The 56,364-nt window shown below is 71.1% G+C and carries 44 protein-coding genes (1 of these 44 only partly in view); 21 read left to right on the forward strand and 23 right to left on the reverse strand.

The features are described 5' to 3' along the window. The 3 genes from putA to ACFFJB_RS01745 all read left to right on the forward strand — a co-directional run. A protein-coding gene (putA, locus tag ACFFJB_RS01735; protein ID WP_376829049.1) for a bifunctional proline dehydrogenase/L-glutamate gamma-semialdehyde dehydrogenase PutA crosses the window boundary here: on the forward strand, positions 1-3,377 show its 3' portion. The gene continues 262 nt to the left of window position 1, outside the view; the window shows 3,377 of its 3,639 coding nt (coding positions 263-3,639); its start codon lies beyond the left edge, outside the window; the stop codon is at positions 3,375-3,377. Between the two features lie 1,252 nt (positions 3,378-4,629). Then, positions 4,630-4,941, forward strand: a complete 312-nt coding sequence (locus ACFFJB_RS01740; RefSeq protein WP_376829051.1) for a PepSY domain-containing protein — start codon at positions 4,630-4,632, stop codon at positions 4,939-4,941. A 74-nt stretch (positions 4,942-5,015) separates the two neighbouring features. Further along, the gene (locus tag ACFFJB_RS01745; protein ID WP_376829053.1) at positions 5,016-5,615 is read left to right on the forward strand and encodes a hypothetical protein; all 600 of its coding nucleotides are present in this window, start codon (positions 5,016-5,018) and stop codon (positions 5,613-5,615) included. 174 nt (positions 5,616-5,789) lie between these two features. Here the strand turns inward: ACFFJB_RS01745 and ACFFJB_RS01750 are convergent, their stop codons facing one another. The 6 genes from ACFFJB_RS01750 to cyoA form a co-directional block, all read right to left on the reverse strand. After that, on the reverse strand, positions 5,790-7,025 hold the full coding sequence (locus ACFFJB_RS01750; protein ID WP_376829055.1) for an ArsB/NhaD family transporter: 1,236 nt from the start codon (positions 7,023-7,025) through the stop codon (positions 5,790-5,792). Positions 7,026-7,109: 84 nt separating this feature from the next. Next, on the reverse strand, positions 7,110-7,805 hold the full coding sequence (locus ACFFJB_RS01755; protein ID WP_376829057.1) for an SURF1 family protein: 696 nt from the start codon (positions 7,803-7,805) through the stop codon (positions 7,110-7,112). A 61-nt stretch (positions 7,806-7,866) separates the two neighbouring features. After that, positions 7,867-8,259, reverse strand: a complete 393-nt coding sequence (cyoD, locus tag ACFFJB_RS01760; protein ID WP_376829059.1) for a cytochrome o ubiquinol oxidase subunit IV — start codon at positions 8,257-8,259, stop codon at positions 7,867-7,869. Beyond that, positions 8,256-8,882 carry a cytochrome o ubiquinol oxidase subunit III gene (cyoC, locus tag ACFFJB_RS01765; RefSeq protein WP_376829061.1) on the reverse strand — a complete coding sequence of 209 codons (627 nt, stop codon included), beginning with the start codon at positions 8,880-8,882 and terminating at the stop codon, positions 8,256-8,258. The genes cyoD and cyoC overlap by 4 nt, the downstream gene beginning before the upstream one ends. Before the next feature lie 2 nt (positions 8,883-8,884). After that, positions 8,885-10,897, reverse strand: a complete 2,013-nt coding sequence (gene cyoB / locus ACFFJB_RS01770; RefSeq protein ID WP_376829063.1) for a cytochrome o ubiquinol oxidase subunit I — start codon at positions 10,895-10,897, stop codon at positions 8,885-8,887. A gap of 23 nt (positions 10,898-10,920) precedes the next feature. After that, a complete protein-coding gene (cyoA, locus tag ACFFJB_RS01775; RefSeq protein WP_376829065.1) occupies positions 10,921-12,096 on the reverse strand; it encodes a ubiquinol oxidase subunit II in 1,176 nt (391 codons plus the stop codon). 145 nt (positions 12,097-12,241) lie between these two features. Here cyoA and ACFFJB_RS01780 point away from each other — a divergent pair, with 145 nt between their 5' ends. After that, a complete protein-coding gene (locus ACFFJB_RS01780; protein WP_376829067.1) occupies positions 12,242-13,567 on the forward strand; it encodes an MFS transporter in 1,326 nt (441 codons plus the stop codon). Between the two features lie 182 nt (positions 13,568-13,749). Here ACFFJB_RS01780 and ACFFJB_RS01785 read toward each other — a convergent pair whose 3' ends face one another. Together ACFFJB_RS01785 and ACFFJB_RS01790 are read right to left on the reverse strand one after the other, a co-directional pair. Further along, positions 13,750-15,489 (reverse strand): AMP-binding protein, encoded by a 1,740-nt coding sequence (locus ACFFJB_RS01785; protein ID WP_376829069.1) that lies wholly within the window; start codon positions 15,487-15,489, stop codon positions 13,750-13,752. A gap of 181 nt (positions 15,490-15,670) precedes the next feature. Then, positions 15,671-19,060, reverse strand: coding sequence for an acetyl-CoA carboxylase family protein (locus tag ACFFJB_RS01790; protein ID WP_376829071.1), 3,390 nt, complete (start codon positions 19,058-19,060; stop codon positions 15,671-15,673). A 226-nt stretch (positions 19,061-19,286) separates the two neighbouring features. Between ACFFJB_RS01790 and ACFFJB_RS01795 the strand changes: the two genes are divergently transcribed. The 6 genes from ACFFJB_RS01795 to ACFFJB_RS01820 all read left to right on the forward strand — a co-directional run bounded on the left by ACFFJB_RS01795 (position 19,287) and on the right by ACFFJB_RS01820 (position 25,490). Next, a complete protein-coding gene (locus ACFFJB_RS01795; RefSeq protein WP_376829073.1) occupies positions 19,287-19,814 on the forward strand; it encodes a MarR family winged helix-turn-helix transcriptional regulator in 528 nt (175 codons plus the stop codon). 212 nt (positions 19,815-20,026) lie between these two features. Then, complete coding sequence (locus ACFFJB_RS01800) at positions 20,027-21,652, forward strand: AMP-binding protein (RefSeq protein ID WP_376829075.1); 1,626 nt, start codon at positions 20,027-20,029, stop codon at positions 21,650-21,652. A 728-nt stretch (positions 21,653-22,380) separates the two neighbouring features. Continuing rightward, positions 22,381-22,836, forward strand: coding sequence for a DUF983 domain-containing protein (locus ACFFJB_RS01805; protein ID WP_376829077.1), 456 nt, complete (start codon positions 22,381-22,383; stop codon positions 22,834-22,836). Positions 22,837-23,030: 194 nt separating this feature from the next. Further along, positions 23,031-24,242 (forward strand): DNA cytosine methyltransferase, encoded by a 1,212-nt coding sequence (locus ACFFJB_RS01810; protein ID WP_376829078.1) that lies wholly within the window; start codon positions 23,031-23,033, stop codon positions 24,240-24,242. After that, positions 24,239-25,027: a GIY-YIG nuclease family protein gene (locus ACFFJB_RS01815; RefSeq protein ID WP_376829080.1), complete on the forward strand. Its 789-nt coding sequence runs from the start codon at positions 24,239-24,241 to the stop codon at positions 25,025-25,027. Before ACFFJB_RS01810 ends, ACFFJB_RS01815 begins: the two co-directional genes overlap by 4 nt. After that, positions 25,008-25,490, forward strand: coding sequence for a very short patch repair endonuclease (locus ACFFJB_RS01820; RefSeq protein WP_376829082.1), 483 nt, complete (start codon positions 25,008-25,010; stop codon positions 25,488-25,490). The genes ACFFJB_RS01815 and ACFFJB_RS01820 overlap by 20 nt, the downstream gene beginning before the upstream one ends. Here ACFFJB_RS01820 and ACFFJB_RS01825 read toward each other — a convergent pair. From ACFFJB_RS01825 to ACFFJB_RS01855, 7 genes are all read right to left on the reverse strand, one after another. Further along, positions 25,462-25,785: a YnfA family protein gene (locus ACFFJB_RS01825; protein WP_376829084.1), complete on the reverse strand. Its 324-nt coding sequence runs from the start codon at positions 25,783-25,785 to the stop codon at positions 25,462-25,464. The genes ACFFJB_RS01820 and ACFFJB_RS01825 overlap by 29 nt on opposite strands. A 56-nt stretch (positions 25,786-25,841) precedes the next feature. Further along, on the reverse strand, positions 25,842-26,702 hold the full coding sequence (locus ACFFJB_RS01830; protein ID WP_376829086.1) for a metal ABC transporter permease: 861 nt from the start codon (positions 26,700-26,702) through the stop codon (positions 25,842-25,844). Further along, on the reverse strand, positions 26,699-27,568 hold the full coding sequence (locus ACFFJB_RS01835) for a metal ABC transporter permease (RefSeq protein WP_376829088.1): 870 nt from the start codon (positions 27,566-27,568) through the stop codon (positions 26,699-26,701). Before ACFFJB_RS01835 ends, ACFFJB_RS01830 begins: the two co-directional genes overlap by 4 nt. After that, positions 27,565-28,437 (reverse strand): manganese/iron ABC transporter ATP-binding protein, encoded by an 873-nt coding sequence (locus ACFFJB_RS01840; protein ID WP_376829090.1) that lies wholly within the window; start codon positions 28,435-28,437, stop codon positions 27,565-27,567. Before ACFFJB_RS01840 ends, ACFFJB_RS01835 begins: the two co-directional genes overlap by 4 nt. Before the next feature lie 357 nt (positions 28,438-28,794). Next, complete coding sequence (gene gluQRS / locus ACFFJB_RS01845; RefSeq protein ID WP_376829092.1) at positions 28,795-29,709, reverse strand: tRNA glutamyl-Q(34) synthetase GluQRS; 915 nt, start codon at positions 29,707-29,709, stop codon at positions 28,795-28,797. A 166-nt stretch (positions 29,710-29,875) separates the two neighbouring features. Continuing rightward, positions 29,876-30,610 (reverse strand): autotransporter outer membrane beta-barrel domain-containing protein, encoded by a 735-nt coding sequence (locus tag ACFFJB_RS01850; RefSeq protein WP_376829116.1) that lies wholly within the window; start codon positions 30,608-30,610, stop codon positions 29,876-29,878. 16 nt (positions 30,611-30,626) lie between these two features. Then, positions 30,627-33,413, reverse strand: coding sequence for a pertactin-like passenger domain-containing protein (locus ACFFJB_RS01855; protein WP_376829094.1), 2,787 nt, complete (start codon positions 33,411-33,413; stop codon positions 30,627-30,629). A gap of 464 nt (positions 33,414-33,877) precedes the next feature. Between ACFFJB_RS01855 and ACFFJB_RS01860 the strand changes: the two genes are divergently transcribed. After that, positions 33,878-35,425 carry a hypothetical protein gene (locus tag ACFFJB_RS01860; RefSeq protein WP_376829096.1) on the forward strand — a complete coding sequence of 516 codons (1,548 nt, stop codon included), beginning with the start codon at positions 33,878-33,880 and terminating at the stop codon, positions 35,423-35,425. A gap of 159 nt (positions 35,426-35,584) precedes the next feature. Here ACFFJB_RS01860 and ACFFJB_RS01865 read toward each other — a convergent pair whose 3' ends face one another. Further along, a complete protein-coding gene (locus ACFFJB_RS01865) occupies positions 35,585-36,499 on the reverse strand; it encodes a thioesterase family protein (protein WP_376828586.1) in 915 nt (304 codons plus the stop codon). 308 nt (positions 36,500-36,807) lie between these two features. Between ACFFJB_RS01865 and ACFFJB_RS01870 the strand changes: the two genes are divergently transcribed. The 3 genes from ACFFJB_RS01870 (at position 36,808) to ACFFJB_RS01880 (ending at position 39,440) form a co-directional block, all read left to right on the forward strand. Beyond that, positions 36,808-38,040, forward strand: coding sequence for a Bcr/CflA family efflux MFS transporter (locus ACFFJB_RS01870; RefSeq protein ID WP_376828588.1), 1,233 nt, complete (start codon positions 36,808-36,810; stop codon positions 38,038-38,040). 105 nt (positions 38,041-38,145) lie between these two features. Then, positions 38,146-38,484, forward strand: a complete 339-nt coding sequence (locus ACFFJB_RS01875) for a hypothetical protein (RefSeq protein WP_376828589.1) — start codon at positions 38,146-38,148, stop codon at positions 38,482-38,484. Positions 38,485-38,585: 101 nt separating this feature from the next. Next, positions 38,586-39,440: a nitrogen regulation protein NR(II) gene (locus ACFFJB_RS01880; RefSeq protein WP_376828591.1), complete on the forward strand. Its 855-nt coding sequence runs from the start codon at positions 38,586-38,588 to the stop codon at positions 39,438-39,440. Here ACFFJB_RS01880 and ACFFJB_RS01885 read toward each other — a convergent pair. Then, positions 39,428-40,108, reverse strand: a complete 681-nt coding sequence (locus tag ACFFJB_RS01885; protein ID WP_376828593.1) for an SDR family oxidoreductase — start codon at positions 40,106-40,108, stop codon at positions 39,428-39,430. The two genes, ACFFJB_RS01880 and ACFFJB_RS01885, sit on opposite strands and share 13 nt — an antisense overlap. A 192-nt stretch (positions 40,109-40,300) precedes the next feature. On the opposite strand from ACFFJB_RS01885, the gene ACFFJB_RS01890 reads away from it, so the two are divergent. Continuing rightward, positions 40,301-41,536: an ABC transporter substrate-binding protein gene (locus ACFFJB_RS01890; RefSeq protein ID WP_376828595.1), complete on the forward strand. Its 1,236-nt coding sequence runs from the start codon at positions 40,301-40,303 to the stop codon at positions 41,534-41,536. A 133-nt stretch (positions 41,537-41,669) separates the two neighbouring features. After that, entirely contained in the window at positions 41,670-42,371 is a 702-nt protein-coding gene (locus tag ACFFJB_RS01895; RefSeq protein WP_376828597.1) for a 4'-phosphopantetheinyl transferase family protein, read from the forward strand. Positions 42,372-42,416: 45 nt separating this feature from the next. Here ACFFJB_RS01895 and ACFFJB_RS01900 read toward each other — a convergent pair whose 3' ends face one another. The 5 genes from ACFFJB_RS01900 to ACFFJB_RS01920 form a co-directional block, all read right to left on the reverse strand. Beyond that, complete coding sequence (locus ACFFJB_RS01900; RefSeq protein WP_376828599.1) at positions 42,417-43,220, reverse strand: HpcH/HpaI aldolase family protein; 804 nt, start codon at positions 43,218-43,220, stop codon at positions 42,417-42,419. 67 nt (positions 43,221-43,287) lie between these two features. After that, entirely contained in the window at positions 43,288-43,914 is a 627-nt protein-coding gene (locus ACFFJB_RS01905) for an HAD-IA family hydrolase (protein WP_376828601.1), read from the reverse strand. Positions 43,915-44,134: 220 nt separating this feature from the next. After that, positions 44,135-44,374 carry a hypothetical protein gene (locus tag ACFFJB_RS01910; RefSeq protein WP_376828603.1) on the reverse strand — a complete coding sequence of 80 codons (240 nt, stop codon included), beginning with the start codon at positions 44,372-44,374 and terminating at the stop codon, positions 44,135-44,137. Between the two features lie 152 nt (positions 44,375-44,526). Then, entirely contained in the window at positions 44,527-45,450 is a 924-nt protein-coding gene (locus ACFFJB_RS01915; RefSeq protein WP_376828605.1) for an acid phosphatase, read from the reverse strand. A gap of 61 nt (positions 45,451-45,511) precedes the next feature. Further along, complete coding sequence (locus ACFFJB_RS01920) at positions 45,512-47,056, reverse strand: YifB family Mg chelatase-like AAA ATPase (RefSeq protein ID WP_376828607.1); 1,545 nt, start codon at positions 47,054-47,056, stop codon at positions 45,512-45,514. Positions 47,057-47,764: 708 nt separating this feature from the next. Here ACFFJB_RS01920 and ACFFJB_RS01925 point away from each other — a divergent pair. Together ACFFJB_RS01925 and ACFFJB_RS01930 are read left to right on the forward strand one after the other, a co-directional pair. Continuing rightward, positions 47,765-48,547 (forward strand): SDR family NAD(P)-dependent oxidoreductase, encoded by a 783-nt coding sequence (locus ACFFJB_RS01925; RefSeq protein WP_446680577.1) that lies wholly within the window; start codon positions 47,765-47,767, stop codon positions 48,545-48,547. Positions 48,548-48,769: 222 nt separating this feature from the next. Next, positions 48,770-49,495: a type 1 glutamine amidotransferase gene (locus ACFFJB_RS01930; RefSeq protein WP_376828609.1), complete on the forward strand. Its 726-nt coding sequence runs from the start codon at positions 48,770-48,772 to the stop codon at positions 49,493-49,495. A 107-nt stretch (positions 49,496-49,602) separates the two neighbouring features. Here ACFFJB_RS01930 and ACFFJB_RS01935 read toward each other — a convergent pair whose 3' ends face one another. Next, entirely contained in the window at positions 49,603-50,580 is a 978-nt protein-coding gene (locus tag ACFFJB_RS01935; RefSeq protein ID WP_376828611.1) for an SMP-30/gluconolactonase/LRE family protein, read from the reverse strand. A 324-nt stretch (positions 50,581-50,904) separates the two neighbouring features. Between ACFFJB_RS01935 and ahcY the strand changes: the two genes are divergently transcribed. From ahcY to tsaE, 3 genes are all read left to right on the forward strand, one after another. Further along, complete coding sequence (gene ahcY / locus ACFFJB_RS01940) at positions 50,905-52,314, forward strand: adenosylhomocysteinase (protein ID WP_376828613.1); 1,410 nt, start codon at positions 50,905-50,907, stop codon at positions 52,312-52,314. A gap of 226 nt (positions 52,315-52,540) precedes the next feature. Then, complete coding sequence (locus ACFFJB_RS01945; protein ID WP_376828615.1) at positions 52,541-55,066, forward strand: sensor histidine kinase; 2,526 nt, start codon at positions 52,541-52,543, stop codon at positions 55,064-55,066. Between the two features lie 215 nt (positions 55,067-55,281). Continuing rightward, on the forward strand, positions 55,282-56,364 hold a 1,083-nt coding region (tsaE, locus tag ACFFJB_RS01950), incomplete at its 3' end, for a tRNA (adenosine(37)-N6)-threonylcarbamoyltransferase complex ATPase subunit type 1 TsaE (protein WP_376829117.1).

The raw sequence follows: 56,364 nt of genomic DNA on the forward strand, positions 1-56,364 counted from the left end.
ATGGCCTGCAGACCGCGGAAGGCGTGGCGCTGATGCGCCTCGCCGAAGCGCTGCTGCGCATTCCTGACGTCGCGACCCGCGACGCCCTGATCCAGGAAACCCTCGCGGCAGGTGACTGGCGCGCCCACGCCGGACGGGGCCGTCCGCTGGCCGTCAGCGCCGTTTCACTGGCGCTGGACCTCGCCCGCCGCGCCGTCACGGGCGCGGACGGCGGCGCGTCGCGTCGCCTCGCGACGGCTGTCGTCCGCGCCGGCGCGCATCTCGCGGTCCACATGCTCGCCCGCCATTTCGTCGCCGGGCCGGACATCCGGACGGCGTTGCGACGGAGCGCGGCGCGCGAGCGGCGCGGCTACCGCCACTCCTATGACATGCTGGGCGAGGCGGCGCTGACCGCCGACGACGCCGCGCGCCATTTCCACCGTTACGCGGACGCCATCGAGACCGTCGGCCGCGCCGGGGCGGGCCTCGGCCCGGTGCGGGGCCCCGGGGTTTCAGTGAAGCTGTCGGCGCTGCATCCGCGCTACTGTCGCGCCCAGGCCGGACGGGTGATGGACGAACTGGGGCCGCGACTGAAAGAACTGGCGCTGCGCGCCCGCCGCCATGACATCAGCCTGACCATCGACGCCGAGGAGGCCGACAGGCTCGAGCTGTCGCTCGACCTGTTCGGGCGGCTGCGGCTGGATCCGGATCTCGCCGGATGGGCGGGACTCGGCTTCGTCGTGCAGGCCTATGGCAAACGTTGCCCGCATGTCATCGACTGGCTGGCGGATCTCGCCCGGCGCGCCGGCGTCTCCATCATGACGCGCCTGGTGAAGGGCGCGTACTGGGACACCGAGATCAGGCGGGCGCAGATCGCCGGACTCTCCGGATTTCCGGTGTTCACGCGCAAGGTCTACACGGACGTGTCATGGCTGGCCTGCGCGCGCCGGCTGCTGGACGCCGGCGACGCGCTTTTTCCGCAGTTCGCCACGCACAACGCCCGCAGCGTCGCCGCCATCCTCGCGCTGACGCGCGACCGCCCCGCCGGTTCGTGGGAGCTCCAGTGCCTGCACGGCATGGGCGAGCCGCTGTATGACCAGCTGGCGGGAGAGGCGCCATGCCGGATCTATGCGCCGGTGGGAACCAGCGACACGCTGCTCTCCTATCTGGTCCGGCGGCTGCTGGAGAACGGCGCCAACAGCTCGTTCGTGCGGCAGGCGGCGCGCGCGGACGCGCAGGCGCTGGTCGCCGACCCGGTCGCCCGCATCCGGACGATGACGGAGCCGGGCGCGCCGCATCCGGCGGTGCGCGCGCCGGCGGACCTCTTCGGCCTGCTGCGACGCAATTCGGCCGGCGCCGATCTCTCCGACGGGCAGACCCTCGCCGCCCTGCAGCCGGCGCTGCGCCAGTCCGCGGCCAGGACGTGGCGCTGCGCGCCGGTCACGGCGGCGGCCGGAATCCTGCCGGAGCCGCCGCGGGCCGTCCGCAACCCCGGCGACCTGCGCGACGTGGTGGGGGAGCGCCGGGACCTCGCCGCGGCGGACGCCGCCGCCGTGGTCGCGGCGGCGCGCCCGTGGGACTGGGTGGACGCCGCCGGGCGGGCCGGGACCCTGGAGCGCGCCGCGGCGGCAATGGAGGCGCAGGCTTCGACGCTCATGGGCCTGCTGATGCGCGAGGCCGGCAAGACCGCCGCCAGCGCCCTCGGCGAAGTGCGCGAAGCAGTCGATTTCCTGCGCTATTACGCCGCCGCGGCCCGCGCCATGGGGCCGGGAGGTCGCCCCGCCGGAGTGCTGCTGTGCGTCAGTCCGTGGAATTTTCCGCTGTCGATCTTCACCGGCCAGATCGCCGCGGCGCTGGCGGCCGGCAATGCGGCGATCGCCAAACCCGCGCCGGAGACGTCGCTGGTCGCCGCCGAGGCGACGCGCATCCTGCATGAGGCCGGCGCGCCGCGCACGGCGCTGCAGCTGGCCCCGGGGGACGCCGGCGCCGGCGCCGCCCTCGTCGCCGCGCCGGGCGTCGACGGCGTGCTGTTCACCGGCTCCACCGCAACGGCGCGCGCCATCGCCCGGACGCTGGCGACGCGGGTGCGGCCGGACGGCTCCGGCCCGCTGCTGGTCGCCGAAACCGCCGGTCTCAACTGCATGATCGTCGACTCCTCGGCGCTGCCGGAACAGGTGGTCGGAGACGTGCTGGCCTCGGCGTTCGACAGCGCCGGCCAGCGCTGCTCGGCGCTGCGCGTGCTCTGCCTGCAGGAAGAGATCGCCGGCCCCGTGCTGCGCATGCTCCACGGCGCCATGCGCGAACTGGCGGCCGGCCCCACGGACCGGCTCGCCACGGACATCGGACCGGTGATCAGCGCAGCGGCGCGCGACCGGCTGGAGGCCCATGTGGCGCGGCTCGCAGCCGCCGGGCGCAGGGTGACCCGCCTGCCGCTGCCGCCAGAGACCGCCAGCGGCGTGTTCGTCGCGCCGGCCATCATCGAAATCGACAGTCTCGCCGACGTTCCGGAGGAGGCGTTCGGCCCCATCCTGCACGTGCTGCGCTGGCGGCGCGCAGAGCGCGACGCGCTCATCGACGCCATCAACGGCGCCGGCTATGGCCTGACGTTCGGACTGCACAGCCGGCTGGAGCGCGCGGCGGACGGCGTCGTGGCCCGCATCAGCGCCGGCAACATCTACGTCAACCGCGGCATGATCGGCGCAGTGGTCGGGTCACAGCCGTTCGGCGGGCGCGGCCTGTCCGGCGCCGGACCCAAGGCGGGCGGACCGCTGATGCTGCCGGCGCTGATGCGGGAGCTGCCGGCGGACTGGCGCACGAATGGCGGCGACGCGGCCGCCGAAACGTTCGCCCGCTGGCTGGAGGACCAGGGCATGCAGGCGCTGGCCGGAGCCGCGCGACGGATGATGGCCCTCGCCCCCCGTCGCGGGCGTATCACGCTGCCGGGGCCCGCCGGCGAACGCAACCTGCTCGACGTCCGCCCGGCGCCAGCGGCGCTGCTGGCGCCGGCCAGCGCCACCGGGCTGTACAGCATGGCGGCCGCCCTGCTCGCCTGCGGCGTGCCGAAGGCGCAGGTTATCGCCGGTCCCTTCGCCGGCGGACGGCCGCCGCTGCCCGGGGTTGCGGCGGCGCTGCTCGACTGGCGGGAGGCGCCGGATCCGGCCTTCCCGGCCACGACAGCGTTTATCGAGGGCGATCCGGAGCGGATCATCGCCCTGCGCCAGCAGATCGCCGCCCGCGACGGCCCCATCGTCACCATTGCTTCCGCCACGCCCGAGGCCGTCGCCGCAAATCCGGCGCTGTGGCCGCTGACCCGGCTGGCGGAGGAAACCTGCATCTCCATCAACACCGCCGCGTCGGGCGGCGACGCGGCGCTGCTGGCCGCTGCCGCCGACGACTGACGGCCCGCGCCCCGCCCGAACGGCGCCGCCCGGCAATATTTTCCTGGTCATTTGAACTGTTTCTTAAAACTAGCTAACGGGCCATCAAATACCAAGACACAACAGTTGTTAATATGTAGCACATATTATCGATATTAATATTGCTGGAACGTCATCGCCATGCCGTCACGGCGTCACCGTGTGTCCATCGCGGCGCCGCCCGCGGAGCGCGCCAGGGCGCCGCGCATGCCCGCACCCCTTCGCTGGCCGCATCTGGCGGCGCCCGGGCAGGCATTCTCGCCCTGACCGGCCCCGGCGCCAGCCTGCGGGAACGGCCGCGCCGCCCGGCTTTCTGCTGGCCGGCGCCGTCGGCCTGTGCGCTGCGCCGTGCGATGCGGGCCCCGTAGCGATGACGCCAGTGGCCGGCACGCTGGCCGCCTTCGCCTCCGCGGGCCTGGCCTCATCCTGCCGCGCCGGCGCGAGCCGGATTTCCCGCGCCCGTTCCCCGCGCCGCCGGGAGGGGCGGCCGGCGGAAGCGCCGTCGCCGGCAGCGCGCCGTTTTTTTCCCGGCCCCGGCGGCCCAACCCGGATGATGCTCCTCATCTGGAACGTCATCGGCCTTGCGGCCCCACCAGGGCGCGGCGTCCGGCGCCGGCCACGGATGACGGGGAGAGCGCCGGCGCGGCGACGTTCCGGAACATTGACCGGCGCGCCGCCGTTGACGGGGACGGCGCGGGACATCCCCGCCGCCCCACGCAGCGGAGGAGACGGCCATGCCCCCATCACCAGAGCCGCCGCCATGGCCATGGCGCGCGCAGCCCGGCGAACCGGGAAAGCCATGGCCGCCGACCCCGGCGCGTCCGCCTGATCCGCCGGCGGAAACGCCCGCCCCCGCCGGACCGGACGGCCAGCCGCAGCCGTCGCTGCCGGACCCCGCCGGCGAACCCCTGCAAATTCCGGCGCAGACGCCCACGGAAATTCCCCTCCCCGGCGGCCAGCCGCCAGCGCCGCGCGGCTGGGCCAGCGCCGGCAGCCCGGCCCGCGCCCCACACTGGCGCGCGCCGCTCCTGCCCGGCGCGCGGCCCCGTCCGCATGACCCCGCCGCATGAAGAAACGGCGGCGCGCCGGAAAGACATCGCGACGGACGGAACAAAAGCTGCGCCATTCCATAAAGACAGTGGCAATCAACAATTAACAGACACAGACAAACCTTGGAACAATCCGGCGAAACCCAGCGTTATTTCGGCGTATTCCCAAGTGAGAGGACATAAACATGCGAATGTCGCTGACGCTTCTGGCGCTCGGCCTGACCACGGGCGTCGCCCTGGCGCAGGCGCCGGCCAATCCCGATCCCAAAACCCCGGCCGTCGCCACCCAGGACACGGCGCAGCCGGCCCGTCCGGCCAGGGGGGCCAACAGCTTCACCGAAGCCCAGGCGCAGGAGCGGATCGCCGAAGCCGGTTTTTCCGGCGTTTCGGGTCTGGTGAAGGACAATGACGGCGTGTGGCGCGGCAAGGCCATGAGGAACGGCGTGCAGCACGACGTCGCCCTCGACTACCAGGGCAACGTGTTCCCCCGCCAGTAACGGCGCGCCGCCGCACAGGCGGACGCCCGCCACATCCCCCTTTTCGCCCACACACACACACGGGAGGCGACCCCATGAGAACCGTATCCGCCATGTATGACGACCACGCCGCCGCGCTTGCCGCGGCCGACCGGCTGGAAGCCCTCGGCGTGGAACGGGACGACATCAGCATCGTCGCCAGCAACGCCGACGGCTGGCGTGACGGTGACGGCGAGGAAAGCCACGCCGGAGAAGGCGCGGCGGCCGGCGCCGGCGTCGGCGCGGCGCTCGGCGGCGCCGGCGGGCTGCTGGCGGGCCTTGGCCTGATGGCCATTCCCGGCGTGGGTCCGGTGGTCGCCGCCGGCTGGCTCGCCGCCACCGCGGCGGGCGCCGCCGCCGGAGCGGCCACGGGCGCCGCCGCCGGCGGCATCGTCGGCGCCATGACGTCCGCCGGCGTGCCCGAGCACGAGGCCAATCTTTACGCCGAAGGCGTGCGGCGCGGCGGCTCGCTGGTGTCAGCCCGCGTGGACGACGCCCTTGCCGGCCGTGCGCAGGAGACGCTGCATGCCGGCAACGCCGTTGACATCAACGCCCGCGAAACCGCCTGGCGCGAGCAGGGCTGGGAGCGGTTTGACCCGGACTCCCCCGGCTACACGCCCGAGCAGGTGCGCGAGGAGCGCAGCCGCTACCTCTGAAAACCCGGCCGGGCTCGCCAGACGGCGTTTCCGGCGGGAATGGAGCGCGCCCCGGCCGGGGCGCGCTTCGCCATCGCCGCCCGCCCTGCGCCGGCGCGCCTGCCTGAAGCCGCCCGCACGGGCCCGAGGGCGCGCGGGCGCCTCCCCGTGAGCGGCCTTGCATGACGGCCGGCCTTACATGGCCAGCAGGATCCAGACCAGGGCGACGAGGGTGCACAGGACGGACGCCGGCGCGCCGGCGCGCATGAACTCGCTGAAGGAAATGGTCACGCCGCGGCCCGCCGACTGTTCCACGACAATAATGCCGGCGAGGCTGCCGAACACTATGAAATTGCTGAAAAATCCTGTCCCGAGCGCCAGCGCCGCGCCCAGCGCCATGGAGTCGCCGCCGCTCATGAACGGCGACAGCAGCATCACCGCCGGATTGTTGCCTATGACGTTGCTGATGAAGCCGCCCGCCAGCAGCAGGGTCACCGGATCATGCAGGTCGACGCCGGCGCGGCGCAGCGCCTCCAGCAGCGCCTGCGGATCGCCCGTGCTGGCGAAGGCGGCGTTCACCACGAACAGGCCCATCACCAGCAGCAGCAGGTCGCCGTCCACCTGGCCCAGCATGTCGCTGGACGAGACGCGGCGGCTGAGCAGCAGAACGCCGGCGGCGGTGAGAGCGATGATATCCTTCGGCCAGCTGGTGAACACAAAGGCGAGGATGACCGCGGCGGTGACCACCGCTGCCTTGGCCAGCTCGATGACGTCGAGCGGCCGGGCGGGCGCCTCGGGCGCCGCCGGGGCGGACGCGGCCGCCTCCGGATCGAGCTTCCAGCGGTTGCGGTAGACCAGGGCGACCACCCCCCACACCACCGGCAGCGACAGCAGCGCCGGAACGGCGGCCACGCGCAGGAAGCCGTTGAACGACAGGCCCAGCTCCTGGCCGATGATCATGTTCTGCGGGCTGCCGATGAGCGTGCCGGCCGAACCGGAATTGGCGGCGAAGCAGAACCCCAGCAGGAACGGCGCCGGATTGAGCCCGCGCGCCATGGTGATGGAGACCAGCAGCGGCGTCATCGCCACCACCACCACGTCATTGGTGAGCAGGGCGGACAGCGCGCCGCTCACCGTCACCAGCACGGCGAGCAGCGCCGGCGGCGACAGCGGCAGCGTGGCGATGCGCCGCGCCGTCCACTCGTAGAAGCCGGACATGGTGAAGGCGGCGGACACCACCATCAGGCCGAACAGCAAGCCGATCGTGGAATAGCTGATCGAATCCCAGGCGGCCTCCGGCGTCAGCACGCCGAACGTGATCATCGCCAGGGCGCCGACCACGGCCGCGCCGGTGCGGTCCACCCGCAGGCCAGGCGCCTTGCCAAGCGCCATGGCCACGTAAACCAGCAGAAAAATCGTCAGAGTCGTCATCCGCCCCCCGCCCGTCCGGCGCCGCCATGGCGACGCTTATGGCGTCTCGCGCGCCGCAAGGCAAAGGCTGCTTTGGAGGGCGGCTCACGCCGGCCCGTCGTCGCGCCCATGACGCAGGGCGACGACGGCGCCGGCGAGGCTGAGGAGCGCCAGCGCGAACCAGGTGAGCGCATAGACGAGGTGACTGTTGCTGAAGCGCAGGCGGGTGAGGCCGCCGACGGGATAGCCGCGGGCGTCCGGCGCAGCGGCGGCGTCGATGAACCAGGGCGCGACCGGCGACAGGCCGGCGCGGCGCGCCATGGCGACGACGTCGCGGGAGTACCAGCGGTCCGCCGCCGGGTCGTTGCGGCGCAGGAAGCCGCCGCCCGGCTCCGGCAGGCGCAGCAGGCCGGATACGGTCACCTCCCCCTCCGGCGGCGGCGCGCCGCGGCTGGCGGGGGATTTCCTGTCCGGCGGGACAAAGCCGCGATTGACGTAGATCACCACGCCGTCGCCGGCGCGCAGCGGCGTCATCACCCAGTAGCCGCCGCCCAGCGCGGTCACGGCGGGAACCAGCGCCTCATGGCGGTGCAGGAAGCGTCCGCGCGCCTGCACCCGCCGGTATTCCATCTCCGGCGCCCGGCTCCATTGCGCAGGGCCGGGCGCGTCGACCGGCGGCGCATGGGCGGCGGCCGTTACGCGGGCGACAAGCGCGTTCTTCCAGGCGAGACGCTGCAGCTGCCATGCGCCCAGGGCGCAGAACAGCAGCGCCAGCGCCGCCCCGGCGGCGGCGACGGCCACGACGCGGCCCCGGGCGGGCGCGGGCGGGACGGCGCGGGGCGCGCGGGAAGGCATGCCCGCCTCACCGCCGCATCATCTGTTCCGGCGCCATCAGGTTGGCGTTGAGATGGGTCATCACCCACAGCGAGCCGGCCAGCACGATCACCACCACGATGATGGTGAAGACGAGCGCCATCATGCTCCAGCCGCCCTCGACGCGGCCGTTCATGTGCAGGAAGAACGTCATGTGCACGACCACCTGCACGCCGGCCAGCGCCAGCACGATGACCGCCGTGGTCTGGCTGCTGAAGAACGGCCCCGCCATCACCAGCCAGAAGGGAATGGCGGTGAGAATGGCCGAGAGGACGAAGCCGGTGAGATAGCCCTTCAGCGTGCCGTGCGGCAGGGCGGCGGCGTCATGCGGCGCGACGTCGTGGAGGGCGGCGCCATGGGAGTCGTGACCCGCGTCGTTCATCGCAACATCCCCATCAGATAGACGAAGGTGAAGACGCCGATCCAGATGACGTCGAGGAAATGCCAGAACATGCTGAGGCAGGCAAGCCGCCGGCAGTTGGCCGCGGTGAGCCCGCGCAGCCCCACCTGAACCATCAGCGTGACCAGCCAGATGACGCCGAAGGTGACGTGCAGTCCGTGCGTGCCCACCAGGGTGAAGAAGGCGGAGAGGAAACCGCTGCGCGACGGCGTGGCCCCGATATCGATGAGGTGCGAGAACTCGTGCAGCTCCACCGCCAGAAAGCCGGCCCCGAACAGGCCGGTGACGGCGAGCCACGACAGGGTCGCGCCCTTCAGCCGCCGGGCCATGGCCAGCATGGCGAAGCCATAGGTGATGGAGGAGAGCAGCAGCAGCGCTGTGTTCAGCGCCACCAGCTCCAGGTCGAACAGGTCCCTGGGCGACGGGCCGGCGGCGTAATTGCCGCCGAGCACGGCGTAGACCGCGAACAGGATGGCGAAGATGAGGCAGTCGCTCATCAGATAGAGCCAGAACCCCAGCATGGTGCTGTGGCCCTCGGCCAGATGCGGCTCCTCGGGAAGATGGTAGGGCCTGGACGGCCGGACTGCGGTCGCTGCCTGCGCCATGCTCAAGCTCCCGCGGCGGCCAGGTCGCGCAGGCGCTGCGCCTCCAGGCGCGCCACCTCGTCGGCCGGAATGTCATGATCGCGACTGTAGTTGAAGGTATGGACGATGGCGGCGCCCACCAGGGCGACGAAGGCCGCCGCCGCCAGCCACCAGATGCGCCACACCAGGGCGAAGCCGAGCACGAGGCTGATGGCCGCCAGAACCACGCCCGCGCCGGTGTTCTCCGGCATGTGGATGGGGCGGAAGCCGGCGCGCGGCGGCCGGTAGCCGTGCTGCTTCATGTCATGCCAGGCGTCGTTGTCGTAGACCACCGGAATGAAGGCGAAATTGTAGGGCGGCGGCGGCGAGGAGGTGGACCATTCCAGGGTGCGGCCGTTCCACGGATCCCCGGTCAGGTCGCGCAGCGCGTCGCGCTTCCAGATGCTGACCGCGATCTGGACGAGGAAGGCGAGGATGCCGAGGAAGATGAGGAAGGCGCCGGCGCCGGCGACGATGAACCACGCCTGCAGCGAGGGATCGTCAAACACCCGCAGGCGGCGCGTCACCCCCATCAGGCCGAGCGCGTAGAGGGGCGCGAACGCCACCCAGAAGCCCACGACCCAGAACCAGAAGGAGAACTTGCCCGGCAGCGGATCCAGGCGGAAGCCGAACGCCTTCGGCCACCAGTAGACGATGCCGGCGAACATGCCGAACAGCACGCCGCCGATGATCACATTGTGGAAATGCGCCACCAGGAACAGGCTGTTGTGCAGCACGAAGTCCGCCGGCGGCGACGCCAGCATCACCCCCGACATGCCGCCGATGACGAATGTGAGCATGAAGGCCACCGTCCACATCATCGGCGCCTCGAAACGGATGCGGCCGCGATACATGGTGAACAGCCAGTTGAACATCTTCGCTCCCGTGGGGATCGAGATGATCATGGTGGTGATGCCGAAGAAGGAGTTGACGCTCGCCCCGGAGCCCATGGTGAAGAAGTGGTGCAGCCACACGAGGTAGGACAGGATGGTGATGACCACCGTCGCATAGACCATCGAGGTATAGCCGAAGAGGCGCTTGCCGCAGAAGGTGGCGGTGACTTCGGAGAAAATGCCGAACGCCGGCAGGATGAGGATGTAAACCTCGGGGTGGCCCCAGATCCAGATGAGGTTGACGTACATCATCGGATCGCCGCCAAGGCTGGCGGTGAAGAAATTCATGTCGAGGTAACGGTCCAGGGCAAGCAGGGCAAGCACCGCCGTCAGCACCGGGAAGGTGGCGACGATCAGCACGTTGGCGCACAGCGACGTCCAGGTGAACACGGGCATTTTCATCAGCGCCATGCCCGGGGCGCGCATGCGGATGATGGTGCAGATCAGGTTGACGCCGGACAGCGTGGTGCCCACGCCGGCGATCTGCAGCGCCCAGATGTAATAGTCGACGCCGACGTCGGGGCTGGCGTCGATTCCCGACAGCGGCGGATAGGCCAGCCAGCCGGTCTTCGCGAACTCGCCGATGAACAGCGACATCATCACCAGCACGGCGCCGGCGGTGGTCATCCAGAAGCTGAAATTGTTGAGGAAGGGAAAGGAAACGTCGCGGGCGCCGATCTGCAGCGGCACGACATAGTTCATCAGCCCGGTGATGAACGGCATCGCCACGAAGAAGATCATGATGACGCCGTGGGCGGTGAAGATCTGGTCGTAGTGGTGGGCGGGCAGGTAGCCTTCCGAGCCATTAAACGCCCAAGCCTGCTGCAGGCGCATCATGGCGGCGTCGGCGAAGCCGCGCAGCAGCATCACCAGGCCGAGGACCATGTACATCACGCCGATGCGCTTGTGGTCGACGCTGGTGAACCACTCCCGCCACAAATAGCCCCACAGGCGAAACCAGGTGATGGCGCCGGCCACCGCGAGAGCCCCCAGCGCCACGACGATGAAGGTGACCACGAGGATGGGCTCGTGCACCGGCAACGCCGCGAGCGAAAGCCGGCCGAGAAGCGGCGAATAAGTGACTGCGGCGGCGTCAGTCGCCATGGATCACCTCCGGTGTTGCGGCGTCAGGAGCGCTCCGGCCGCAGCGACTGCGGCCCCGCCAGGGGCGGCGCGGCGGCGGCGCCCGCCGGCCGGCGCGCCACGCTCCCGGGCCGCGGCAGGCCGAGGCCTGCGGCGGGCGTCCAGGAGCGTCCGGGATCCACGGCCGGCGCAGCCGAGGCCATGGCCAGCGCCTGCTCGGGCGTGCAGATGCTGGCCACGAACGCTCCCGGCCGGCGCAGGCGCGCCAGCCCGGTCCGCGCCGGGCGGACGAGCGCGCGCAGCCCCTCCGGCCCCAGGCCGCCGGCGGCGTCGACCGCCATCATTTCGCTGCGGCACATGCGGCCTGGCTCCACGCACAGGTTGCGGATGAGATCGAAGAGATTGGGCTCCACCGCGCCGAAGCGGCGCACCGGCGCGTTCACGCTGGGCTGCTCCAGCTCCAGATAGGCGGCGCGGTCGAGCACGCCGCCGGCTTCCTTCGCCTGCTGCACCCATTGCGCGAAACCGGCGTCGTCGAGGCCGAGGAAGCGGAAGCGCATCTGCGAGAAGCCGGCGCCGCTGTAATTGGCGGAGAAGCCCGCGTATTCGCCCGGCCGGTTGATCACCGCGTGCAGCTGCGACTGCATGGCCGGCATGGCGTAGATCTGGCCGGCGAGCGCCGGCACGTAGAAGGAGTTCATCACCGCCGAGGCGGTGATGCGGAAGTGGACCGGGCGGTTCACCGGCGCGGCCATTTCGTTGACCACCGCGATTCCCTGCTCCGGATAAATGAACAGCCATTTCCAGTCGAGCGCCGCCACCTGCACCTCCAGCGGCTTCACGTCCGCCGGAACCGGCGCGTCGCGACTGACGCGGTCCAGCCGGCGGTAGGGATCGAGCAGGTGCGTGCCCATCCAGGTGACGGCGCCGAGACAGATGATGATCAGCAGGGGCGCCGACCAGATCACCAGTTCGAGCGCGGTGGAGTGGTCCCAGTCCGGATCATAGGCGGCCTTCGCGTTCGAGGCCCGGTAGCGCCAGGCGAAATACGCCGTCAGCGCCATCACCGGCGCGATGACCAGCAACATCAGCGCCGTGGAGATGAGCAGCACGTCCCGCTGCTGCTCCGCGACGAAGCCAGCCGGGTGCAGGACGACAAAATTGCAACCGCCAAGTAATGCGATGACGGGAACCATCAAGGCCGTGCGGAATATTTTCACGGAGCATCCTTCCCGCAAAACATGGCCGGGGCCGTGCTATTTAACACACGATTTTTCCCGCCAGACAACCTGTCATTTCAGATCATGATGAGGCATACTCCAGGTCGCAGGCCCGACGGCATCTAGGGAAGACGGACGCAAGACCATGGCGCAGATCCTGGCCCCCAGCGAGCAGTCACTGCCGGCGACCCCGGAGAGTCACGGTCACGTGAAGCCGGGCGAGATCGCCATCGGCGTGATCATCGGGCGAACGTCGGAATTCTTCGATTTCTTCGTCTACGCCATCGCCTCGGTGGTGGTGTTTCCTCGGCTGGTGTTCCCGTTTCTGGAGCCGCTCGACGGCATGCTCTGGTCGTTCGCGCTGTTCGCCCTGGCGTTCCTCGCGCGCCCCGTCGGCACGGCGCTGTTCACCGCCATCGACCGCCGGGCGGGCAAGAACGCCAAGCTCACCATCGCGCTGTTCCTGCTGGGCACCTCCACCTGCGCCATCGGCTTCCTGCCGGGCTACGAGACTGTGGGGGCGCTCTCCATCTGGCTGCTGGCGGCGGCGCGGGTGGGCCAGGGGGTGGCGCTGGGCGGGACATGGGACGGCCTCGCCTCGCTGCTCGCCCTCAACGCGCCGGAAGACCGGCGCGGCTGGTACGCCATGACGCCGCAGCTGGGCGCGCCGCTGGGCCTGATCGTGGCCAGCGGCCTGTTCGCCTTCTTCATCCACTACCTGTCGCAGGAGGATTTCTACAGCTGGGGCTGGCGCTATCCGTTCTTCGTGGCCTTCGCCATCAATGTGGTGGCGCTGTTCGCCCGGCTGCGCATGGTGGTGACGCCCGACTACCGGCGCATGTTCGACAACCAGGACCTGCACCCCAAGAAAGTGTCGGAGACGCTGCGCGTGGAGGGCGGCAAGGTCGCCATCGGCGCGCTGGCGCCGCTGGCCAGCTTCGCGCTGTTCCACATGGTGACGGTGTTTCCGCTCTCCTGGGTCTATCTCTACACCTCCGCGAGCCCGGCGAACTTCCTCGTGATCGAGATCATCGCCGCAGTCTTCGGCGCGGCGGCCATCGTCGCCAGCGGCGTCATCGCCGACCGGGTCGGCCGCCGCAACCTGCTGGCGGCGACGGCGGCCGCGATCGCGGCCTTCTCCGGCTTCGCGCCGCAGCTGCTGGACGCGGGCCCCGCCGGCGAGGCCGTGTACATGATCGTGGGCTTCATCATTCTGGGGCTGTCGTTCGGCCAGTCGTCAGGAGCGGTGGCCTCGGCGTTCTCGCGCGAATACCGCTACACCGGCTCGGCCATCACCAGCGATTTCGCCTGGCTGTTCGGCGCCGGCTTCGCGCCGCTGGCGGCGCTGGCGCTCTCCAGCCGTTTCGGCCTCATCGCCGCGGGCGCCTATCTGCTCTCCGGCGCGGTGACGACGCTGGCGGCGCTGCGCCTCAACCGGCTGTGGGAGGCGCACCGGAAGGACCTGTTCTGATTCGCTCCTGCAGCGGCGGCGCGCCGCCGGCGGGGACGGGCGGAATGACCGCAGGCGCAGGGAGACAGGGGAGCGACGGCGGAAAAAGGGCGCGGCGCGAAAAACGCGCGGCGACCGCCGGGCCCCGCCAGCCGCCGCAGACGGCGCCGCCAGGAGAGACGCCCCCTCCCCCGCGCGGCGGCTCACGTCACGTTGAACATCGCCGCCAGCTCTTCCTTCTTCACCTTGCCGGTGGCGGTCATGGGCAGGGAATCCACCACCCGCAGCTCCGGGATCTTGTAGACGGCGAGGCGCTGGCGGCAGAACGCCAGCAGGTCGTCGGCGGAAGTGTCGTCCTTCACCATGACGAAGGCCACCGGAACCTGGCCCTTTTCCGGATCCTCGCGGCCGATGACGCCGCTGCCGGTGACCGAGGGATGCTGGCCAAGCACCGCCTCGATCTCGGCCGGGAACACGCTCATGCCCTTGACCTTGAGCATCTCCTTGCGCCGGCCGAGGAACAGGATGAATCCTTCCTCGGTGATCATGCCGATGTCGCCGGTGCGCAGCCAGCCGTCCACCAGGCCTTCGGCGGTGGCGTCGGGACGCTTCCAGTACCCCTTCAGCAGGGAGGGGCTGCGCACGCACAGCTCGCCCTCCTGCCCCAGCGGCACAAGTTTGCGGCCGCCGAACTCCATGATCTTGAAGTCGGTGGCGCCGGTGGGCAGGCCGCAGAAGACCTGGCGGGCGTTGAGGTCGAAGTTCCCCTCCTGGAAGCCGCGGGTGAAGGTGTCGAACGAGTTGGTTTCGGTCATGCCCCAGGCCGCCTCGCGCAGCACCACGCCGCCGGTGAGCGCGCGCCAGCGGTCGCGGAAGCTGACGTTGAGCTTCTTGACGAAGGAGGCCACCAGGGTTTCGCGCAGCGAGGAGAGATCGTGGCTGGCGGCGTCAGGCCGCTCCATGATCTCGACGGCGTTGTCCACCACCATGGCGGCGACGGTGACGCGGTAGCGGGCGGTCTGCGCGAGCCAGGCCTTCGCGTCCCAGCGCGCCATCAGCACGCAGGCGGCGCCGGAGACGATGGGGCCGAGAATGGCCCAGTCCTCGCCCGCCACCCAGAACACCGGCCAAAAATTGATGAACACGTCGTCCGGACCGATGCTGCAGGTGATGCTGCAGATGCTGGCTCCGGTGAACAGCATGTCGCGCTGGGTGTGCACGCAGCCCTTGGGCATGCCGGTGGTGCCGCCGGTGTAGTTGAGGGCGGCCACGTCGTCGAGGCTCACCTCCGTTTCGGGCGGCGCGCCGGTTTCGGCCATCATGGCGGAGACGAAGTCCGTCACCCCTTCCGGCAGCGGCTGGCGCGGCGCGTCGAGGCCGGCGGGCAGCGGGCCGAACGGGCGCTCGGGCAGGAACTCGCCCGGGGAGGTGGCGTAAACATGCTCCACGGCCGTTTCGCCGCGCACCGCCGCCACCAGCGGCAGCAGCTCGTCCTGGGCGATGAGCACGCGGGCGCCGGTGTCGTTCAGCTCATAGGCCAGCTCCTGTTCGCGGAACATCGGGTTGACCGGAACATGGATGGCGCCGAGCTTGAGAATGGCGTGGAAGGCGATGATGAACTGCGGGCAGTTGGGCAGGAACACGGCCACCGTGTCGCCCTTTCTCACGCCGGCGCGGGCCAGCATGGCGGCGCAGCGGTCGCTGAGCCGGTCCAGCTCCGCCCAGGTGATGACGCGGTCGTAGAAAATGATCGCCGGCCTGTCCGGCGTGCGGCGGGCCCATTCGCGCAGATAGTCGCTGAGCGTGCGTTCGCCGAGCGGGTAGCGCTGGGTCCGCGGCACGCCCTGCGGCCAGCGCGCGTCCCACAGCTTGCGGACATGGGCGAGATAGGCCTCCTCGCTGGCGAGATAGGCCGGCGCGCGATCCTCGCTTGTTGCGTTCATCCCTTGCTCCCGTCTTGTCGTCATGCGTTTTCGCCGTCATGCGTCGCGCGCCCGCTGACGGGCGCCGGCGCCGCAACGTCCTGCGCCGCGTGACGAAATGTTAAGGCCCCCGCGCCAGACGCCAAGCCCCCGCGTGGTGACGGCGCCGTGGCGGCGCGGCCGCCGGCTGCGCCGGCGCGCGTCACCACACGTCGACGCTGGCCACTTTCTTGCCCTGACGCGGCGCCGCGGCCGGCAGCGACTTCAGTCCGCGCAGCAGCCAGCGGCGCGTGTCCATGGGGTCGATGACGTCGTCCACCTCCAGATAGGTGGCGCCGGAGAGGGCCCGGTTTTTCTCGTATTCGGCGGCGACCATGCGGTCGAACCAGGCCTTGCGGGCCGCCGGATCCTCAATGGCCATCAGCTCCTTGCGGTAGGCCAGCTTGACGCCGCCCTCAAGGCCCATGGCCCCGAACTCGCCGGTAGGCCAGGCGAGGATGAAGAAGGAGGCGTGCGAGCCGCCGCCGGCCATGGCGAGGGCGCCGAGGCCGTAGCCCTTGCGCAGCACGATGGTGAACACCGGCACCGTGGCGTTGGCCGCCGCCACGAACATGCGCGAGACGTGCCGCACCTGGGCGGACTTCTCCACCTCCGGCCCCACCATCATGCCGGGCGTGTCGCACAGCGAAACGATGGGAATGTCGAAGGCGTCGCACAGGCGGATGAAGCGCGCCGCCTTGTCGGCGGCGTCGGCGTCGATGGCGCCGCCCAGCACCTGGGCGTTGTTGGCGATGACGCCCACCGGACGGCCCTCGATACGGGCGAAGGCGGTGACCATGGCCCGGCCGAAACCGGGCCGCAGCTCCAGCACCGAGCCGGTGTCGGCGAGAATCTCCAGCACCTTGCGCACGTCATAGGCGCGCAGGCGGTTCTCCGGCACGACGCGGCGCAGCAGGCGCTGGTCGGCGCAGCTCCACTCCTTCAGCCGCCCCTGGAAATAGCCGAGATATTTCCTGGCCACCGCCACGCCCTCGGCTTCATCCTTCACCAGGATGTCGATGACGCCGTTGCGCTCCTGGACGGAGGCGGGGCCGATGTCCTCGGGGCGGAACACGCCGAGGCCGCCGCCCTCCACCATGGCCGGACCGCCCATGCCGATGTTGGAGCGGCCGGTGGCGATGATGACGTCGCAGGCGCCGGCCACCGCGGCGTTGCCGGCGAAACAGCGCCCGTCGACGATGCTCACCGTGGGCGCAAGACCGCTCATGGCGCCGAAGCGGCTGAAGGTGGTGGTGTCCAGCCCGGCCGGAGTCGGCCACTCGTCGCCCGGGCGGCCGCCGCCGCCCTCGGCGAACACCACCAGCGGCAGCCGCCAGCGCGCCGCCAGCTCCAGCAGCCTGTCCTTCTTGCGGTGGTTGATGACGCCCTGGGTGCCGGCGAACACCGTGTAGTCATAGCCCATCACGGCGCAGCGGGCGGCCTCCTCGCCGAACAGCGCGCCGTTCACCGCGCCGAGGCCGGCCACCAGGCCGTCGGCGGGGCTTATCTTCAGCAGCTCGTCGAAGCTGCGGCGCTGGCGCTGGGCGGCGAGGGCGAGGCCGCCGTATTCGACGAAGCTGCCTTCATCCACCAGGTCGGCGATGTTCTCGCGCACGGTGCGCTGGCCGGCGCGGCGCCGGCGCGCCACCGCCTCGGGCCGGCGCTCGTCGAGCAGCATGGCGTGGCGCTCCAGCACCTCGGCGAGGTCCGGGCGGATATGGTCGGGATCAGACGCCTCGCCCGCCCCGGTCTCGTCCCCCGCCACCTCGCCGGGGGTGATGAACAGCAGCGGATGGCCCTCGAACACGGTGTCGCCGGGACTGGCCAGCACCTGGCCGACATGGCCGGAGATCTCCGCGCTGACCACATGCTCCATCTTCATCGCCTCGAGCACCAGCAGCTGCTGGCCCTTGCGCACCGCGTCTCCCGGAGCGACGTCGATGCTGACGATGGTGCCCTGCAGCGGGGCGTTCACCGCCTCCATGCCGTCGGGCGTGGCCGCGACGGCGCCCGGCTGCGGCTCCGCCGCGGCGCATGGCTCCGTCGCGGGAACCCCGAACACCGCCAGCGGGTCCAGCGCCCTGGACGACTGCGGCCGGCGCGGCCCGGCGCCGGCGGGCGCGGCCGGATGGAACAGGTCGCCCGCCACCTGCGCGTCGGGACCTGCCAGCGCCGCGGCGTTGCGGGCGACGAAACCGGTGTCGACCCGGTTGGCGATGAAATCCGGATGGGCCAGCAGCGCCCGCAGGAACGGGATGTTGGTGGCCACGCCCCCGATGCGGAACTCGCGCAGCGCCCGAAGGGCCCGCCGCGCCGCGCCGGCGTAGTCCCCCGTGCGCGAATGCACGACCAGCTTGGCCAGCAGCGGGTCATAGCGCGGGCTGGTGACGTAGCCGGCGTAGCCATAGCCGTCGACGCGCACGCCGGGGCCGGAAGGCGGATCATAGGCCTCGATGCGCCCGCCGGCGGGGCGCGCCGCGCCGTCCGCCGTGATGGTCTCCATGTTGACGCGCAGCTGGATGGCGTAGCCCTGCGGCTGCATGTCCCGCGTCAGGCCGAGACCGGCGAGACGGGCGCCGGAGGCGAGGCGCAGCTGCGTCTCCACCAGGTCGACGCCACAGACCTCCTCGGTGACGGTGTGCTCCACCTGGATGCGCGGGTTCACCTCCATGAAGAAGAAGTCGTCGGGCGCAGCGGAATCGGCCGGAACCAGGAATTCGAAGGTGCCGACGCCGTCATAGCGCACGTGGCGGGCGAGGCGCAGGGCGGCCTCGCACATTGCGGCGCGCGCCTGCGGCGACAGGGACGGGCTGGGCGCGACCTCGACGATCTTCTGGTTGCGGCGCTGGATGGTGCATTCGCGCTCGCCGAGATGGATCACGTTTTCGCCATCGCCGACGACCTGCACCTCGATATGGCGAACCGAGGGGAGATAGCGCTCCACATAGAGGCGGCCGTCGCCGAACGCCCCCTGCGCCTCGGACTGGCAGCGGCGGAACGCCTCCTCCAGCTCCTCCGGCCGGAAGACGGCGCGCATGCCGCGGCCGCCGCCGCCAGCCACGGCCTTGACCATCACCGCGGCGTCGTCGCCGTAAAGCTGGCGCTGCCCGAGGAAGAACGCCCGCGCCTCCTCCAGGGTCGCAGGTCCGGCGAGGCCCGGAAGCAGCGGCAGGCCGGCCTCGCGGGCCAGAGCCCGCGCCTTCGCCTTGTCGCCGAACAGCTCCAGCAGCTCCGGCCGCGGTCCCACGAATGTGATCCCCGCCTCCGCCGCCCTGCGGGCGAAGGCGGCGCTCTCCGAGAGGAAGCCGTAGCCCGGATGGATGGCGTCGGCGCCGGCCTTCGCCGCCGCGGCGACGAGCCCCTCGATGTCCAGATAGGCCGCCGCGCCCACGCCCTCCAGCGCAAGCGCCGCGTCCGCGGCGCGCACGTGCAGCGAGGCGGCGTCGTCCTGCGCGTAAACGGCGACCGACTCCATGCCGCAGCCCGCCGCGGCGCGCGCGATGCGGACGGCGATCTCGCCGCGGTTCGCGATCAGCAGCCTCTTGATCGTCATGGCTCTCCCTGCTCCGGCGGCGCGCTCCGGCGGCGCCAGCTGTCGTGTTCTTGCGGATCAGACGTCGCCGGGAAAGCTATGTCCGAAGTGAATTTGCGTCAATATATTGATATGAATTCAGGACAGATCCCCTGACGAAACCGCGACCCGGGCGGCCATCCCAGCGCGGTGACGTGACAGGCGCGCGCGCTTTCAGGCATAGTTCCGGCTGAAAGGAAGCATATGCATGACCAGGCCGGACACACCTGCGACAAGAGAGGGCCGAAATGTCGGTGAAGCGCGGATACAACAGATCACGCCCGATCACGACATCAACAACCGTTTGTTCTTCCGGCTTTGTCAGGCGGCGAACCAGTATGAGCGCACGGCGAATCGCGAACTGAACATTTCCGCCATCCAGGGCATCGTGCTGGGGGCGCTGTCGCGATACATGCCGGACGGCATCGCCTTTTCAAGTTTCGTGGATTACATCGCCGTCAGCCGGCAAAATCTTGATGCGGTGCTGAAACGTCTCGAAAAGCTTGGCCTGGTGGAGCGGGTGGAGAATCCGCGCGACCGGCGCGTGCGCATGGTGCGGCTGACGCCGGAAGGCGTGAAGGCATGGGAGACGCTGGGCGCGCGCACGGTGGAGTTCTTCCGCCTCGCCGCCCACGGCGTCTCCCAAGACGAGAAGATCGCCTTTACCAACACGCTGGTGAAGATCACCCGCAACCTGCGCAACATGCGCATGCCTGACAACGACGGCGGCGCCTGACAGGCGCCGTTACGCAAGGGACGGGGGCGACGGCGCCGGCCGGCGCCGCAGGCGACGTGGCCGCGCAGGCGGCGCAATTTGCGTCAACGCATTGACATAAACCCGCGGCCGCGGCAGCATTCCGGCCAGGACGGTCACGCCAGGACGGCCGCGGGCCGGCGCCAGCCGGAAACGCCGCCGCGGCCGCCAGGGCAACATTGCGAGGAAACGCCATGGCCAGTCACGACCCGCGGGTTCCCGCCCGCGAAGACAGCGTCCTGCGCTACGTGCTCGAGCGGCGGGCGCGCGAGAAACCCGGCTTTCCCTTCCTGCGGCTGGGCGACGGCTCCGAGATCACCTATGGCGAGATGCATGACCGGGTGCGGGCCACCGCGGCCGCGCTCGCCCGGCTCGGCGTGCGCCAGGGCGACACGGTGACGGTATGGCTGCCCAACAGCCCGGACATGATCCGCGTCTGGTTCGCCATCAACTGGCTCGGCGCCGTCTATGTGCCGATCAACGTCGCCTATCGCGGCGCCCTGCTGGCCCATGTCATCGGCAACGCCGGCTCCAGGGTCATCATCGCCAGCCCGGACCTCGTCCGCCGCCTCGCCGACATCAACCGGGCGGAGCTCGCCGTCTGCGTCACCGTGGGCGGCGAGGTGGAGCCCGGGCTCGCCATCGACGGGCTGGCCATTCTCTCCGGCGAAACCGCCCTCGCCGGCGATCCCGCCGAGGCGCCGGAGCCGGAGCGGCCGGTCGAGCCCTGGGACGTGCAGTCGGTCATCTACACCTCCGGCACCACGGGGCCGTCGAAGGGCGTCGTCAGCACCTACGCCCATCTCTATCACATGAGCGGCCGCCAGGCCTGGCCGATGGTGGACGAAACCGACACCTTCCTGGTGTACGGCCCGCTGTTCCATGTGGGCGGCACCTGCCCGGTGGCGGCCATGCTCAACCGCGGCGGCACGGTGGGCCTCGCCGGCGACTTCGTCACCGACCGGTTCTGGGACCACGTGCGCGCCACCCGCGCCACCATGGTGATCCTGCTCGGCGTGATGACCGCCTTCATCTCCAAGGCGCCGCCTTCGCCGGACGACCGCAACCACACGCTGCGCAAGGCGGTGATGATCCCGCTCGACGAGAACTGGCGCGCTTTCCGCGAGCGCTTCGGCGCGCAGGTCTGGACGCTGTTCAACATGACCGAGATCAGCGTGCCGGTCATTTCCGGGCCGGGGCCGGAGAAACCCGGCGTCTGCGGCCGGCCGCGCGAGGGCGTGGAAGTGCGCATCGTCGATGACAACGACTGCGAGGTGCCGCCGGGCGTGGTGGGCGAGCTCATCATCCGCACCGACGCGCCCTGGGCGCTGAACTCGGGCTATTTCAAAAATCCGGAGGCCACCGCCCAGGCCTGGCGCAACGGCTGGTTCCACACCGGCGACGCCTTCCGCCGCGACGCCGACGGCGACTATTTCTTCGTGGACCGCAAGAAGGACGCCATCCGCCGGCGGGGCGAGAACATTTCGTCATATGAGGTGGAGGTGGAGATCCTGGCGCATCCGGCGGTGCGCGAGTGCGCCGTGGTGGCCGTGCCCAACGAGACCTCCGAGGACGACGTGCTGGCCATTGTGGCGCCCACGCCCGGCGCCAGCATCGATCCGCCGGAGCTGCTGGAGTTCCTGCGGCCGCGGCTCGCCCACTTCATGCTGCCGCGCTACATCCGCGTGCTGGACGACCTGCCGAAGACGCCGACGCAAAAGGTGGAGAAACACGTGCTGCGCAGCGCCGGCGTCACGCCGGACACCTGGGACCGCGAGAAGGCGGGCGTGAAGGTGAGGCGCGAGAAGATCCGCGGCTGACCGCGGCGCCGCCGCGCCACGACAAAGGCCGCCCGTTTCCGGGCGGCCGTCAGGAAAAGTCGCCGGGGGCGGCGGACGCCGCCCGCGGCCAGGCCGTCACGCCGCAGCGAAGCGGATGGCCACGATGAGGGCGGCGGCCAGGACGGCCCAGCCGATCGGCGTGGCGAACATGATCGAACCAATCGATTTCACTGCGGACATTCGCTGATCCTTCTCCAGCCCGGAGCGTCTGCGCTCCATGCCGGCAGGTGTAGGCCCGGCGCGGGCGCGCGCATGTGCGTCCGCGCACGCCGCCGTGAACGGCCGGCCGGCGACAATTGGGGGCGCCGGATCCGGCGGCCGCAGCGGGCGAGGCGCGACGGCGCCCTCCCGGCCGGACCGGCCCGTGCGCCGCGAACATCCGCCGCACGGCCCACACGCCGCCGAAAAACAGCCCGGAGGCGGTCCACGATGGCCCCGCCGCGCGCAAACGCACGCGCAAGGCAGCCTTGCGGCGCGACAAACCCGCTCACCCGTGCGCGGAAACAGCCGCCCGCGTTGACATGCGCCATCGCCAATTTACATACCAGATGCGGAAATGACCTGCCGTCATTTCCCCGCGCGGCGCCAGGGCGCCGTCGCCCCCGCCGGCGCGCAGCCCATGCGGCGCCGCCGGCCTTTGCGACGCCGCTCCACAGACCCGCAACCTGCGCCTGGCCCCTGACCAGGCTGGCAACAAGGAAACGGCGATGTCCAACGAACATTACTGGCCGCCCCTGCCCCCCTCGCGCACCGGTCTGCACGGTCGCTGCCCGCGCTGCGGCCAGGGGCGCCTGTTCTCGGGCTATCTGAAGCTCGCCAGGAAGTGCGAGGTCTGCGACCTGGACTATTCCTACGCCGACCCTGCCGACGGCCCGGCCTTCTTCGCCATCTGCATCGCCGGCCTCATGGTGAGCGCCTTCGCGGTGTGGCTTGAGGTGGCCTATGAGGCCCCCTACTGGGTGCATCTGGTCACCACCCTGCCGCTGATGATCATCTTCTGCGTGCTGCCGCTGCGGCCGCTGAAGGGCTGGCTGGTGGCCAGCCAGTATTTCCACAAGGCGGAGGAAGGCCGCATCGCCGGCTCCTCCGGCCATTACGAGCTCGGCAAGGGCCAGGGCGGCGACTGGCGCGCCGGCGACGCCGCCGGCAATCACGCCTCCTGACCGGACGGCGCGACGTCCGGCGCCGCCCCGCGCCCGGGCGGCGCCCGTGTTTTCCGCAAACGGATCACGCCGGCCGCGCATGACAGGGGCGGGACAGACGCGTCTGGCCACTGGCGGCGCGGCGGCGCGCCTGTTACCATCCGGAACGAACCGGAAACACCGACGCGGCGACGGCCGCTGTTGCGGAACTGGCGATGAGCGACTCGCGGCCGACGTTCTATGAGTTCTTCGCTGGCGGCGGCATGGCGCGCGCCGGCCTCGGCGACGGCTGGCGCTGCGTGTTCGCCAATGACTTCGACCACAAGAAGGCGCTGACCTACCAGGCCAACTGGGGCGCGCCCGGCGTCATCCAGGTGGGCGACATCCGCAACGTGCGCAGCGCCGACCTGCCGGGAACCGCCGATCTGGCGTGGGCGTCGTTTCCCTGCCAGGACCTGTCGCTGGCCGGCGCCGGGGCTGGCCTGAAGGGCGCGCGCTCGGGCACGTTCTACGCCTTCTGGGACATCATCGGCGCCCTCGCCGCGGAAGGGCGGACGCCGCGAATCGTGGCGCTGGAGAACGTCACCGGCGCGCTCAGCTCGCATGGCGGCCAGGACTTCGCCGCCATCTGCGACACCTTCGCCGCCCACGGCTACGCCTGCGGCGCGCTGGTCATCGACGCGGTGCTGTTCGTGCCGCAGTCGCGGCCGCGGCTGTTCGTCATCGGCGTGCGCAGGGACATGGCGCCGCCGCCCGGGCTGCTGGCGCCGGGCGCGGTGGAGCCGTTCCACACCCGCAGCCTGCGCAACGCCATGGCCCGCCTTTCCCCGCGCGCCCGCGCCGGCTGGCTGTGGTGGAACATCCCCACCCCGCCGCAGCGCAACCAGGCCTTCGCGGATCTCATCGAAGACAATCCCGCCAGCGTCTCCTGGCACACGCCGGAGGAGACGGCGGCGCTGATGGCGCTGATGTCGCCGGTCAATCTCGCCAAGGTGGAGGCGGCCAGACGCGCCGGACGGCGGATGGTGGGGGCCATCTACCGGCGCACCCGCACCGACGCCAGCGGCGCCAAGGCGCAGCGCGCCGAGGTGCGCTTCGACGACGTGGCCGGCTGCCTGCGCACCCCCGCCGGCGGCTCCAGCCGCCAGGTGATCATGGTGGTGGACGGCGAGCGCATCCGCACCCGGCTGATCTCGGCGCGCGAGACGGCGCGCCTCATGGGTCTGCCCGACGACTACCGCCTGCCGCGCAATTACAACGAGGCCTACCACCTCACCGGCGACGGGGTGGCGGCGCCGGTGGTGCGCCACCTCGCCCATCACCTGTTCGAGCCGCTGCTGGGGCTGCGCGCCGCCACGCCGGAAGGCGCCGCCCGCCCCGCCCGCATGGCGGCCGCAGGCGGACGCGCGACGGAGGCGGAGGCGTGATCGCAGATCCGGCGCAGCAGCTGCTGTTTCCGGAGCTGGCGGAGCCGTCCCGCCCGGCCCCGGCGCGCCAGTTTGCGGACGGCGTCGCCGCGCCGCCGTTCGAAACGGACGACCTGCGCCGCAATCTCACGCGCTTTTTCCTCACGCCTTACACGGACCCGCAGAGCGGCCGCACCCAGCCGGTCGGCAACTGGCGCTGGGGCGTCTACGCCTTCTACGACTATGACGGCGAGCCCATTTACGTAGGCCAGACCAATGAGCGGCTGCGCACGCGCATCGGCCGCCATCTCACCAACCAGCGCACCGACGCCGTGGCCATGTCGGTGCTCGACCCGCTGGAGGTGTACGAGATCGAGGTGTGGCCGCTGCCGCAGTTCCAGGACGTTCCGCGCCGGCAGGCGGGCCGCGCCGAACTGGACGTGCTCGACGCCCTGGAGCACCACGTGTACCGGCAGGCGCTGGCCGGCAGCGCCTTCGGCGCCGTGCTCAACGAGAAGGATCCGCCCGCGCCGCGGGCGGTGGTGGCGCCGCCGCCGTCGCTGCGCGGCCGCATCGTCTCCGACGCGGTGGCGGAGATCCGCGGCCATCCCGATTTCCGCATCGCGCGCCGCGCCCTGGTCATCGCCCGGCTGGCGCAGGTCATTTCCGAACGCAAGGTGCAGGGCGGCCTGCGCCGGGTGCTGAACGTCCAGGCGAAACGCCTGCAGTGGCTGGCCGAACGCCGCTACATGGCCCTCGGCGGACCGGCCAGCGTGCAGAAAGCGGATGGCGCTGAAGAAACCTGAGCAGAACCCCTCCGCGGCGCGCAGCGCCGTGATGCGCGCCGTGCGCTCCGCCGACACCCGGCCGGAAATGACGGTGCGGCGGACGCTGCACGCCATGGGCTACCGCTACCGCCTGCACCGCAGGGACCTGCCGGGCTCGCCGGACATCGTCTTTCCCGGGCGGCGCAAGGTCATCTTCATTCACGGCTGCTTCTGGCACGGCCATGACTGCGCCCGCGGCGCCCGCATGCCGGCCGCCAACGCCAGCTACTGGCGCAGCAAGATCGCCCGCAACATGGCGCGGGACCAGGCGACCATGGCGGCGCTGGCCGCCGCCGGCTGGCAGGCGCTGGTGGTGTGGGAGTGCGAGCTGAAACAGCGCCTGCGCCCGGCGCTGGAGGCGCGCCTGAAAGCGTTTCTGGACGGGGCGGAGACGCAGGCGGCCGCGCCGCGGCTCAGGCCGGGCGCGGCCCCAGAAAAATGACCGCGGCGCCGGCGAGACAAAGGGCGGCGCCCGTAACATCCCACCGGTCCGGTCGCACGCCCTCCACCGCCCATAACCAGAACAGCGAAGTGACGATGTAAATCCCGCCATAGACGGCGTAAGCGCGGCCGGCGGCGCTGCTTTCCACCAAAGTCAGCATCCAGGCGAAAATCGCGAGCGAAGCAAAGCCCGGCAGCAGCCACAAGGCGCTGCGCCCCAGTCGCAGCCACGCCCAGAAGGCGAAACAGCCAGCGATCTCCGCCAGCGCCGCGCCAATACAGATCGCCAGGGTCATGCCGGCCGCCCGATGTTTCGCTGAAGGCGCTGGCGTCGCAAAGGTTGCGCAAACTGTCAACCGCCGGACGTGGCCGCCGCCGCGCGCTGGCGGCGACGGCGGCCCGACGCCAGCATGGCTGCGATAAACATCACCGCAAGGCAGAGCACGATGGTGGGGCCCGGAGCGCTGTCCAGCCAGTAGCTGGCGAACACGCCGATGGCGGCGGCCAGCATGTTGGCGGCCACCGCCGCCAGCATCATGCGCGACAGCCGCCGCGTCAGCATGAAGCCGATGGCGCCGGGCGCGATCAGCAGGGCGATGGCCAGCACCAGGCCCGAGGTCTTCAGCGCCGCGACGATCGCCAGCGAGACCAGCGCCAGCAGGCCGTAATGCAGCAGGCCCACCGGCAGGCCGACCACGCGCGCCTGCACCGGATCAAAGGCGTGCAGGGCGAAATCGCGCCAGCGCAGCGCCATCACCGCCGTCACCAGCAGCGCGACGGCGCCGGAGAGCAGAATGTCGTCCGGACCCACGCCGAGCAGGTCGCCGAACAGGATGTGCTCCAGGTGCACGTTGCTGTCGATGGCCCGGTACAGCACGAGGCCGAAGCCGAACATGCCGGAGAACACCACGCCCAGCACCGTGTCCTGGCGGATGCGGCTGTGGGTCTGCAGATAGCCAGCCGCCACCGCGCAGAACATGCCGGCGCCAAAGGCCCCGACGCCGAACGGCAGGCCGGCGACATAGGCCACGACCACGCCCGGCAGCACGGCGTGGGAAATGGCGTCGCCCAGCAGCGCCCAGCCGCGCAGCACCATCAGGCAGGAGAGCAGCGCGGCGGGAACCGCCGCCAGCTGCGCCGCCAGAAAGGCGTCGCGCATGAAGGGCAGGGCCAGCGGCTGGGTGAGAAAATGCAGGACGGCGTCAAGATTCATGCCCCGCCCTCCCCTTGCGGCGCCGTCCGCAGCCGCCGCAGGCGCCGCGCCGCCAGCAGCCCGTGCCTGGGCGCGAACACGAAGGCGGCGAGGAACGCCACGGTCTGCAGGGTGACGATGACGCCGCCGGTGGCGCCGTTGAGATAATAGCTGATCCAGGCGCCGAGGAAGCTCGTGCCGGCGCCGGTGGCGACGCTGACGGCCAGCACCCGCCCGAAACGGTCCGACAGCAGGTAGGCCGTGGCCCCGGGCGTAACCACGAGGCAGATCACCAGAAAAGCCCCGACCGTCTGCATGGCGGCGACGCAGCAGGCTGCGAGCAGCGCGAAGAACATCAGCCGCAGCGCGTTGACCCGCAGGCCGACGGCGCGGGCATGGACCTCATCAAAGAAGATCGCCGCCAGATCCCGCCAGGTGAGCAGCAGCGCCGCCAGCGCCACGCCGGCGATGATGGCCAGCTGCAGCGTGTCCTCCGGCGTCACCGCGAGGATGTTGCCCATGATGATGGTCTGCAGGTCGAAGGGCGTGGGCGACAGCGACGCCATGAACAGGCCCAGCGCAAAGAAGGTGGAGAAGATGAGGCCGATAATGACGTCCTCCTTCAGCCGCGTGCGCTGGTTGAGGAACATGATGGCCGCGGCGGCGAGCCCGCCGGAAAAGAACGCGCCGACGGAGAACGGCAGCCCCAGCAGCCAGGCGCCGGCGACGCCGGGCACGATGGCGTGGGACAGCGCGTCGCCGACCAGCGACCAGCCCTTCAGCATCAGGAAGGCGGAGAGAAAGGCGCACACGCCGCCGACCAGCGCCGACACCCACATGGCGTTGACCATGTAATCATAGGAGAACGGCTCAAGCAGCAGGCTCATGGCCGACGCTCCTCCGCCGCCGGCTCGGCCGGCAGCACCAGGGCGCGCTCGTCGTCCGAAACCACGTTGACGGCGCCGCCCGCGCCCGGCAGGTCGATGCGCCGCAGCCGGCCGCCGAACGCCTTCTGCAGGTTGGCGGCGGTGAACACGCTGGCGATGGGGCCGCTGGCCAGCACCGTGCGGTTGAGCAGCACGGCGCGGTCGCAGAAGGTTGGCGCGCCGCCAAGGTCATGGGTGGAGACCAGCATGGAGCGGCCCTCGCGGCGCAGCTCCTGCAGCAGGGCGATGATCGCCTCCTCGGCGCCGACGTCGACGCCGGTGAAAGGCTCGTCCAGCAGGATCAGCCGCGCGTCCTGGGCGAGCGCGCGGGCGAGAAACACGCGCTTGCGCTGGCCGCCGGAGAGTTCGCCGATCTGGCGGCTGCGGAACGCGTGCATGCCCACGCGCTCCAGCGCCCCGGCGACCGCCTCCCGGTCAGCGGCGCGCGGCCGGCGCAGGAAACCCATGTGGCCGTAACGGCCCATCATCACCACGTCCCCGACGAGCACCGGAAAGTTCCAGTCCACATCCTCGCTTTGCGGCACATAGGCCACGGCCTGGCGGCGCAGCGACTCCGCCACCGGCGCGCCGAAAATGCGGATGGAGCCGGCGGCGAGCGGAACAATGCCCATGATGGCCTTGAACAGGGTGGACTTGCCGCTGCCGTTGACGCCGACAAGGGCGGTGATGGAGCCGGCGGGGGCGCGGAAACTGGCGCGATCGAGGGCGCAATGGCCGTTGCGGTAGACGACGGTGACGTCGTCCGCAGCGATGGCGGGCTCGGTCGCCGGAGCGGTTTCCGTGGAGCGCGTGTGAAAAGAAACCGTCATGGCGGGTCCGGAATGGGGCGCGGAGCGACGGGCGCGGCCCGCCGGCGCGTTCTGCACCTGCAAGTTATTTGCAGATAAAGCCCGCGGCGGCCGCCCGTCAAGAGGAAAAGCGCGGGCGGGCGCACAAGACGCGCCCGGCCGGGAACGTGCCGGCAGGGCGCCGCAGCCGTAACGGACGCGACGTGACGCCGCCCCGTGATGGCGCCGCCGCGCCCGTGACCGGACAGGGCGCCGACGGCGCGGACGCCCGCAGCCGCGCGCCTGACGCCCCCGCTGACGCAACGGCGCGGGGCCGACGCGGGCGGCCGGGACGCTCCTCAGACCCGTGCGCGCCGCCAGCGCGTCCGGAGCGGCGCGTCACGGCTCCGCGAAGCCAAGGCTGGCGCGCAGCTCCGCGGCGGCGACGCCTTCCGCGCGCAGCTGGCGCAGCGGCTTTGAGCCGAGGCTCTTGGCCAGCTTGCCGCCGGTTTCGTCCCGCACCAGCCGGTGATGGAAATAGACGGGCTCCGGCAGCCCCCACAGCTGCTGCAGCAGCCGGTGCACGGCGGTCGCCGCCTCCAGATCCTGGCCGCGGACCACATGGGTGACGCCCTGGAGGGCGTCGTCCACCACCACTGAGACGTGGTAGCTGGTGGGCGTCTCCTTGCGGGCCAGCACCACGTCGCCCCAGGCCGCGGGATCCACGGGGACGGGTTCGGTGACCAGCGCTGGCGTGAGCCGCCGCATGGCGAGCCCGCCCGGCGGCAGCGCGCGGCGCAGCGCCGCGGCCATGTCGAGCCGCAGGGCGTGGGGCTCGCCGGCGGCGATGCGCCGTCGCGCCTCCCCGGCCGGGATGTGGCGGCACAGGCCCGGATAGAGCGGCGCGCCGTCAGGATCGCGCGGGCCGTCCGGACCGGCGGCGGCCGCGATCTGGCGGCGCGAGCAGAAACACGGATAGGTCAGCCCCATCGCCGTCAGCCGGCCGATATGGGCCGCATAGGCGTCGAAATGCTCGCTCTGGCGCCGCGGCGGACCGTCGAACCGCAGGCCGAGCCATTCCAGGTCCTCCAGCGCCGCCGCCTCAAATTCCGGCCGGCAGCGGGTGAGATCGATGTCCTCGAAGCGCAGCAGCAGCCGGCCGCCGAGGCGGCGCGCCAGCCGGGCGTTGACCAGCGCCGAATAGGCGTGGCCGGCGTGCAGGTAGCCGTTGGGACTGGGGGCGAAACGCAGCACGGGCCGCCCCTGGACGGACGCCCCGGTGACCGCTTCATCGGCATTCGCCGGCTGCTGCATGCTCCTGCCCCTGCGCTGGCCGCTGCGGGGCGTCTGTCACAGATCGGCGCCGCCGTCCAGCGGCGGCGGCACCTCACCGGCGCGGGCCGCCGGGAGCGGCCCGTCGCTGCAAGACCGGAACGGCGCCTCCCCGGACGCGCCGCGCCAGGCGCGCCCGCAGACGGCGTCACCAAGTGTAACTCAGGCCGACCGCCCCACCGATGCTGCGGCGCCCCTGGTGATGACGGGTCCATATGTCCTTCTCCCAGGAGACATGGCCGTACAGCGCCAGGCTGTCGCTGAGGCGGGCGGTGGCGCCGGCGCTGATCTCGATGCGGCGCGAGCGGTCTTCCAGCGGGGCAAAATGCATGTGGTTATAGGCGAGCATGGCGCGACCGCCGCTATCCTGCCACAGGTTCACCCGCAGATAGGCTTGGTAGACGTGTCCCATCATGTCGGTGAAACGCCACCGGCCGCGCACGCCGATCCGGCCGCTGGCGCCGACGGACACGCCGGGATCGATGTTCGAGTAGCGGTCATAACCGTTCGAGAACACGATCCGCTGCCACAGGACCTGCGCCTGCGGCTCGATCACCAGGCCGGGAACGGCCGCGATCCCCACCGGATATCCTGCCTCCAGCGACGCGATGACGTCGCTGGCGTCGACCTTGAGACGACCTGCCTCCGAGGCGGCTTCCGTCCTGTGCCGGCCGAGCTGCACGACCGCGTCGAGATAGCCGCCCCAGGGCGAATAGTGCGTCCAGTAAGCGCCGCCGGCCATGGTGGTCAGCTCCACCTTGCCGGTCCGCTGGAGGTTGTACGCAGTGAGCGTGCGGTTCGACACCAGACCGCTCGCGTCGGCCCACAGGCGGCCGGAGGCGACATAGACGCCGATGTTGTTGAAGTCGCCGGCGCCGAACACGCCGCCGCGGTAGAGGTCAAGGCCCGCCTGGAGACCGCCGGACCGGCCGCGCGCGCGGGTCGGCGCCGGAGCGGTAGTGGTTCTCGAAACGCTTGCCGAACAGCCGCCCCCAGGCCGCGCCCTGCGCGCTCCAGGGAGCCTCGTCAACACCGGCTTCAAGGCCGGCGCCGACGATGGAGCCCGTGTCGCCCAGGCGGTCGTTAAGCGTGCCGAGGATGGTCCGCCCCATCTGCCGGGTGAGCGGCAGCAGGCCGGAGTATGTGGCGACGTCAGGCTCCAGCACCGGCCCGCCAGGATATTCGCTGGCCGGCGGGATCGGGACCACAGGCCACGGCAGGCCCGAAACCGGCTGCGGCGACGGCGGCGACGGCGGTCCGGGAGGCGACGGCGGCTGAGGCGACGGCGGCTCCGGCGATGGCGGCGGCGGCGGTCCGGGAGGACCGGGCGGCGGAGGCGGTGGAGGCGGCGGAGGCGGAGGCGGTGGCGGAGGAGGAGGCGACGGCGGCGTTGGCCCGATCATCGTGCTCGCCAGATACCAGTCGTTCGCGACGCCATCCGCGCTCGTGCCGCCGCGCACCAGGCGATAGGAGTAGATACCGGCGCGCAGCTGGCCGCTGAGGGTGAACGCGTCCGGCGCCGTGGTCGCGCCGTCCCGTGTCTCGATGACCCGGATGCCCGTGACCGTCGGGGCGCCCGCGCCGCCGACATTGGTGACGGCCACTTGGGTCACGCCGCTGGCGTTACCGCCGGAGAGCACCAGCCGGTCGGTGGGCGAGCTGTCGTCGCCCAGACTCGTGTTCAACCGCAGAACGCCGCCGGAGCCCACGTAGTTGCCGACGATGGTGAATGCGCCGAAGTCGCTGGAGCCGCTTTCCAGAGCCCCTGGCTTGATGACGCCGGCGTTGGTCACGTCCGCGGCGAGGGTTCCCGTTCCGGTGAGCACGCCCTGGGGCCTGATGTCCATGGTCGCAGAGGCGACAGAGCCGCTGATCCGCAAAACGCCGGCGGTGATGTCGCTGGGGCCAGTGAACGTGCTGGTTCCGGACAGCGTCCATTCCGTGGCGTTGACCGACAGGGTGGTGAATCCGCTGAAGGCGGAGTCCTCCGACCCTGAGCCGGTGAGCAGGACCGTGTTGGCCGCGCCGCTGGCCTGGGCGTCGCCATTCAGGCTGGAGCCGGTGGTAAGCTCAAGCGTGCTGTTAGTGACGTTGCTGAAGTTGACGGCCAGCTGGCCCTGGCCGTCGATGACGCCGGAGTTCTTGACATAAATCGTGTCCACCGTGTCCACGAGCATGCCGCCCACGCCCTGGATCGTGCCCGAATTGGTCACGGAAACCTTGTCCGTGGATTTGTAGACGACGCCCTCGGCGGCGTTTCCGGTGATCGCGCCGGCGTTCGTGAGGTCGACGCGGCGGGCCTCCACATAGACGCCGGTGGAGCCGGAGATCTCACCGCTGGCTTCGTTGGAGATCGCGTTCCGGAACGAGGTGAAGTCCGGCTGGCTCCAGACCAGCCGCACGCCGGGACCATCGACGCCGGTGATGCTGCCGGCGTTGCTGATGAGGCCGACCCCCGGCTGGCCAGGCTGCAGGGAAATATCGCCGACCCACGCGTCATTGATGCCCCCGGACGGGCCGGTGATGACGCCGCCCTGTTCGTTGGTCACCGACAGCAGGCCGTTGGTGGAGTCGATGCCTGGGCCGGCCGACCCAGTGATGGAGCCGGCGTTGGTGATGGTGGCGGCGACGTTCAGCGTCGCGATCTGGGAGATGAGAACGCCGCTGCCGCCAGAGATCGTGCCGCCCGCCTGGTTGTCGATCGTCACGTCGGTGCGCACGGCCGGCGCGATGCGCACGCCCGCTCCCACGGTGGTCCCGGTGACGGCGCCGGCGTTCGACAGCGTCATCGACAGCGTCTGCCGCGCCACCTGCACGCCATCCTGGCCGGAGATGGCGGCGTTCGCCTCATTGATGATCTGATAGCGTCCTGTTCCGTTGACGCGCAACCCCGGCGCCATCAGGACTCCGGCGCCCCGCGCCGTGATCGTGGCTCCGGCCTTGTTCTCGAGGATGCTGACCGGACTGTCGTCCTGGGCCACGAAAGCCGTGGCGTCAAACAGGATGGCGTTGCCCAGCTCTCCGTCGGAGGAGACGCCCGTTGCGGTGACAGTGCCCGAGTTTATGATATGGGTCCCTATCAGCGTCGTATAGTTGTTCGGCGTCGTATCGCTGGCGCCCGTATAAATGACGCCCATTCCGCCGACGAAGATCGGATTGGTCGTGGGGTAGCCTTCGATTGTTCCCGAGGCGGTCATCTGGCCTTCATTGATGACCTTGACGCAGGCCGCCGTGCAGAAGACCGCCCCCAGCGTCCCTTTCATTACGCCGGTCGTCGTGTTGTGAACCGTGGCGTACTGCGACACGCCGACGTGCAGCCCGTTGAAGTAGTCTGACTCCATCAGGTTTTCATTGATGAAGACGCCGCCGATCCGCGGATCGTCGGTCCGCTGGATCTCAACGGCGGCCGCGTTGACGATGGTGATGCCCTTGAACCGTATGACGCCCTGATTGGTGATGTGATACGGCAGCGTCGCGGTGCCCGGACCAAGCAGGCCCGACTCGTAGGCTTCGATGTTGGTGTTGACTGTCCCGGTCGGCGTCACGACCACGATGATCTCGGAATTGCCGTTGACCGAAGTGGTGGGCAGCACGGTCGAATCAACCGACGTGTAGATCGTCACGTCAGGATCCCCGACCGCCGCCATCGCCGCCGCGCCGCCGCCAAGGGTCAGCAACGCAGCCACCAGACTTTTCATAGGCAGACGTTCGTAACCGACGTACCGGCGCATACGACATCTCCTGCTTTTCATGATGGCGCCTGTTGGCCGCCCGCCATCCATGGATGATCACCCGGAATCTCCAAGTCATATTTATTATTTCGGGCCTGATTTGTATAAATATTATTAACGACGTCTGATTTTTATTTGCGAATATTGTGGCTGTGAAGCCACACCCGCGACATGACTTACAGGCGACCAGACCTGCCCCGGCGGAACCACGCGCCGGACAGCAACAGGAACGCGCGGGCGCACACGGGCCCGGCATGCACGGGGATGGATTTACGGGAAACGCGCTGCGTACCTGCGGGCGCCCGCGCGGCCCTGCGCGCGGACGCAATGAAGATCGGCTGACCTGCGTTCCGGTTATACGCGCCCGTCGCCCTGCGTTAAAGTAATGCCCTGAAAATTTCCCTCAGCGGAGCAGGTATATGACGACGTCGCTTACGCTCAATCTCTATTCACGAAATGGATTTAGCAAACTGGTGTTTGTCTATTCATCAGCTGACCCGAAGACAGACCCGGTTCCAGATTTCATCGAAATTGATCCGGCCAACCGGCTTGGCGGCTATGCGCCCCTGCGTTTTCCGCCCGCGGAAACCACCAGCACATCGGCGACATTCGACATTTACTGTTATATTGGCGGGAGCGCCACGCCGCCCGACCACATGACGCTGTATCTCATCAACAGCGGCGCGCAAAAAACAACCAAGATCACTGCGAGCATTACGCAGGGCGCGCAGCTGGTCACCAATGACGGCACGTTCAAGCTGACCCCTACCCCGCCGATGGCCATCATCGACGCCAGCGACAGGAATGACAGCTTCAGCTTCACCGTGCCCCGCACCGTCCCCAGCGAAACCACGGTGCTTCACTTCACCGTGCCGACCCCGCCGTATCTCCCCGGGCTGGTCTACTCGGTCGCAGGCGTCACTGACAATGTGGTGGAAACCATCGTCTCCAATAACCAGCCGCACGTCTTCGTCACCTTGCCGCCGTATACGGGCCCGGCGTCGGACGGGGCGGATTACGCCATCGTGGTCGCGGTGGGCGCGGGCGCCCCGCCGCCGCCGTCAGGAGCCAACATTTATTACGAGCGCGGCAGGAACGCCGACGGGTCTGGGGCCTCGGGCGCGCCGGCGATCGCCGCCACCCTTCTGGTCGTCAATACCCTCCTGACCGACTCGCGCGTTCCCCCGCCCGGCCTTCCGGCGCCGGTGATCCAGATCACCCTTGGCGACACCATCCCCATTGTCCTTTATGGCGTCACAGCGATTGACGCGGCCATCTCGTACTGCGTCATCCAGAAGGATCTCTCCAATCCGGCGGTCGCCGACATTACGGACATGACGATCGTCAGCGTGAACCCCACGCCCGCCAAGACCGCCATCACCAAGGTCATGGGCGGCCAGCTCCCGCTGGATTTCAACAACCAGGGGCTCCAGGGCCCGCTGGCTGTCTACATGGTCACCGTGGACGCAGTCGGAAACGTGGCCATGTCGCCGCCATCCCTGCTGGAAGTGACCTTTGTCCCGGCGGCCAACCCCATGCCGGACGGCAGCCTGCCCGCGCCCAGCCTCGGGACGATCGAATACATCATCACGAGCAACACCATGCAGGACGCCACGCCCGTCTACGCGCCGGTCACGCCTGCACAGATCCAGCAACTGTGGCCGGACGCGACCGGCGTCCAGTTCATCATCCTCATCGACGGCTACCGCCAGGGGGCCGAAAAGCGGGACACCATCACCGCAGACGTGCTGTTCTCGGCCCTCAACAACACCGACAATGTGTCGGCGCCCATCGACTACACGACGTTCGCCGGATACGACACGGGCCCCAACAACGAACTGGGCAAGGTCGTCGTCCAGTACAAGGTGCTCTCGAAGAACAGCAGCGCGCCGCAGCCCTACAGTCTCGCCCGGACCTACGCCATCGACACCGTGGCGCCCCACACCAGGAAGCCTGGCGCCGGCTAAACCGGAGAGAAAGACAGCGCCTTCCGGAAATGGCCCTGCTGCGCGGTCCCGGCGCGGCGGGCCGCAACCGTCCGTCACGGCGGCGCGGCCAGCCCCGCGACGCGCGTTCTTTCCGGACAACATCCGGGCGTCCGCGTTAACGGCCGCCCGGACCGCGCGTCACGCCGTCTCCAGCGCCGCGTCACTGCGGCGCGCCGCAACGGCGGCGGCGTCCGGCTCCGGATCACGCGGAACCGGGCCGGTCCGCTTCCGCAGCTGCGCCAGCGCCGACAGGTTCACCGAGCCCAGCGGGCCGGCCACGTCATGCAGCCAGCACTCGCCGATGGCGATGCCGTCGCGCGCATGGTGGCTCACCATTTCCAGGCCGATCCACTCGCCCGCCGGCTCGCGGCAGAGATACAGCGTGAAGTCGGTGTTGATGAAGTCGATGCCGTATTCGCTGCTGTTCGCCACGGGGCTGACGAAATCCGCGACCATCGCCGCCCGCAGGAACGGCGTCAGCGGCATGTCCGCCACCGCCCGGTTGTTGGGCCGGAACCACGCCTGGCGCGCCTCCACCGGGCACAGCGGCCCCAGCACCGGCGCGTTGCCGGGAGCCACGCGCGGCGCATGAAACCCCTCCTTGCGGATCCGGTTGTACTGCGGCGGCAGCGGCAGCAGGTCCCAGGAGCCGAAACTCAGGTGCGGCCCCATCTGCTCCGGGGACGGCGCGCTCCAGCCCGGCGCCTGCCAGGTGGCGTTTTCGGGATTTTGCGTGCGCAGCGCGAACTGGCACGTGGCCCGCGCCAGCAGCTGGCCATCGTCGCCGGTGATGCTGGCCTCGCCCAGCTTCAGGCGCCGGCCGTCCTTCAGCAGGCGCAGCTCCACCTTCAGCGGCCGCGCCGGCACCAGGCCCAGCATGTCGATGCTGAAACGGGTCGCGACATAGTCCGGCCCGCCCCAGGCCTGCTCCAGACAGGCCGCGAGAAGACTGGCGGTGGCCGCCCCGGTGACGGTGTCGTCCACCCAGTATCCGCGGCTGATGCTGGTCGGAACGTAACGTTCGCCCTCTGTTATAAAATATGACTTATGCATTTTTTCCGCTTTTCCCGCCAGGCGGATGACTGTAACTGGCGTTTTACCTGCGCGCGTTCATTCAGCCGCGCCCGGCGCGTGTCAAGTACGCCCGGACGGCGCCCCCGCCCGCCGGTCCCGGCGCCGTCATTTCCGGCGCCCCCGCCCTGCGCCCGCCGTCGTTGCGCGCCCGGCTCCCGGCCGCTACCTGCTGCCCGCAGGCGCTGTTGACCAGACGCGCCGGCGGCGTATCGTCGCCATACAATGACATACGTAATGCAAAACGCGCCGCGCCGCCCCGCCCGCGCGACGCGCCCGGGAGGAATTCCATGGCCAGTTCCGACGCCGGCCGCACAGCCGCCGAGGTCAGGGAGAGACAGCCGGAAAGAGAGCTCACGCCAGGCCTCGTGGCGCTGCTCGCCGGCCTCGCCGCCATCGGCATTCTCTGCACCAACATCCTGCTGCCGGCCTTTCCGGCCATCGCCGCCTCGCTGGGAACGCCGCAACGGGCGCTGGGAGTCACGCTGTCGAGCTTCTTCCTGGTGTTCGCCTTCGGCCAGCTGATCGCCGGCCCCCTCGCCGACCGTTATGGCCGGCAGAAGCCGGTGGCGGCCGGGCTGTGCGTGTTTCTGGCCGGATCGCTGGTCTGCGGCCTTGCGGGCGATCTCGCCACCCTGGTCGCCGGGCGCGTGCTGCAGGCGGCGGGGGCGTGCGTGGCCTCGGTGCTGGCCCGCGCCATCGCCCGTGACCTGTTTGACGGCGACATGCTGGCGAAGGCCATGTCCATGATCATGGTGGCCATGGCCGCGGCGCCGGGGTTTTCGCCGCTGGTGGGCGGCGTGGCCGCCACCTGGCTGGACTGGCGCATCCTGTTCGTCATCGTCAGCGCGGCGGCGGCGGCGCTGCTGCTGTTTCACGCCGCGGTTCTGGGCGAGACGCTGCCCCCGCCGGCGCGGCGGCCGTTTTCCCTCGCAGGCGTGGCGCGCACCTATGCGGGGCTTGCGGCGGACGGGCGCTTCATCCTGCCGGCGCTGGCGGTGAGCATGATCATCGGCGGGCTGTACGGCACGTTCGCAGCCGCCCCCATCATCCTGATGAGCGAGGTGGGCATGACGCCGGTGGGCTACGGGCTGTTCTCGGCGGTCACGGTGTTCATCGTGTTCGGCGCCGGCCTGCTGGCGCCGCGTCTGGCCCACCGCTACGGGCCGCTGCGTCCGGCCACGGGCGGGGCCATTCTGGTGGCCGCCGGCGGGGTGCTGATGCTGGCCTTCTACCGCACCGGCGAGCTGTGGACCTATGCGCCGCCGCTGGCGGTGTTCCTGCTGGGCATGGGCATGGCCAATCCGCTGGGTTCGGCCATCGCGCTGCGGCCGTTCGGCGACCGGGCGGGCGCGGCGGCGGCGCTGCTGGGCTTCCTGCAGATGGCCACCGCCGCGGCCGCCACCGGCGTGGCGGCGGCGCTGCCGCTGGCGCCGGCGCCGGTGCTGGCGCTGCTGCAGCTGGCCGGCGGCGCGGGCGCGCTGGCGCTGTTCGTGACGCTGGCGCGCAGCGGCGCGCGCTGAGCGGGCGGCGCGGCGTTACGCCTGCGTTAACCTGACCGGGCGCAGAATGGCGGACGCGCCGCGCCGGACGGGTGGCGGGGGCGCGATCCGGTCCGGGAGGCGCCCATGTACGAGCGGAGGTCCGAGCCTCTTCTTTCCGCGCCACGGTTCGCCTGGCGCATGACGGTTCACCTGTTGCTGACCCTTGTCCTGCTCGCCCTTTCGGTGCTCGCCGGAGCGGCGGGCTTCGCCCTGGTCGAGGGGCATGACGTGGAGAACGCGGTTCTGTCGGCCCTGCAGGTTCTGGCGGGGCTGGGCCTCACCGAGGCGCCGGCCAGCCGCGGCGGCCGCATCTTCACGGCGCTGTTCGCGCTTTACGCCAACCTGTTCTTCGTCGCCACCGCCGGCCTGATCCTGGCGCCGCTGGCGCACCGGCTCCTGCATAACCTGCATCTGGACGACTGAGCCGGACGCGGGCGCTTGCCCTCACGGCCGGGGCCGTCACAATGGCGCGGCCGCGCGGGACGCAGCGAACCGGATCCAGCCCGCCGCGGAGGAGGAGCTGCATGGAGCGGGAACGGAAGGCGGAGCTGCAGGCGCTGGCGGAGCAGGTCAACGCGGCGCTGGCCGCCGCCCAGGCCGACGACGACGCGCGCCGCGCCCGGGACGAAAGCCCCGAAGCCCTCGGCCATGCGGTGCGCGAGGCCGCCCACGTCTACAACAACCTGCTGGCCGTGCTGCAGGGCACGGTGGAGCTGCTGCGCCATCCGGCGCTGCCGGAGGCGCGCCGCGCGCGCTACCTGCAGGCGCTGGAGGCCTCCACCAGCCGCGCCGCCGAAGAAACGCGCCGCATCCAGGCGCTGGGCCGCCGGCTGGCGCCGCGCCGCGTCGTCCTCGACCTTGCGCCTGTGGTCAGCGCCGCGGCGCGGCGCCACGGGCTGGCCCTCGCCGCGCCGGCCGGGCCGGCGCGCGTCATCGCCGACCCGGCCGACGCGGGCGAGGCGGCGGGCGCGCTGTGCCGGCTGGCCGCCGCGGCCGGCGCGGGCGCGCCGCTGGCGATCGGGCTGGTCATGACCGGCGCGGAGGGGGAGGCGCTGGCGCAGGTGCGCGTCGGCCCGGCCGCCGGCGACGCGGCGGCGGGCCGGAGCTTCCTGGAGGCGACGCTGGCGCTGCTCGCCGGCGCGGGCGCGACCGGCGCGCTGGCGGAGCTGTTCGCCTTCGCCAGCCGGCACGGCGCGCGGCTGGCGGCCGCCGCCGGAGAGGACGGAGGCGTCGCCCTGACGCTGGCGCTGCCGGCGCAGGCCGGCGTCCCGGAGGCGGCGCCGGCCTGCGGGAGAGACGCGCCGCAAGCCGGCGTGGCCGGCGCAGGCGGCGGGCGCGCCGGACCGGCGGTCGCCGCCGGAGGCGGTCAGTCGCGATAGATCATGCGGCGGTTCATGCCGCCGTCGAGGATCAGGGTTTCGCCGGTGATGAAGCCCGCCCCGGCGAGAAACAGCACCGCTTCGGCCACGTCCTCGGGCCGGCCGACGCGACCGGCCGGATGCTGTTCATGGTCCTCCTCGGCGAGATCAGGGGAATCCGAGATCCACCCCGGGGCGATGGCGTTGACCCGCACCCGCGGCCCGAGGCTGACGGCCAGGGCGTGGGTGAGCGCCACCACGCCGCCCTTGGCCGCGGCGTAGGCCTCGGTGAACGGCTCGGACATGAAGGCCCGGGTGGAGGCCATGTTGATGATGCAGGAGCCCTCGCGCAGCAGCGGCGCGGCGGCGCGGGTCATCAGGAAGGCGCCGGTGAGATGGCTGTCGACGATGCGCCGCCAGCCCGCCAGCGACAGCTCGGCGACGGGGCCGGTGACCGGCGCGGCCACGCCGGCGTTGTTCACCAGCAGGTCCAGCCCCTTCCAGCCGAGGCTGGCGAAGGCGTCGGCGACGGAGTCCTCGTCGGAAACGTCGCAGCAGACATAGCGGGCCTCATCGACGCCGCCGTCCTGCAGGTCGAAACTGGCGACCTCCCAGCCTGCCTCGGCGAGGGCGGCGCAGATCGCCGCGCCAATCATTCCCGACCCGCCGGTGACAATCGCCTTGCGCATGCTCCAGCCTCCCCTCCCGCGCCGGACGTGACGCCGCCCGCGCGCCGCGCGGGGCGCGACCTGCGAAAAACGCATGACAGCCCTGCGCGTCCTGCCGCCAACGGCGTTGTCTCACGGCGACGGCGCATGGAAACATCGCGATCCCAAACAAAAAATAAACGCAACAACACATGTATTCGGGAGCGAAACGCCGTGACAACGATAACCAGACGCCAGATGTTCGCCGCGCTCGCCGCGACGGCGGGCGCGCCAGCCATCACGGGCCTCATGCCCGGCGTCGCGCTGGGCCGGGACACGACCGGCGTCACTGACAGCGAAATCCTGATCGGAACCACCACCTCGCTCAGCGGGCCGGTGTCGGCGCTGGGGGTGCAGGCGCGCTGTCAGGCCGCCTATTTCCGCATGATCAACGAGCGCGGCGGCGTCGCCGGGCGCAAGATCCGCTACATCATCTATGACGACGGCTTCAGCCCGCCCAAGACGGTGGAGCAGGTGCGCCGGCTGATCGAGAACGACCGCGTCGCCTTCCTGTTCAACATGCTGGGCACGGCGCCCAATTCGGCGGTGGTGAAATACATCAACCAGAAGAAGGTGCCGCACCTTTTCCTGGCGGTGAACGGCTACAAGTGGGGCGATTACAGGACCCACCCCTGGACCATGGGCTTCGCCCCCAACGCCCGCATCGAGGCGCAGGTCTACACGAAATACGCCCTGGGGCGGAACCCCGACGCCACTTTCGCCATCCTGTACCAGAACGACGACCTCGGGAAGGATTACGTCGCCGGCGTGCGCGACATCCTGAAGGACGCGTTCGAGCGGCGCGTGAAGGCCATTCCCCATGAAGTGACGGATCCGACCGTGGATTCGCAGCTGGTGGCGCTGCGCGCCTCGGGCGCGGACGTGCTGATTTCCGGCACGACCGCCAAGTTCGTCGCCCAGAGCATCCGCAAGGTGCATGAGCTGCAGTGGCGGCCCGTGCATTTCATGGCCAGCGGCGCCGCCTCCATCCAGGGCGTGCTGGCGCCGGCGGGCATCGACCGTTCGACCGGCGTCATTTCCTGCGGCTACATGAAGGACGCCGCCGATCCGGAATGGGCCAGCGACAGGGGCATCCTCGACTACCTCGCCTTCATGAAGACGTACTTCCCGGAGGGCAACGCGCTGGAGGGCTACAACCAGTACGCCTATCTCGTCGCGGAAGTGCTGATGCAGGTGCTGCGCCAGTGCGGCGATGACCTCTCGCGCGAGAACATCATGCGCCAGGCCACCAGCCTGAAGGACCTCGAGATGCCGACCCTCCTGCCGGGCATCCGCATCAACACCAGTCCGACCAACTACTTCCCCATCCGCCAGGTGCAGCTGATGCGCTTCAACGGCAAGACATGGGAGCGCTTCGGCGACATCATCGAAGGCGCCGGCGAGGGCTGATCCGGCGCGGGGCGCAGGCGCGGTCCCGGCCGCGCCGCGCATCGGGCGACGCGCGCCGGGCGCCCCCGGCGCATGGCCGGCGCCCGGCGCGCCGGTGTAAACAGGGACGGCGCAACTGACGGGAAAAACGCCCATGCCCGCCGCCCCGGACGCCGACATCGTGGTCTGGCTGTTCAGCCTCCCGGCTCCGCCGGAGGAGGAGGCGCGGCTGGCCGCCTTGCTCTCGCCGGACGAGCAGGCGCGCGCCGCGCGGCTGCGCCGGCCGGAGGACCGGCGCCGGCATGTGGCGGCCCATGCGGCGAAACGCCAGATCCTCGCCCGCGCCGCCGGCGTCGCGCCGGAGGCGCTGGCCTTCGCCGTCAGTCCCTGGGGCCGGCCGGAGCTGGCGGCGCCGGCCGGGCTGCATTTCAGCCTCAGCCATGCGCAGGCGCACGGCGCGCTCGCCGTCAGCCGGCGCGGCCCTGTGGGGGTGGACGTGGAGGAGATCCGCCCGGTGGAGCCGGAGGTGGCGGCGCAGTTTTTCTCCGCGGCGGAACAGGCAGCGCTGGCGCGCCTGCCGCCGGCGCAGCGGCTGCAGGGCTTCTATCGCTGCTGGACGCGCCGGGAGGCGGTGCTGAAGGCGCTGGGCCGCGGCTTCAGCCTGCCGCCGGAGACCTTCGACGTGACGCTGGCGCCAGGCGAGGCGCCGCGCCTGCTGCGCTTCCGCGGCGATGCGCTTGCGCCGGCGCGCTGGCGCATCGTCCATTTCGACGCGGCGGAGGACGCGCCCGGCGCCGTGGCCGCTCCTGCGCCGGACGCGCGCGTGGCCATCCGGCGCTGGCCGGAACAGGCGTAAGGCCGCCGGCCGGGGCGCGGCTGGGCGCGACGGCGCGCGCCGCGCTCAGCCGTAGCCGCCTGCGGCCGGGCCGGCGGTCTCGCCGCGCGCTTCGGCCGCGGCGGCGTCCGCCGCCGCCCGCAGCAGGGCGCCGTCGCTGGAAACCGCGATGAAGACGAAGCCCATTTCGGCGAGCGCGCGGGCGCGGCGCGCGGTCACCGCATAGACGCACGGCGTCTTGCCGGCGGCGCGGCAGCGGGCGACCACCTGGGCAAGGGCCGCGTCGACCTCCACGCCGGCCGGGTCCACCCGCGCGCCGCCGGACAGGGCGATGGAGAGATCGGCCGGCCCGACGAACACGCCGTCGACGCCATCCACGGCGAGAATCTCGTCCAGCGCCGCCAGCGCCTCGCGCGTCTCCACCATGACGAACAGCTTGAGCAGGCTGTTGGCGCGGGCGAGGTAGCCGGCGCTGTCGAGCCCGCTGGCGACGCGCGATTCGCCCGGCCCCCAGCTGCGGCCGCCCACGGACGGAAACTTGCAGAAGCTGACGAACTGGCGGGCGTCGCCGGCGCTGTTCACCATGGGGGCGATGATGGCGGCGACGCCGGCGTCGAGCAGGCGCGCGGCGGTGGCGCACGCGCCGACCGGAACGCGCGCAACCGGCGGCTTGCCGGCCGCCAGCGACAGCTGCGTTCCCCGGACCACGGCGGCGAAGTCAACGACGCCGTGCTGCATGTCGAAGGTCGCCGCGTCGAACGCCGAACGCGCCAGAACGCTGGCCACCTGCGACCCGCCCATGCCGATCCAGGCGGAGAACACCGGCGCGCCGCCGGCCAGCCGCGCCGCGAACTGCTCATACACCGACATGTCCCGCTCCCTCACGAAGACGCCCGCCCGGCGGCGACCGGCGGACGCGGCGCGGCCCCGGGGCCCGTCACCGCAGCGCGAAGCCGACGGCGCGCTCCAGCTCGTCCAGCGCCGCGGCCGGGTCGATCACCTTGATGGTGGTCATGCCCATCTCGCGCGCCGGCTTCAGGTTGACGCCAAGATCGTCGAGATAGACGCAGCGGGCGGGATCGACTCCAAGACGCCCGGTCATCAGGGCGTAGATGCGCGGATCGGGCTTGCGCATGCCGATCTTCGCGCTCTCGATCACCTCGTGGAACAGCGCCATCACCTCGGCCTTGTAGATGGACCTGGGGTTGTCCGAGGCGGCGGCGATGACGTTGTTGGTGATGCAGCCGGTTTTCAGGCGGGCGGAGATGCGGCGCAGCGCCTCCACCATCTCCGGGCGCAGGTCGCCGCCCAGCAGGTCGATCATGTCGCGGCCCGGCACCTCATGGCCCAGCGCCCGGCTCTCCTCGGCGAACATGCGGTCGAAGGCGTCGAGATCGATCTCGTTGCGCTCGAACTTCGCCCAGGCGTTGTCGAGATGGTTGGTGGCGTTGACCGTACGCAGGAAGTCCTTCGGCAGGCCGCGCTCGGCCTCGTAACGGTTGAACGCCTCAAACGGGCTGGACGAGATGACGCCGCCAAAGTCCCAGATAACTGCCTCAATCACGCCTGTTTCCTCCGCCGTATCTCCGGGCCGGACCCGGTCTGTCGCGCCCGCCGCGGCCTGCGCCGCCGGCGCCTGTGATGGCGACGTGCGATGAGCCGCATGACGACGCCGGAGACGCAAGGCGAGACTGCGCCGCCGGCCGCGGCTCACGCCGTCCGGTGAATGGGTGTGGACCCGCATCGCGCCCGGCGTCCCGCGCGGGCGCCGTCGTGGCGGCGCCTCAGCCCTCGGGCGCCGTGCGGTAATAGATCTGGCTGCGCTGGGCCGGGGTGGGATTCCTGTAGGCCACGCACTCGGCGAAATAGAAGCTGTCCGGCCGCATGGTGGCCGGATCGGCGCAGATGCGCGCCAGCTCCTGCTGCCGGCTCTGGGTGGACTGGCAGGCGCCGAGCGCGGCGCAAACGCCGGCGAGCGCCGCAATGCGGATGATGGCGGGCAGCAGCCCGTTGCTGGTGGTCATGTCACTCCCTCGCCCCGCCGCTGTGGGCGGCTTCACAGCGGCGAAGGTAAAGTCCGTTACGGCGCTGCGCAACGCGAATTGGCGCAGGGGCGGGCGCGCGCCCCCAACATGCGCGCCTCTGTCTGCGGCGCAGCGCCCCTGCCGGCGGCCGGCTATTTCACGCCGGCGGTGGTCATGGCGGCCGCCGCCTGTTCGACGCTGCAGTCCGGCGCATCGGCGCCGGAGGCCTGCGCCGCACGGATCTCCCTGGCCGCCTCCGCCAGCTGCGCCCGGAACACGGGGCTGGACTGCAGCTGCGCGGCCACCGCCGCGCCGATGAGGCGCCCGGCGTCGACGTCGCTCTGCCAGTGATAGTTGCAGATCACCCGGCTCTGGCCGAATTCGTAGCCGCGCCGGAGGATGGCGTTGGCCTTCTCCGGCGCCGCCGCGGCGAGCACGAGCGCCCAGGTCCAGCCAAAGGCGGCGTGGCCGGAGGGATAGGAGCCGTCCTTGCGCAGGTGCTCCTCGTCCGCCGGATAGCAGGTGGCGTGGTCAGGCGAGACCACGAAGGGCCGCTGGCGGAAATAGGCCTGCTTGGCCTTCAGCGTGGCCGCGCCGGCGTCGGTCAGCGTGCGCCGCAGCAGCATGTTGAGGTGCGGCGTGGCGCTCCGGCTGATCTTCACGCCCAGCGCGCAGGAGAACGCCTCCACCACGGCGGGCGAGCGATAGTCGGCGTCGCGGGCGGCCAGCCTGCCGCGCGGCGTGTCGCGCAGCCGGCTGGCGGCGGCGCGGACCGCCTCGTCGGCCACCGCCTGGGGCGAGCCTGGCGAAGGCGGCGGCGCCAGCAGCGCCAGCGAATCAACCAGCTGCTCGCGCGGCAGGTAGCCGGGCAGCACGCCGGGGCGCAGCTCCTTCAGCGCCGCCGGGTCCGTGGGCGGCGGCGCGGACGCGTCGGCCGCCTGCGGCGCGCCGCCCGCCCCCGGTTCACGCGCGAGCGCGCCCGGCGTCGCGGCGCCGGACATCACGGCTCCTGACATCAGGGCGGCGGCGACGGCGAGGCGGAGCGCCCCCGCGAGGGTGATGGGCTGGTTTTTCATGATTGTTTCCTCCCGGCTCGTTGCGGGCGGCGCGCGCCGGCCGCCAGCGAAGCAGACAGTATCACGCTGCCCGGGACGATCTGCCAATGACCATGCGGAAACCCAGGGCCTCCGCCACGTGGGGGCGGCGCACGCGCTCCTCGCCGGCCAGGTCGGCGATGGTGCGGGCCACGCGCAGCGTCCGGTGCCAGCCGCGCGCCGACAGGCGCATTGAGTCCGCCGCCGCCTGCAGCAGGGCCATGCCCTCGCCGTCCGGCGCCGCCGTCTCGTGCAGCAAGGCCGGCGGACAGGCGGCGTTCAGCATGTCCGGCGCGCCGTGGCGGGCGTAGCGCCGCTGCTGGCGCTCGCGGGCGGCCAGCACCCGCGCGCGCACCGCGGCGGAACTTTCGCCCGGCGGCGCGCCCGGCGCCGGCATCAGGTCCACCGCCCGCACCGCCGGCGTTTCGATGACCAGGTCGATGCGGTCCAGCAGCGGACCGGACAGGCGCGCCTGATACTGGGCCATGCACCGCTCGTTGGGCCCGCGCCGGCAGGCGTAGCCGGGCTCGGTTCCGCGGCCGCAGCGGCACGGGTTCATGGCCGCCACCAGCTGGAAGCGCGCCGGATAGGTGACGCGGTGGTTGGCGCGGGCCACCATTACCTCGCCGCTTTCCAGCGGCTGGCGCAGGCTGTCCAGCGCCTGCACGCTGAATTCCGGCAGCTCGTCGAGAAACAGCACGCCGTTATGGGCAAGGGACGCCTCCCCGGGCCGGGCGGAGACGCCGCCGCCGACCAGAGCGGCCATGGAGGCGGAGTGATGCGGCGCGCGGAACGGCCGCCGGTCGGTGAGCGCGCCGGCCTCCAGCAGGCCGGCGACGGAATGGATCATGGAGATCTCCAGCAGCTCGCGCGGGCGCAGCGGCGGCAGCAGCGACGGCAGGCGCTGCGCCAGCATCGACTTGCCGGCGCCGGGCGGGCCGTTCATCAGCAGGTTGTGGCCGCCGGCCGCCGCCACCTCCAGCGCGCGCCGCCCCAGCGCCTGACCGCGCACGTCGGCGAGGTCCGGCAGCGGCCCCTCGCCGGCGCGCACCCTTGCGACAGGGCGCGCCAGCGGCTGCGCGCCCTGGAAATGGGTGACGAGCCGCAGCAGCGAGTCCGGCGCGAGAATCTCCAGCTCCTCGCCGGCCCAGGCGGCCTCGGCGCCACAGGAAGCGGGACAGATCAGGCCGTGGCCGCGCGCCGCCGCGGCGATCGCCGCCGGCAGCACCCCGGCGACGGAGCGGATGGAGCCGTCCAGCCCAAGCTCGCCCAGCACGGTGTAGCCGTCGAGCGCGTCCGAGGGCAGCGCGCCGATGGCGACCATAACGCCGAGCGCGATGGGCAGGTCGTAATGCGAGCCTTCCTTGGGCAGGTCGGCGGGAGCGAGATTGACGGTGATGCGCTTCGCGGGCAGGGCGAGACCGGCGGCGAACAGGGCCGAACGCACCCGCTCGCGCGACTCGGCCACGGCCTTGTCGCCAAGGCCGACGATGGCGAAGGCCACCACGCCGCTGGCCAGCTGCACCTGGACGTCGACCGGACGGGCCTCAATGCCCGAGAAAGCGACGGTGGCGACCTGCGTGACCATTTCCCTTCCCCCGGTTCCTTCCCCCGGCCTTTTCCTTTCCCCGCCCCTCCGCCCCCGCCCGTGGCCCCGTCTCCGACCCCCCCCGCGCCGGTCCGCGCCAGCCCGTTCCCGGCCCCTGCGTCGCCGGGCCGGCCGCCGGCGCGACGGAGCCCCGCCTGCGCCCCGCGCCGGAGCAGACGGAAACAATCTACAGATGTCATTAAATATTCCAAACAGTTTTGTGCAAGTAAAACCAGATACAACCTGCAGCAATTATCATATAATTTCACCGGCGCAGGTCGCCAGACCGGCCGCGCATGACCGCCGGCCTCCGGCGTCTGGTCCTCCAGCGCCCGCTCGCGGGCGCGCGGCGGCGCAGGCGCGCCGTTCCGGCGCCGGCCCGTGTCAAAAACCAGTAAAACGCGTCCGGGGCGCCGGTAATGCCCGACAGGCGCGCTGTTGATTGCGGTTGTTGCGTCAAAAGGCGTCCGTCCCGTGTTGGTCAAACGCTTGACCAAACCCAGGGCGCGGCATTAGGGCTAGTGGCCAGTTTCGGTCCGGCGGAGTCGCCGCTCCGGCCGGGACGGCGCGGCGGCGAGCGTCGCGCGGTCCGGCCGGACGCGCCGTCCGGTCGCAAAACGTTGTGGGGTCTGGCGGCGTCGCCGGCCAGGCCGGAAATCCTGTGTGGCCAGCCGCATGCGCTGTTCCACCGATTGGGAGGTACTAGCCTTGAAGCTCGATTCATCCGTCTCCGCAGTCATCACTGGCGGCGCCTCCGGTCTCGGCGCCGCGACCGCCCGCGCGCTGGCCGCCCATGGCGTCAAGGTCGCCCTGTTCGACCTGAACGAGGAGAAGGGCGAGGCCCTTGCAAAGGAGCTCGGCGGCGTGTTCTGCAAGGTCGACGTGACCTCCGAGGAGCAGGTTGACGCGGCGTTCGAGAAGGCCCGCGCCGCCAACGGCCAGGAGCGCATCCTGGTGAACTGCGCCGGCACCGGCAACGCCATCAAGACCGCCTTCCGCGACAAGAAGACCGGCGAGCTGGCCCACTTCCCGGTCGACGCCTTCAACCGCATCATCCAGATCAACCTGGTCGGCACCTTCCGCTGCATCGCCAAGTCGGCGAAGGGCATGCTGTCGCTGGAGCCGCTGGCTGACGGCGAGCGCGGCGCCATCGTGAACACCGCTTCGGTCGCGGCCGAAGACGGCCAGATGGGCCAGGCCGCCTACTCCGCCTCCAAGGCCGGCGTCGTCGGCATGACCCTGCCGATCGCCCGCGACCTCGCCGGCGAGGGCATCCGCATCAACACCATCCTGCCGGGCATCTTCAACACGCCGCTGCTGCAGGGCGCTCCGGACAACGTCAAGGCGGCCCTCGCCGCCCAGGTGCCGTTCCCCCGCCGCCTCGGCAACCCGGAGGAGTACGCGCACCTCGCCCTCACCATGATCACCAACAGCTACTTCAACGGCGAGGACGTGCGTCTCGACGGCGCCATCCGCATGGCTCCGCGCTGATCCGCGGCTCCATCACCGTTCGCGAAGGCCGGCGGCGACGCCGGCCTTTTGCGTTTCGGGAGGTCGCCGCCCGGCCCGTCTGTCGCCGCCGGCGGCCAGGACAGCGGCGGAGATGCGGTCGCAATTTTCCTTTGCATAAATTTTGTTCACTGTGAGTCCTTGCACGCGCCGCCCGCCCGGCGCATGGTCCGCGGCCCGACATGTTCCAGGGAGCGCCGCGTCATGCGCCTGCACATTCTTGAACTGGACGAGGTGGAGCCGGAGGCCGAGGCGCGCGGCCAGCGGTTTCGCGACCTGTTCGTCGCCTGGCTGAAGCCGGCCCTGCCGGAAGCGCGGTTCACCTCCAGCCTCATCGTGGCCGGCGAGCCGCTGCCGGCGCCTGGCGACCATGACGCCTTCATCCTCACCGGCTCGCGTCACGGCGTCTATGAGGACCTGCCGTGGATGCGCGACGTCATCGCCTTTTTGCGGGCGGCGGCGGCCGTGGGCGCGCCGGTGGCCGGGATCTGTTTCGGCCACCAGATCATGGCGGCGGCGCATGGCGGCGAGGTGCGGAAATATCCGGGCGGCTGGAACATCGGCCGCATGGGCCACCGGGTCGCCCCTTCGGCGCGGCCGCTGTTCGGCGGCCGCGACAGCCTGCACGTGCTGTCGTTCCACCAGGACCAGGTGATGCGCCCGCCGCAGGGAGCGGAGGTGCTGCTGGGCTCGGAGCGTTCGCCTTGCGGGGGACTGCGCTACCGCGACTTCCCGCAGATGTCGGTGCAGTTCCACCCGGAATTTCGTCCGGAGACGGTGCGGCTGATCCTCCGGGACGGCGCGGATCCGGACATTCCGGCGCAGGCGCAGCGCGCCGCCCTCGCCTCGCTGGAGGAAGGCCCGCTCGACAATGACGTGGTGGCCGCCGCCTTCGCGCGGTTTTTCCGCGAGGCGCTGCGCCGGAAATGACGCGCGCCGCCGTCGCCCGGCGGCGATGGCGCAGGCCGCCGGCGGCCCTGAAACGCGCCGCCGCGCTCCCGCCCCGCCGGAGACGGGGCGCGCGGCGGCCCCGGCTGTCAGGCGTTGAAATGGAGCTTCAGGCCCGGCCGCGGCCAGCGGCGCCTGTAAAGCCTGCCGGTGGATGAGGCGGTGATCCAGGCGTCGCGCATGTCAGGGCCGCCGAAGCAGATATTGGTGGTGATGGCGTCCGGCACGGCCACATGCCCGAAACTGCCGTCCTGCGGGTTGAACACTGTGATCCCGCCGTTGGCGATGGTGGCCACGCACACGCGCCCGTCCGCCTCCACCGCCAGGCTGTCCAGCAACTGGTAGCCCGGCAGCGGCCCCAGCACCCGGTGCTGGGCGGCGAAACGGTCGGTGGAGCCGCCGATCTGCCCGGGGCCGGTGATGCTGAAGCCCCACACCCGCGAGGTGCGGGTCTCGGCCACCCACACCGTCCGGCCGTCCGGCGAGAGGCCGACGCCGTTGGGCGTCATCAGGCCGCTGCGCGCCTTCACGATCATCGAGCCGTCCGGCTTCGCGTAATAGAGATGGCCGATGTCCATGCGCTCGTCGTCGGCCTTGCCGAGGTCGGTGAACCAGAAGCCGCCCGCGGCGTCGAACACCAGGTCGTTGGGGCCGCGCAGCGCCCGGCCGCCGCCCTCGGTGTAGAGGGTGGTCACCTTGCCTGTCTTCAGGTCCACGCGCTGGATGCTGCCGCCCGGATAGTCGGCCGGAACGCCGTGCGGGGCCAGCGTGCCGTCCGGCCGCGTCACCCAGTTGAAACCGCCGTTGTTGGTGACGTAGACGGCGCCGTCCGGGCCGATGGCCGCGCCGTTGGGGCCGCCGCCCAGCTCGGCGATCACCTCAACCCGGCCGTCGGGCTTCACCCGGGTCAGCGTCTTGCGGCGGATCTCCACCAGGATCACCGACCCGTCGGACATCGCCACCGGACCTTCGGGAAACTCCAGGCCTTCCGCAACGAGTTCCAGCTCTGCCTTGCTCACGGACTTCTCCTCCCTGTCGCCGTCTGCGCCCGGCGCGTCGCGCAGCATCCGGGGCGCGGTCCTGCGCAACACTGGCTGAAATCGCCGTTCCGGTCAGCAGCCGCCAGGACATTGCCGCCATGACCGGCCGGCATTGACGCGCCTGCGGCGCGCGCCCGCCGCCCGCGGAATACGGACATAAAGAATTCTTTATATGTTTATTGCGCCGGCGCGACCGGAATGCTAAGCAGCGGACGACGCCGGCGCGCCGCGCCGCCCCGCCGCCTTCGCGCGCGGGGCCGGAACGCGCCACCACGCGCGAGGTTTACGCGGCTTCGCCCCGGCCATTTCAGGGCGAGCGGACCCCGCCTCACTTCTGCAAGCAGGATATCCATGTCCCGGACCACGCACGACTACATCGTCAAGGACATCTCCCTGGCCGACTGGGGCCGCAAGGAAATCGAAATCGCCGAGAGCGAAATGCCCGGCCTGATGGCCACCCGCGCCGAGTACGGCCCGCAGCAGCCGCTGAAAGGCGCGCGCATCGCCGGCTCGCTGCACATGACCATCCAGACGGCGGTGCTGATCGAGACCCTGAAGGCGCTGGGCGCGGAAGTGCGCTGGGCCTCGTGCAACATCTACTCCACCCAGGACCACGCCGCCGCCGCCATCGCCGCCGCCGGCACCTCCGTGTTCGCGGTGAAGGGCGAGACCCTCGCCGAATACTGGGAGTACACCCGCAAGCTGTTCGAGTGGCCGGACGGCGGCGTGCCGAACATGATCCTCGACGACGGCGGCGACGCCACGCTGTTCGTGCACCTCGGCGTGCGCGCCGAGAGCGGCGACGTCGCCTTCCTTGACCAGGCGGGCTCGGAGGAGGAGGCGATCCTGTTCGCGCTGATCCGGCGCACGCTGCAGGAGAAGCCGAAGGGCTGGTTCGGCGAGATCGCCCGCAACGTCCGCGGCGTCTCGGAGGAGACCACCACCGGCGTGCACCGCCTCTACCAGATGGAGAAGGAGGGGAAGCTGCTGTTCCCCGCCATCAACGTCAACGACAGCGTCACCAAGTCGAAGTTCGACAACCTCTACGGCTGCCGCGAATCGCTGGTGGACGGCATCCGCCGCGGCACGGACGTGATGCTCTCCGGCAAGGTGGCGTTCGTGGCCGGCTTCGGCGACGTGGGCAAGGGCTCGGCCGCCTCGCTGCGCCAGGCCGGCGCGCGCGTCATCGTCTCCGAGATCGACCCGATCTGCGCCCTGCAGGCCGCCATGGAAGGCTATGAGGTGACCACGATCGAGGAGGCGCTGCCGCGCGCCGACATCTACGTCACCGCCACCGGCAACCGCGACATCATCACCGTCGACCACATGCGGCGGATGAAGGACCGGGCCATCGTCTGCAACATCGGCCACTTCGACAACGAGATCCAGGTGGCCGGCCTGCGCAACTTCAGGTGGCGGAACATCAAGCCGCAGGTGGACGAAATCGAGTTCCCGGACGGCAAGCGCATCATCCTGCTGTCGGAGGGCCGCCTCGTGAACCTGGGCAACGCCACCGGCCACCCCTCCTTCGTGATGTCCGCCTCCTTCACCAACCAGACGCTGGCGCAGATCGAGCTGTTCACGCGCGCCGGCGCCTATGAGAAGAAGGTGTACACCCTGCCCAAGCACCTCGACGAGAAGGTGGCCCGCCTGCATCTGGACAAGCTCGGCGTGAAGCTGACGCAGCTCACCCCGGAGCAGGCGGCCTACATCGGCGTCAGCGTCGCGGGCCCCTACAAGCCCGACCATTACCGTTACTGACGGTTGACGGCGGGGGCGGCGGCCCCCGCCCGACGTTGCGGCATGTTCCGGCGGAATCCCTTCCGCCGGATTTTTTGTCGGGGCGCGCCGCAGGTACACTCGCCGCTGATTCGGCCCATGCGCCGCCGCGGACGCGCCGCCGCGCGGGCGTCGCGGCGATGACGGCGGCCAGGGCGTCGCGGCGCGGGAGACGCCGCGCGCCGGCGGCGATGGAGACGGACGACACATGACCGGCCCGCGCCACTCCAGCCACACGACGACCGCCGCGCCGGCCCCCGCCGGCGCGCGCCGCGGCGCGCCGGCGCGCGGCGTCGCCGGCATGGCCGTGGCGCTGGCCGCCGGCATGGCGCCGCTGGCGGCCGCGCAGGCCGCGGCCGGAACGGCGCTGCCGGCGATCGCCGACCCGGCGCGCACCGGCCTCGCCGTGCTGGCCGGCGGCCTCGGCCTGTCGCTGGCCCTGCTCGCCGCCATGCATCACGCCATGCGCCGGCGCTGGCGCGGACGGCTCGCGGACCTGGAGCGCGAGCTGCGCCGCGCCCGGCTCGCCGCCGACCAGGCCGAGGTGTTCCTGGCCAGCGAGCCGCAGGCGCTGGTCAGCTGGCCGGAACCGGACGGCGCGCCGCGGGTTGAGGCCGGCGGCGGCTTTCTCCCGCAGAACGTCGCGCAGGAGCGGCTGCTGGCCTTCGGCGCGTGGCTGCGCCCCGCAGACGCCCGCGCGCTGGAGCGGGCGGTGGAGGGGCTGCGGGCGGCGGGCGCGCCGCTGTCGCTGACGCTGCAGGCGCTGGACGGGCGTTACATCGCCGCCGAGGGGCGCATCGTCGCCGGCGCGCCGACGCTGCGGCTGCGCGATGTCAGCGGCGAGCGCGAGGGCCGCGCCCGGCTCGAGGACCAGCTGGCCGCCACCGGCGGCGAGCTGGAGGCGGTGCGCGACATGCTGGACGAGATCCCCCAGCCCGTGTGGGTGCGCGACCGCAACGACCGCATCGTCTGGACCAACGCCGCCTATGTGCGCGCGGTTGAGGCGCCGGACATGGAGACCGTGGTGCGCCAGGGGCTGGAGCTGCTGGACCAAGCCGCGCTGGCGGAATCGCGCCGCCAGCGGGCCATGGGCGCGCCCTGGCAGGCGCGGCTGCCGGCGGTGATCGCCGGCGACCGGCGCATCATGGAGGTGGTGGAGACGCCCGGCGCCTCCGGCAGCGCCGGCATCGCCACCGACGTCTCCGAACTGGCGCGGCTGCGCGACGACTTCACCCGCCAGATGGAGGCGCACGCCCGCACCCTCGACCAGCTGCCCACCGCCGTGGCCATTTTCGACGGCTCGCGGCGGCTGATCTTCCACAATCCGGCCTACCGCCTGCTGTGGAAGCTGGACCAGGACTGGCTCGACACCGCCCCCACCGACGACGACATCCTCGAGCGGCTGCGCAACTGGCGGCGCCTGCCGGAGGAGGCGGACTTCCGCCAGTGGAAGGCCAACGTGCTCTCCGGCTACACCGCGGTGGAGCCGCAGAGCCACGCCTGGCACCTGCCGGACGGGCGCACCATCCGCGTCGTGGTCAACCCCAACCCCCAGGGCGGCGTCACCTATCTCTACGACGACGTCACAGAGCGCTACCTGCTGGAAACCCGCTACAACAGCATGCTGCGCGTGCAGGGCGAGACCCTGGACACCCTGCGCGAGGGCGTGGCGGTGTTCGGCCAGGACGGGCGGCTGCGCCTCAGCAACCCGGCCTTCGCCAGCCTGTGGGGCGTGCCGGCCGAGGTGGTTGCCGCCGGACCGCATGTCGACGAGGTCATGGCCCGCGCCAGCCGCATTCCCCCGGACGACGGGAGCTGGGCCATGCTGCGCGGCGCCATCGTCGGCATGCATGATGACCGCCGCGGCGGCGCCTGCCGCATGGAGAACCTGCCGGCGTCCGGCGACGGCGGCCGCGTCATCGACTGCAACATGGCCCCGCTGCCGGACGGCTCCATGCTGCTCACCTTCACAGACGTCACTGACTCGGTGCGCATCGAGCGCGCGCTCACCGAGCGCAACGAGGCGCTGCTCAAGGCCTCGCAGCTGCGCGACGACTTCGTGCACCACGTCTCCTACGAGCTGCGCTCGCCGCTCACCAACATCATCGGCTTCGTGGAGATGCTGGCCAGCGGCATGGGCGGACCGCTCAACGAGCGCCAGCGCGAATACGCCGACCACATCATGCAGTCGTCCACGGCGCTCAACGCCATCATCGACGACATTCTCGACCTCGCCTCCATCGACAACGGCGAGCTGGAGCTCGTGCGCGAGCCCATCGACCTCAGCGCCACCATCGCCGCGGCGACGCGCGGGGTGGAGGACCGCCTCGCCGAGGCCGCCATCACGCTGCACGTGGAGGCGCCGCCGGACATCCGCCCGTTCGAGGCGGACGTGAAGCGCCTGCGCCAGGTGCTGTTCAACCTGCTCTCCAACGCCATCCGCTTCTCCGACCGCGGCAGCAACGTCTGGCTGAAGGTGAGCGAGGACGGCGACTACGTGCGCTTCGACGTCATCGACGAGGGCCGCGGCATTCCCGCCAGCCTCATCGACCGGGTGTTCGACCGTTTCGAGAGCCATGGCGCCGGCCAGCACCGGCGCGGGGTCGGCCTCGGCCTGTCAATGGTGCGCGCCTTCGTGGAGCTGCACGGCGGCCGGGTGGAGATCGCCTCGCGCGAGGGGGTGGGCACGCGCGTCAGCTGCTTCTTCCCGGCGACGCCCGCCCCGGCCGCCTGATCCTGCCGGAGGACGTTTTTTGCTCGACCTTTCCGCGGGTTGGTCTAAACAGGGCCCGGCGGCCCCGCGGCGCGCGGACGACGGCCGGGAACGCGGCCGGGAAGAAAGTGGAAACCTTCGCGACGTTACTCTCGCCGGGTCGCCAGCATCGGCCGCGGTTCGCGGCCGCGCTCCGTCGCGCCCGCGCGGAGCCAGCCAGGGAAGCCTGATTGTCCGTGTCGACCAGCCAGATCCGCCCCGACGTCGCCGTCCCCCCCCAGCAGGAGACCGTCCGTCACGCCAGCCGCGCCCCCGGCGCCAGCGCCCTGCCGCGCGGCCAGGCGCCGCGGCACGGCGGCCAGCCCGCGCCCTATCCGGTGACCTGGGAGATCGACCTGCCTGACGAGGCGGCGACGACGCATCTGGCGCAGATCCTCGCCGAAACGCTCAAGAAGGGCGACTTCATCACCCTGTCCGGCGATCTCGGCGCCGGCAAGTCGACCCTGGCGCGGGCGCTGCTGCGCATCCTGGCCGACGACCCCGGGCTGGAGGCCCCCAGCCCCACCTTCACCCTGGTGCAGGAATACGACACGCCCTTCGGCAATGTGGTCCACGCCGACCTGTACCGCCTCGGCGGTCCGGACGACCTGATCGAGCTGGGCTGGGAGGAGCTGGTCCGCAGCGCCCTGGTGCTGGTGGAGTGGCCGGACCGCGCCGGCGAGCTGCTGCCGGCCGACCGGCTGGACGTGGAGCTGCTGCTGGACCCGGAAGGCGACGTGAACCGGCGCGTGGCGGCGCTCACCGGCCACGGCGCCTGGGCCGGACGCCTCGCCATGACCCGCGCCATCCGCACCGTGTTCCGCAAGGCGGGCTGGGACACGGCGCGCCGCGCCTTCCTGCAGGGCGACGCCTCCAGCCGCTCCTATGAGCGGCTGGTCCGCCCCAACGGCCAGACCGCCATCCTGATGGTGTCGCCGCGCCAGCCGGACGGGCCGCCGATCCGCCGCGGCAGGCCCTACAGCGCCATCGCCCACCTCGCCGAGTCGGTGCACGCCTTCGTGGCCATGGCCAACGGGCTGCGCTCGCTGTCGGTCAGCGCCCCGGCCATTCTCGGACGCGACCTCGACGCCGGCGTGCTGCTGGTGGAGGATCTGGGCTCGGAGGGCGTGGCCGATGAGAACGGCCCCATTCCGGCGCGCTATGAGGAGGCGGTGCGCCTGCTCGCGCGGCTGCACTCGGTGCAGCTGCCGCACACGCTGCCGGTGAGCGACGGCGTCGATCACGTCATCCCGCCCTATGACATGAGGCGCTGCAGATCG

Origin of the sequence: Camelimonas abortus (genome assembly GCF_042432745.1) — a bacterium.
GTDB classification, from domain to species: Bacteria; Pseudomonadota; Alphaproteobacteria; order Rhizobiales; family Beijerinckiaceae; genus Camelimonas; species Camelimonas abortus.

Bases quoted from the DNA above. Each gene is read 5' to 3' on its own strand.
- ACFFJB_RS01740 (WP_376829051.1), top strand. From the start codon at position 4,630: ATGCGAATGTCGCTGACGCTTCTGGCGCTCGGCCTGACCACGGGCGTC.
- ACFFJB_RS01745 (WP_376829053.1), top strand. From the start codon at position 5,016: ATGAGAACCGTATCCGCCATGTATGACGACCACGCCGCCGCGCTTGCC.
- ACFFJB_RS01750 (WP_376829055.1), bottom strand. From the start codon at position 7,025: ATGACGACTCTGACGATTTTTCTGCTGGTTTACGTGGCCATGGCGCTT.
- cyoD (WP_376829059.1), bottom strand. From the start codon at position 8,259: ATGAACGACGCGGGTCACGACTCCCATGGCGCCGCCCTCCACGACGTC.
- cyoC (WP_376829061.1), bottom strand. From the start codon at position 8,882: ATGGCGCAGGCAGCGACCGCAGTCCGGCCGTCCAGGCCCTACCATCTT.
- cyoB (WP_376829063.1), bottom strand. From the start codon at position 10,897: ATGGCGACTGACGCCGCCGCAGTCACTTATTCGCCGCTTCTCGGCCGG.
- ACFFJB_RS01780 (WP_376829067.1), top strand. From the start codon at position 12,242: ATGGCGCAGATCCTGGCCCCCAGCGAGCAGTCACTGCCGGCGACCCCG.
- ACFFJB_RS01785 (WP_376829069.1), bottom strand. From the start codon at position 15,489: ATGAACGCAACAAGCGAGGATCGCGCGCCGGCCTATCTCGCCAGCGAG.
- ACFFJB_RS01790 (WP_376829071.1), bottom strand. From the start codon at position 19,060: ATGACGATCAAGAGGCTGCTGATCGCGAACCGCGGCGAGATCGCCGTC.
- ACFFJB_RS01795 (WP_376829073.1), top strand. From the start codon at position 19,287: ATGACCAGGCCGGACACACCTGCGACAAGAGAGGGCCGAAATGTCGGT.
- ACFFJB_RS01800 (WP_376829075.1), top strand. From the start codon at position 20,027: ATGGCCAGTCACGACCCGCGGGTTCCCGCCCGCGAAGACAGCGTCCTG.
- ACFFJB_RS01805 (WP_376829077.1), top strand. From the start codon at position 22,381: ATGTCCAACGAACATTACTGGCCGCCCCTGCCCCCCTCGCGCACCGGT.
- ACFFJB_RS01810 (WP_376829078.1), top strand. From the start codon at position 23,031: ATGAGCGACTCGCGGCCGACGTTCTATGAGTTCTTCGCTGGCGGCGGC.
- ACFFJB_RS01820 (WP_376829082.1), top strand. From the start codon at position 25,008: ATGGCGCTGAAGAAACCTGAGCAGAACCCCTCCGCGGCGCGCAGCGCC.
- ACFFJB_RS01825 (WP_376829084.1), bottom strand. From the start codon at position 25,785: ATGACCCTGGCGATCTGTATTGGCGCGGCGCTGGCGGAGATCGCTGGC.
- ACFFJB_RS01830 (WP_376829086.1), bottom strand. From the start codon at position 26,702: ATGAATCTTGACGCCGTCCTGCATTTTCTCACCCAGCCGCTGGCCCTG.
- ACFFJB_RS01835 (WP_376829088.1), bottom strand. From the start codon at position 27,568: ATGAGCCTGCTGCTTGAGCCGTTCTCCTATGATTACATGGTCAACGCC.
- ACFFJB_RS01840 (WP_376829090.1), bottom strand. From the start codon at position 28,437: ATGACGGTTTCTTTTCACACGCGCTCCACGGAAACCGCTCCGGCGACC.
- gluQRS (WP_376829092.1), bottom strand. From the start codon at position 29,709: ATGCAGCAGCCGGCGAATGCCGATGAAGCGGTCACCGGGGCGTCCGTC.
- ACFFJB_RS01860 (WP_376829096.1), top strand. From the start codon at position 33,878: ATGACGACGTCGCTTACGCTCAATCTCTATTCACGAAATGGATTTAGC.
- ACFFJB_RS01865 (WP_376828586.1), bottom strand. From the start codon at position 36,499: ATGCATAAGTCATATTTTATAACAGAGGGCGAACGTTACGTTCCGACC.
- ACFFJB_RS01870 (WP_376828588.1), top strand. From the start codon at position 36,808: ATGGCCAGTTCCGACGCCGGCCGCACAGCCGCCGAGGTCAGGGAGAGA.
- ACFFJB_RS01875 (WP_376828589.1), top strand. From the start codon at position 38,146: ATGTACGAGCGGAGGTCCGAGCCTCTTCTTTCCGCGCCACGGTTCGCC.
- ACFFJB_RS01880 (WP_376828591.1), top strand. From the start codon at position 38,586: ATGGAGCGGGAACGGAAGGCGGAGCTGCAGGCGCTGGCGGAGCAGGTC.
- ACFFJB_RS01885 (WP_376828593.1), bottom strand. From the start codon at position 40,108: ATGCGCAAGGCGATTGTCACCGGCGGGTCGGGAATGATTGGCGCGGCG.
- ACFFJB_RS01895 (WP_376828597.1), top strand. From the start codon at position 41,670: ATGCCCGCCGCCCCGGACGCCGACATCGTGGTCTGGCTGTTCAGCCTC.
- ACFFJB_RS01900 (WP_376828599.1), bottom strand. From the start codon at position 43,220: ATGTCGGTGTATGAGCAGTTCGCGGCGCGGCTGGCCGGCGGCGCGCCG.
- ACFFJB_RS01910 (WP_376828603.1), bottom strand. From the start codon at position 44,374: ATGACCACCAGCAACGGGCTGCTGCCCGCCATCATCCGCATTGCGGCG.
- ACFFJB_RS01915 (WP_376828605.1), bottom strand. From the start codon at position 45,450: ATGAAAAACCAGCCCATCACCCTCGCGGGGGCGCTCCGCCTCGCCGTC.
- ACFFJB_RS01920 (WP_376828607.1), bottom strand. From the start codon at position 47,056: ATGGTCACGCAGGTCGCCACCGTCGCTTTCTCGGGCATTGAGGCCCGT.
- ACFFJB_RS01930 (WP_376828609.1), top strand. From the start codon at position 48,770: ATGCGCCTGCACATTCTTGAACTGGACGAGGTGGAGCCGGAGGCCGAG.
- ACFFJB_RS01935 (WP_376828611.1), bottom strand. From the start codon at position 50,580: ATGCTGCGCGACGCGCCGGGCGCAGACGGCGACAGGGAGGAGAAGTCC.
- ahcY (WP_376828613.1), top strand. From the start codon at position 50,905: ATGTCCCGGACCACGCACGACTACATCGTCAAGGACATCTCCCTGGCC.
- ACFFJB_RS01945 (WP_376828615.1), top strand. From the start codon at position 52,541: ATGACCGGCCCGCGCCACTCCAGCCACACGACGACCGCCGCGCCGGCC.